This is a genomic window from Terrimonas alba (genome assembly GCF_042434975.1).
Taxonomy (GTDB): Bacteria; Bacteroidota; Bacteroidia; order Chitinophagales; family Chitinophagaceae; genus Terrimonas_B; species Terrimonas_B alba.
In genome coordinates this window covers 1-57,671 of sequence record NZ_JBHMQM010000009.1, presented here as the reverse complement: position 1 = coordinate 57,671, position 57,671 = coordinate 1, and the positions used below count along the sequence as shown (strand labels likewise).

Genomic DNA, 57,671 nt, shown 5'->3' with positions numbered 1-57,671 from the left:
TCACTTATCATCTCACTTGGATTTTTATTGTTGGTTTCCCTTATTTTAAATGGCATTATGGATGCGTTGATTGGCAGATTGACCCGTGTGTTTCCTGAAACGCAGGTAATATTGGTGTACAGTTTAAACCTGGTTATTACTTATCTCATGACCTCTTTCCTGTTTGGTCTTATTTTTAAAGTATTACCCGATGCCCGCATCGAATGGAAGCATGTGCGGGCCGGTGCATTCGCGACGGCCTTGCTATTCATGGCAGGCAAGTTTTTAATTAGTTATTATCTGGGACATAGCCGCATGTCATCCGCTTATGGAGCTGCCGGTTCCATTATTGTTATTTTACTTTGGGTCTACTATTCTGCGATCATACTGTACTTCGGTGCTGCGTTTACAAGAGGCTACGCCATTTGCACCGGTTCACATATTTACCCCAGCAAATATGCGGTGTGGGTGGAGCAAGTGGAAATACAAACTAAAAAAGATATCCAGCAAACTTCGGCTGCTAATAGTACACAGACTAAAATAGAATGATCAAACAAAAGTATTCAAGACTTAGTTTTGTTGGTATAATATAGCTATGGAAACAGCTAATGGAATAACGCACTATTTTGGAAAAAACCTGGCGGAATTATTATCAGATAAAATCCTGACTGTCCTTAAGGAATTTGATAAGAGAAAATTTATCAGGGCAGTTGAAAAAGGGTTAGCGGACAAATCATTGGTTCAAAGAGTTGAATGGATCGCTGATAATTTACAGGTCCATTTACCGGCCGCCTACCCGGATGCCATCAATATACTTACAAAAATATTAGGGCCGGAAAACAAGCATGAGACAGGAATGTTTACCAACTTTTATTGGTTGATGCCCGTTGGCAAATTCGTAGAGAAATATGGTCTTGATCACTATGCCGTATCAATAGCCGCTATCGCGGAAATTACCAAACGCAATACCGGGGAATATGCCATTCGTCCGTATGTAAGAAAACATCCGGAGAAGACTGTCAGGCAAATGAAAGAATGGGCTGGATCAAAAAACTTTCACCTTAGAAGATTAGCTTCTGAGGGCTTGAGACCCAAATTGCCATGGGCTTCTAAACTAGAGATATTTATTGAACAACCACATCCTGTTTTTGACATTTTGGAAATATTAAAGGAGGATCCGGTGAGGTTTGTAAAAAAATCAGTTGCCAATCACCTTTCAGATTATATTAAAGTGAACCCCAAGGCAGTTTTACCACTTATCGGGAGATGGAAACGCTCAAGTAACGAGCATACACAATGGATCATACAAAAGGCCACCAGTAAGCTGGACAAATAATTGTTAGTTTTTGCCAGGCTTATAATTCCGCCCTGTCCTCCCTATCATTAAATCATAGTTCTTACTTTTGCGCCCTATGGCAAACGATTCGAAGCAAACCAGCCTGCCGGCTGGCAGGTTCCAGGCGATTATATCGCATTGTAAAGAGTACGGTTTTATTTTTCCCAGCAGTGAAATATATGATGGCTTGCAGGCCGTTTATGATTACGGTCAGTGGGGTAGTGAGTTGAAAAAAAATATCAAAGACTATTGGTGGAAAAGCATGACGCAGCTTCACGATAATATCGTGGGTATTGATGCTGCCATCTTCATGCATCCCACTACCTGGAAGGCTTCTGGTCATGTGGACAATTTCAATGACCCGATGATCGACAATAAGGATAGCAAAAAGCGTTACCGGGTAGATCATCTGATCGAAGCTCATGCGGAGCTGATGGAGAATGATGGCCGTCACGATGAAGCTAAGGCCCTGCTGGAGCAAATGGAGCGTTTGCTGGGAAAAGATGACTTTGAAGGATTGAAGAAGCTGATCACCGATCACAATATCAAATGCGTCGTTAGCGGCACCGCTAACTGGACGGACATTCGCCAGTTCAACCTGATGTTTTCAACGGAGTTCGGCGCTGTATCGGCTGAAGAAGGTGAAGAAAATTTAGTTTACCTCCGCCCTGAAACGGCGCAGGGGATATTTGTCAACTTTCTGAACGTGCAGAAAACAGGACGCATGAAAGTGCCGTTTGGTATTGCGCAAATTGGTAAAGCCTTTCGTAACGAGATAGTGGCCCGCCAGTTTGTTTTCCGCATGCGTGAGTTTGAACAAATGGAAATGCAATTTTTTGTTCGGCCCGGTACCGAAGGTGAGTGGTATAAATATTGGAAAGAAGCCAGGTTAAAATGGCATTTGAGCCTGGGCATTTCGCCTGATCAATATCGCTATCACGACCACGTGAAGTTGGCGCATTATGCAAAAGAAGCCTGTGATATCGAGTTTGAGTTTCCGATCGGTTTTAAAGAAGTAGAGGGTATTCACTCAAGAGGAGATTTTGACCTTAGCCAGCACCAGGAATACAGTAAGAAGAAACAAAATTATTTTGACAACGATATCGATCCAGCAACGGGAAAGCCCTATGGCAATTATATTCCCTATGTGATCGAAACTTCTATCGGACTCGACCGGATGTTCCTCCTGATCATGAGTAATGCGTACGAGGAACAGGACTTGGGTACTCCTGAAAAACCTGATAGCCGGGTCGTGTTGAAATTTCCTGCGAAGTTGGCTCCAATAAAAATGGCAGTGTTACCACTGACCAAAAAAGATGGCTTACCGGAAATAGCTGAAAAAATTATTGATGAGTGCCGGGCTTCTTTCCGTTGTTTTTACGAAGAAAAGGACTCTATTGGTAAACGTTACCGCCGGATGGATGCATTGGGTACGCCATTTTGTGTGACGGTGGATCATCAAACGAAGGAAGATAACACGGTCACTATTCGCCATCGGGATAGTATGGAACAGGAGCGGGTGCCGATAGATAAATTAAAAGAAATAGTATTACAGGCTATAGACTAAACCGCAGCCGTTTAAATTTTTTGGATGCGAGGCGACCTAAGTCGCCTCGCCTTGTTTAACGGGACAAAATCACATTTAAATGATTCAATTTATGAATGTGAAAAACAAATGCAGAAGGCGTTTAATGTTGATTTTCAGATAACTATACTTTAAGAATTGACCTTTTGAGCCTTTTTTAGCGACATCCCTTCCTTCTAAACGCCCCAAAATCCGTAATTTCAATCATTACTAATCAAAAAACAATATCATGTCTGAAGTAACACTTACGGCCTATAATGTAAAAACGAAGGAAAAAGGCGTTCCCATTCAAGACGCAGTAATTACCAAAACGGCGAAAGGCGCCTATATGGCCCAGGGTAATGATGGCAAGGGTAATAAACTTACCACTTTGCTGGGTGCGGAGAAGGCGTTGGCAGCCATACAAGCCGGTATAGCCAAAAAAGGATGGGAAGATTAAAATAAATTCAACGTATACAAAAAGGCCAGGTCTTTGGAAGACCTGGCCTTTTTGTATTGCATAGAGGGTAATTTATTGCTTCAATAACCTGAACGTATATTTCTTATCGCCAGCCGTTGCTTCAAGCAAGTACAAGCCTGAAGCATAGTTTGGCCCGGACAGGTCGATAGTTATTTTTTGCACAAAAGCGTTGGCCGTCATAGTTCGCTGCTGCACCAGTTTGCCGTTGATATCATGTAATTTGATATTGACCATCTCACCTTCATTTACCTGGTATACGAAATTGAACACACCCCCGGATGGGTTTGGATATACCTGCCATTTTATTTCATCATCAAATACAACTGCCCTGATTATTGAGTAACTGAATTTGCCATCAATATCTATCATCTTTAGACGATAGTAGCGTACACCCTGTTTATTATATTCTTCGTCTGTAAATTGATATTGTCGCTGGCTTGTACTGTTACCGGCGCTTATAACTTCTCCGATTTTGACAAAATGGTTTTGCCGGTATTCATCATTGCCTTTGGCTAGTTCAATTTCAAAACGGGCGGTATTTTCTTCCCAGGCCGTTACCCATTCTGCTATTACATTGTTCGAGGCATTCTTCTTTGCAGTAAAACTGACCAGTTCAACCGGCAAAGGTTGATCGTTAAAAGGCCCCCCGTTATTGAGCCAGAATTCAGAAAAGTTTTTCACTTTAAACTCAGCGTAATAGCCTTTATCAAAAGGAACTTTGGTAACCTTCGCGGGAGCAATAAATAGATAATTGGTACCCGTATTATCTCCCAGTGTTCCGTTTTCAAAAGCATCATCGGCATCACTATATTTTGTCACACCCAGGTCATAGGCGCTGGATGGTTTGCTACACATGGCACAACCAGTAGCGGCAATCTGAGCTTCTACTTCGGTATCTAAAAAATAAAACCGAACCAATGCCGAATCGGGACCGGGCAGGCTCACTGTTTGTGGTTTAATAGTGATGTTTCTGTTGTTGTAATATTGATTAGTATTGGTTCGCACAGCACCTGTATGGATATAAGTTTGTACATCCGTATTGCCGAGATTAATGCCATTGGGATTAACAGAAGCTAGTAGCTTTCCGCCAGAAAGGAAATGAACCCAATTACTGCCATTAACATTAGATTGCGTACTTACAGTGCTCGTATAAGGCGGGCCTTCGTAAATGCCATTTGGGTTATCATAAATATGGATGTCATCAATCGCTATACCTTCCCGGGTTACATAGGGATCAGAGTCCATCCCAAAACGAAGCTGTAGTGAGCCTGACCCTACTGGTAGCGGAATGGTTGCCACATGCCAGCGGGTGTAGTTCTGAATGCTCCAAACATGACTCCCGCTATAATCTTTATTATACCAGTTCGTACCCTGCGTAGTAGCTCCAAGTCTTGACCAGGTCTTTCCATCATTAGAATATTCTATATAAGCAGCGTCACACAAATCAGCACCACAATACTCCAGATCTAATGCTGCACTAAAACTTAAAGTTGGATTTGTCATTCCTGTCAGATCAAAGCAGGGAGAATAGAGATAAGATTTTTCCTGGTCATTATAGTTTCCGGTAAGATTGGTTTTCCAGGCTTTTGTACCACTAGCCGCTTTACTTATCATGGTTGACGAAGGAATTCCATATTGCCAGGATGAATTCGTGCCTTCAGCATGCCAGAATCCGTCGCTTATCTCAAAGTTTTCCAGGTAGGGAAAACTGGTAATTTCCGGGGAGTTATAAATAATTATCGTTGCGGTGTCATTGGCATGATAGGAATCGCTGGCTAATGCGCACCATACCTTTAGGGTATGAAATCCGGCCGTCGAAAGATTGGCAGTAGCGGTAAACATATAGGTAATAGTGGTATGCCCATTGATCGATGAAATGGATTCAGTAACTGTCGTGCCATTGTCGACTTTAAACGAAACAGGTATAGCCGGAATTAAAGCAGGAGAGCTATTCCTGATCTTTATTTTCACCGGAACAGTATTGTTTAAACCACAACTGGCGACTATTGGTGTGTCTATGCTTACCAATTCAATATCATTTATCACTTTATACAACGTGATGTCATCAAAAGTATAGCCGTCCGCAGTCTCGTTATCCGCCACTATTGATTGTCCGCCTTGTATCCATCGAGCCTGGAAACTTGAAGAAAAATTTTGCGAAGAGTCATTTAGTAAACCGCTTATGTCAATGCCAGAAACTTTTTTAAAAATACCCGGTGCTCCCTGGTTTACAAAAAGATCATAAGCTGGTATCCATGGCTTCTGATCGTCACCTCTTATCCATAATTTATTGGCGGCGTTGTAATCCTGACTATGATGTTTAAACATAAAATCAAGGCGGATATTGTCTGCCTGTGCATCATAACCCTGCAGGTTGAATGTGGCAGTAAGAGTGTCGGTAGTACCTCCTGCATTATACCGGTCAGCATCAAGTGTAAGAGCTTTTGAGCCTGAGTAAGCAATGCCTGTATTGACGAAAGTTCTCAACCTTCCATAAGTAGTTGAAGCGGTGAAATCATACCTGTCTAGCCCTTGCAGGCCAACCTGTGTGCTTGTATATGACTGAGCAGGCGCAGTTTCAATATCGTCCAGGAAAGGAGTTGCCAGGTCGATTTGTGGGTTATCCAGTTGTTTAATCGTTTTTGATAAAGTATCATTTTTTACAACCGGGTCACCTGGGTATGACACGCTAACTTTTAAATTGTATGAGCCAATGGCCGAGAAATCAACCGGTGTTGCAAAACTATAGCTAAATGTCCCGTCAGCAGGTATATTGGGAGCGACAATCGTTTCAATCACGGGCGGATTGTTTCCTATAGAATAGCTCACAGGAATATCGCCAGTTGTAGTCGCATCATCCAGGTTTTTGATGCGGATTGTGATAGTGGTATTATTTGAAAGTTCTGAAGAAGTATATTTTCTGCCCGATGAGGGAGAAATAATGCTTTCGACTTTTAGGTCATAGTCAGATACAGTACCACTGCAGTCTCCCGTATTCGGTTGACGTGAAACTGCCCAGGCCCGCCTACCCGGACTACCGTTTATCCTTGGCCTTACAGTAACCCAGTAAACAGAATCTTTTGAAAGTCCGCTAAAAGTATAAAATGTGTCGATGGTGGTGGCCATAGCAACCATTTCATCGTTTCTTAACATCATTACTTCATAGTCTGTTGCTCCGCTTATGGTCCTCCAGTTCATCGCAATATATCCTTCGCATTGGTTAGCGATGGATGCAAGTGTTATGACGGGTAAGGCCATAATGGTGAAAGGTTCACTGATGCTTTCTATCCCGGTGCCATTGTGAGTCAGCTTTACCCTGGCTTGGTTCGTAGGAGTGTTGGGGATTGCCCAACTTAATTCTCTTAGATTGGCTGCTATCGCATTGTTTATATTGACCCAGTTTGTACCGTTATCAAGTGAGTATTGTAAAGTAAAAGTATTGGCTGTATTGCCAAACGCATCCCATTGAACAACGATTGTACTTCCCGTTTGCAGGCGTTCTCCTCCTGCCGGGAAAGTTAAGGTGGCAGAAACAGGGATGGTATCGAACACCAAAAAATATTCATGTTGCGTGCCGGATGGGACTGTTGTTCCCTTTACTGAAAAAGTATAATTACCACTGGCTGGATTATCGATAATAACCTGTTCGATATTATTTACATGATCAGCTCCGGTGGTGGCCAGGTCACTCACATTGCCGGGAGACGAGTTTAATACCTGGGGCAGATGAATAGTGGCTGTAGGGTCGGCAACTTCCAGATCGAGGTCATTTACAAGTGCCGTTGCAGCCATTGATGCTGCCGCTGAGTCGTTCCAGTACAACATCACTTTAAGCTGAGCCAGCGAAGAACCTGCTGGAATAGTGATTAAATGCGTATTGGTGGCACCACTGTTTACTGAAGTATTGATATAATCGTTTTTTTCCAGCATGGTTACTGACCGTAACAGGTTCATCACACCAAACCCATAACGATAGTCAATACCGGCAGTTCCCAAATCTCTGGCTCCATTACAAAGCAGGGCTTTCATTAATCCGCTTTTAGGATACGCGTTTGAATGCAATTGACGATATCGCTGATAAAGCAATGCAAGCCCACCGGACACAGCGGGTGATGACATGCTTGTTCCGATACTACCGCCGTAGCTATTTGTTGGTACGCTTGAAGTCACTGATCCCCTTGCGACAATTTCCGGTTTGATTCTACCATCTTTAACCGGACCTTTGCTGGAATTAGCATATTCGGCGGTGCTCCCAACTGTAAGAGTATTTTTAGATGACTGGGGTCCGCCAAATACATTGGCGAACCCTGCAAGGTATGGACTACAGGTTTTACTTCCGCTATTACCTGCAGCAAATACATGTTGCAGGTTAGGCATTTGAAAAGTTTGTTGATCCAGAATTCTGGAATAAAGATCATACACACCTAGCGCCGCGCAGTCCCCGGAAGTTGCTGCATAGGAGTTGTTAGTAATAACCATTCCATAGTCTTGAACATAAGTAGGAGCATAGCCAACAATATTCAGAGTGTTTTGTAGAATGATAGTAGATTTTGGCGCAAAGCCAGTATACTGCTCCCTTACAATTCCTCCTCCACCAACTGTTCCGGTAACATGAACTCCATGTGCATCATTAGGGCCTGAACCGGTAGCAGGTGATTTATTAATGTACCTGCCTGCAAAATCAATATGTGTCAATGGGTTTATATAATCACCCACACCCACAACCACACCCTCTCCACGGAGATTGCGACCGCCGGGTAAGCTTGATTGCAAAACGTTTGCTTTTGCAACAGTAGTACTCCGTTCATTTAACAACTCCGGCTCTGGTGGAGCAAACTGAACATAGTCAAAGAAAGGTAATGCCGCCAGTTCCGAAACCCGATTGGTTGCAATTCTTAACGCTACAACATTGTAAGTCTTAAAATCTGCCGAAATTATTTCAAAGCCTTTTTCTTTTAATGCACTCCTGATTTCTTCATACGAAAAAGACTTAGGAAAATTGGCCCAAAGATCCACTGTGCCAGGAGCTTTTATAGCCCAGGAGGGAATTTCCCCCCGGGATAAGGCAGGTTCCATTTTCTGTGCTGCTGACGGTTCAATAATTGCCCTTGTTTTTGCTCTTTTGAGCGCATTGGATCTAAAAGAACCAGAAACGGTTGCCGTGTAAGCATTATTGGGGATATAATCTACGAGTTCAATCCCTTCTTCCAGCAATTGTCTTCTATCTTCAGCAGTGGGTATGCTTTCAAACTGGATAATGACAAGGGATTTTCCACCTGACCTAGATGCCCGTTGGCTAACCTGGCTGATTGTACTATCATCAAAATTTTTTGCGGGAGTAAATGAGCCACTTTTTAATAGCAGCCGGAATTTTTCACCATCCTGGGAAAATGATGTGAAGGAACCTATTAGCAAGCAGAAAAACAGCAGAGCCGGATTCAACCTCATAAACAGAAATAAATGTCTAATAAAAATAGAACAATTAATGGTAAAATCTTAGTTGAGAAAGGCTTCACACCAAAATTCGCCTATACCGTTACTTCAGCTTCGGCAAAACAATAACGGTGAAGACCCGATAAGAAACGAAGCATTTCTTCCATTGTTTTAATAGGCTCAGCAATTAACATGAAAAGTTTACCATTTTGTTTGAGTCGTCCTTTGTTGGTCCCGGTTTGGAGATAGTTTATGATATTGTTGAAAAGCGCAGACTCAAAATAGTTTGAATCCGGGCGATTGATAAAATAGCATCGCAATGTGTTCGACTTGAGAGACATTTTTTCAAAACCAAGCTCGACAGCCATTTTCCGGCATCTCACCGTAATAAACAGGTCTTCAACTTGCTGAGGAATAGGGCCGAAGCGATCATGCAGTTCCTCCCGCATTTGTAAAAGGTCCTGTTCAGTTTCACAGCTGTCCAATCGTTGATATAGGGAAAGTCTTTCAGCTATATTTTCTACGTATTCGTCAGGAATCAAGATCTCAAGATCAGTATCAATTGTGCAGTCCTGTACATAGTCGTCCTGTTTGGTGATCTCCTCCTTGAAAAGATCCTTGAATTCTGTTCTTTTTAACTCCCGTATAGCTTCATCCAAAATCTTCTGGTACATTTCAAAGCCAATTTCAGCCATAAAACCACTTTGCTCGCCGCCCAGCATATTGCCCGCACCCCGGATATCCAGGTCTCTCATGGCAATCTGGAAGCCACTGCCCAATTCACTGTGTTGCTCCAATGTTTGCAGCCTTTTTCTCGAATCTGAAGGCAAAGTACTCATGGGCGGTGCCAGCAGGTAGCAAAAAGCTTTCTTGTTGCTTCGGCCGACCCGGCCCCGCAATTGGTGGAGGTCGCTAAGGCCAAACTGGTGAGCATTATTTACGATGATCGTATTGACGTTGGGAATGTCAACGCCGCTTTCCACAATATTGGTGCAAACCAGCACATCGTATTTTTTATCGATAAAGTCTAAAATCCGCTCTTCCAGTTCGTGACCTTCCATTTGACCATGTGCATACCCTATGCTAAGGTCCGGGCATAGTCCCTGGATAATGGCGGCCATCTCAGCAAGGCCGTTGATCCGGTTATAAATGACAAAAACCTGTCCCCCTCTTTCGGTTTCAAAATAAACAGCATCACGGATAAAATCTTCATTAAATACCTGCACATCTGTCTGAATGGCCTGGCGATTGGGAGGTGGGGTATTGATAATACTCAGATCTCTTGCACCCATTAAGGAAAACTGTAGGGTGCGGGGAATTGGCGTGGCGGTCAGTGTAAGACAATCGACCGTTGTTCGTAATGTTTTGATTTTTTCTTTATGGCCTACACCAAACTTTTGTTCTTCATCAATCACCAATAATCCCAGCTCTTTAAACTTCACATCTTTTCCCAAAATGCCGTGAGTGCCAATCAGGATATCCACTTTTCCTTCTTCCAGTTTCTTCAGTGTTTCTTTTTTCTCCCTGGCTGATTTAAACCGATTGATATAATCGACGGTAACAGGAAAATCTTTTAAACGTTCAGAGAAAGTTTTATAATGCTGGAATGCAAGGATAGTTGTTGGAACTAATACAGCGGCTTGTTTACCATCCACGCAGGTTTTGAAGGCAGCCCTGATCGCCACTTCTGTTTTCCCAAAACCTACATCGCCGCAAACTAAGCGGTCCATCGGCGATGATGATTCCATGTCTTTTTTTACATCTGCCGTTGCTTTGCTTTGATCAGGCGTGTCTTCATAAATGAAAGAAGCTTCCAGTTCGGTTTGTAAATAATTATCAGGTGAATGAGAAAAGCCCTGCTGCGCTTTTCGCTGGGCATATAGCTTTATCAGGTCAAAAGCAATTTCCTTAACCTTTGTTTTTGTCTTGTCTTTTAACTTGCTCCAAACATCGCTGCCCAATTTATTCACCTTCGGCACACTGCCTTCTTTGCCTGTATATTTGGCAATCTTGTGGAGTGAATTGATATTTACATACAGAATGTCACTGTCTTTATAAATAATCCGGACCGCTTCCTGCAATTTGCCATTTACCTCCATTTTCTGCAAACCACTGAATACGCCTACACCATGATCGATATGTGTGACAAAATCACCGGGCTGCAACTCACGAAGAGTGCGAAGTGTTAAAGCCTTATTTTTATTATAAGCCTGTTTGACCCTGTATTTGTGATATCGTTGAAATACCTGGTGATCGGTATAGCAGACAACTTTAAGATCTTCATCAATAAATCCTTCGTGAATGGAAGTAGTAACAGGATTGAAAACAATCTCCGCTTTGAGATCATCAAAAATAGTTTGCAGGCGTTCCAGTTGTCGTGGGTTATCTGCAAACAGGTAAATGGAAAATCCCTTTTTTTCCCAGGCTTTCAAATCTTTTATCAGCAATTCAAACTGGCGGTTAAATGCCGGTTGCGATTTGGTGGTAAATTCTATGGTAAATGTTGGGTAATAGTCGGGAAAAGTATTGGAATGGCCAAAGCCGATAACATGTCGCTGAATGATTTTATCAACAAAATCTTTTGCAGTAATAAAGTCATCAATACTCAGGTCCTTCTTTACCAGTCTTTCCTCATCATCTTCTTTTGTTTTATACTCACGGCCTTCGTTTAACTCCTGTTCGAGCTTTAGAAAAGCCCGCACTTCATCTTCACTGTCCAGCAGCCTTTCCTTGCATAATTCATAATCCTGTATCCATGCTACCGTATTTTCTGGCAAAAACTCCAATAGCGAAATCCTTTCTTCATTTTCAAACTGCGTGTCTACATTCGGTATGATATTTACCTGTAATAACTTTCGTTCACTCAATTGTGTTTCCGGATCAACAATGCGGATCGTATCTACATCGTTGCCGAATAACTCGATACGATAAGGTTTTTCATTGCCAAATGAATAAATATCAAGGATACCACCACGAATGGCAAACTGCCCCGGTTCGTAAACAAAATCTGTTCTTTCAAAACCGTAATCTGAAAGTTTCAGCAGCAGCTCATCTACATTTAACGTGTCGCCGGATTTGATATGAATGATATTAGAAGAAAGTGTCTTTGCAATCACCACTTTTTCAAACAAGGCCTCAGGATAGGTAACGATTACCTTTTTATTGCCGCCTGCCGCAATTTTTGTCAGGGCTTCTGTGCGCAACATGACATGCGAAGAATTGAGCAAGCGATAATTCTTCCTGTTTTTAAACGAAGAGGGGAAATAAAAGATATCCAATGCGCCTGTCAGGTTCTCCAGGGTATTGTGAAAATAAGCGGCTTCTTCCGCATCGTTTAGAATAATCAGGTGGTTAAGCTGCTCGCAGGATGGATGTAAAAATGTAGCGGCGGTTACAAAAACCGGTGAACTTCCAAGCAGTCCTTTTGTGTATATTTTTTGGGGTTGGGAAAAAGAAATCCTGTCCGCAATTTGAAAAAGGCGGGGGGTGTTTTGATACAATTGCAACAATTCCTGGGTCATAGTTCCGCGCTGCAAAAATACGGACTATCAGTTTTATTAATCAATTTCTTTAGAGTTGATCCGCAAGTGCCATTAAAACCCGGTTATTATTTGCAAGTGACACATGCCAATTAAAATTGAAAATATCAGGGATTAAATAACCTATTGGGAGGACCTTATTGGTGAATCGTACCATCACAGGATTAAATATAAAGTATAAAGTACTTTATCCTGGCATTAAAAAAACCCTGCATCAGCAGGGTCTTTTTCCTTATAAACCGTCCCGTTCGTATGAGAGTTATTTTTGAAGAACAACTTCACCTACATCCAGTGGTTGATCTTGTTTTACTTCCAGGTTCTCAAGTGTTACATCTTTGTAAGGATCTTTAGCATCTACAGTCAATTTATAAGTACCGGGTTTTACCTCTAACGTAAAAGCTCCCCCGCTAATAGTTCCCTTTGCAGTATCGGTGCCGCTTACAGCCCATACAGACTCCGCGCCATCTGCCGGAGTAACTTTTCCTGTAATCGATGACTGTGTAGTTGTAAACGCAAATAAGCCAGCAACAGAGGCCGCGATGATACCACAGGTTAGCATTTTCTTCTTCATAATAGATCTATTTTTAATGTTAAGAAATTGTATAGTTCTTTCACATAAACAGTTATAAGAAGATTGCAGAACCTGAAAACCAACTACTATGCCAATGCCATTTTTTGTGGAAAACCTATGAAGAATGGGCCGCAGAACTATTGCAACACATTTGGTGAATTAAATTTCTCTTTTGTAACTTCCACTAAATTAATTGCTATGGCCATACAACCCTGGAGGACTGGAAAGGTTATTCGTATTGAAAATGAAACTGACAACACAAGACGATACTGGATCGAAGTTCCCGAACTTAGTTCTTTTGATTTTGTACCCGGCCAGTTCGTTACGCTGGATCTTCCTATACATGAAAAACCTAATAAAAGATGGCGGAGTTATTCCATCGCTAGCTGGCCCGATGGAACTAATGTCTTTGAACTGGTGATTGTGCTGGTGGAAGATGGTCTAGGTACACCCTGGTTATTCAAAAATGTGGAAGTTGGCAGTGAGCTGACATTACGGGGACCACAAGGGGTATTCGTATTGCATGAAGAAAATTTACAAAAAGATCTTTTTCTTATTTGTACCGGAACAGGAATAGCTCCTTTCAGAAGCATGATTCATCATATCTGGCGACACAATATTCCGCATAAAGACATTTATATCCTTTTCGGCAGCCGGACACAGAAAGATATTTTGTATTATGATGAGTTAAGAAATCTTAAACTCGAGAACTTCCACTACATACCAACTCTTTCCCGCGAAGAGTGGGAGGGTAAAAAAGGATATGTACATAGTATTTATGAGGAACTTTGCGGCGGAAAACAGGCCGCAAGTTTTTTTCTTTGCGGTTGGAAAAACATGATCGATGAAGCCAAGCAACGTATACTGGCGATGGGCTATGATAGAAAATCAATTCACCAGGAACTGTATGGATAACCATATAAAAAATTCCCGCACCTGCGGGGATTTTTTATATGGTTATCTTTTTTAATGAATATGCTTAAACATCCAGCTTTGCATACTTAGCATGTGTTTCGATAAAATCTCTTCTTGGACCCACTTCATCGCCCATCAACATACTGAAGATACGATCGGCTTCGGCGGCACTTTCAATCGTTACTTGTTTTAACGTTCTGGTTTCAGGGTTCATGGTTGTTTCCCACAGCTGTTCAGCGTTCATTTCTCCCAAGCCTTTGTAACGTTGTATCGTTACTGAATCTTCTTTCCCGCCACCCAATCTTTCCACCAGGGTTTTACGCTGATTTTCGTTGTAAGCGTAAGCCTGTTCCTTTCCTTTTTTAACCAGGTATAAAGGCGGTTGTGCAATATAAACATAGCCTTGTTCCACAAGAGCCTTCATATAACGGAAAATGAATGTGAGGATCAGGGTAGCAATATGCGATCCATCTACATCGGCATCGGTCATGATGATAAGCTTATGATAGCGAAGCTTGACGATATTGAGCTCTTTTGGATCCTCGGGAGTACCGACTGTCACGCCCAAAGCGGTGTACATATTACGGATCTCCTCATTTTCATAGATCTTATGTTCCATCGCCTTTTCTACGTTGAGAATTTTACCTCTCAACGGTAAAATAGCCTGGAAGCTTCTATCCCTTCCCTGTTTGGCTGTACCACCAGCTGAATCTCCCTCCACCAGGTATAACTCGCATCGATCCGGATCCCTGTCTGAGCAATCAGCTAATTTACCCGGTAAACCGCCACCCGTTAAAACGGATTTACGCTGTACCAGTTCTCTCGCCTTTCTTGCAGCGGCTCTTGCCTGGGCGGCAAGAATTACCTTATTAATAATATTCTTGGCATCCTTCGGATTTTCTTCCAGGTAAATTTCCAAAGACTTTGAAACCGTACTGTCAACAACACCCATTACCTCGTTGTTGCCCAACTTGGTTTTTGTCTGCCCTTCAAACTGAGGCTCCGGAACTTTTACTGAAATGATTGCACTGAGTCCTTCTCTGAAATCATCTCCTTCGATTTCCACTTTTGCTTTTTCAAACAGGCTGTTTTTATCGCCGTAGCTTTTAAATACCCTGGTTAATGCACGGCGGAAACCGGAGACATGGGTACCGCCTTCAATCGTATTGATGTTGTTAACGTAAGAATAAATATGCTCGCTATAGCTGCTATTGTAACACAAAGCCACCTCAACGGCGACATTTGTTGTTTCATCCAATCCTTCCACAAAAAGCACTTTCGGGATCAATTGGTCACGGCCCGCATTGGCATCCAACATTTCAACAAACTCCACAATACCACCTTCGCTGTAAAATTCTTTTGAATAGGGAGATACTCCATCTTCTTCTTTTTCCCTGAGGTCTGTGAGTTTGATACGAATACCACGATTCAGGAAAGCTAACTCACGAAGACGACCTTCTAAGATCTCTTTGTTATAAATTAGGCTGTTGAAAATGGTTCCATCAGGCCAAAAATGGACTTTGGTACCGGTTGTTTCACTTTTGCCAATTTCACGAACAGGGTATTGCGGAATACCGATATGATATTCCTGCTCAAAAGTCTTTCCCTCACGGTTTACTTTTACATGCAGTTTTGTACTCAAAGCATTCACGCAGCTAACCCCCACACCGTGCAAACCGCCGGACACTTTATAAGTGTCCTTATCAAACTTACCACCCGCATGCAGCACCGTCATAACGATCTCCAGCGCAGATTTTTTTTCTTTGGTGTTGATGCCAGTCGGAATACCACGTCCGTCGTCTTCAACAGAAATGGAATTGTCCTCGTGAATAATGACGAGAATATTCTTACAATATCCGGCAAGTGCTTCATCAATTGAGTTGTCAACTACCTCGTAAACGAGGTGATGCAAACCTTTTACCCCCACATCGCCGATGTACATGGCCGGTCTTTTACGAACCGCTTCTAAACCTTCTAAAACCTGGATACTATCAGCACCATAGCCACCGGATGCTACGGGTATTTTTTCTGTAATTTCTGCACTCATAAAAAGGAAAAATCCTGTCGTTTAGTATTAAAAATGAAATACTGACAAATGTACAAAAAAGCGAGCACTCATGCGGCTTTCAAACGCTAAATAAACACTGATTTTTTAACAATTTTTGATGTTTTGAGCGGATAAAAACAAATGGCCAAATCGCATGCGATTTGGCCATCAAAATATCTTTAAAAAAGACTTTATCGCTTTACAATTTGCGCTACAAGGTCGGCTTCGGTACACACCTTGTTGCCGACATATACCGTTCCTTTCATTTCGCAAATACCCCGGCGAATGGGTGCCGATAGCTCCATTTTCAACAACATCGTATCCCCCGGTTTAACCATCTGTTTGAATTTGCAATTATCGATTTTTAGGAAATAGGTATCATATTGGCCCTCTCCACTCAGATTAATAGCTAAGATGCCACCGCATTGAGCCAGTGCTTCAATTTGAAGAACTCCCGGCATAACAGGGTTTCCCGGAAAATGTCCCTGGAAAAACCATTCGTTGAAAGTGACATTCTTTATGCCGACAATCTGAGTATCGGACAATTCGATAATCTTGTCAACTAATAAAAAAGGGAAGCGGTGCGGCAGTTTCTTTTCAATATAAGTCAGATCATAAATAGGAGGCAGGGTTGGGTTATAGGTAGGCATTCCCTTGATATGCTTATTCTTCTTGATATACTGCTTGATCTTTTTGGCAAACTCAACATTTGAACTATGACCGGGACGATTAGCAATCACCCTTCCTTTGATGGGATAGCCGATCAATGCAAGGTCGCCAACAATATCCAGCAGTTTATGCCTTGCCGGTTCGTTCGGAAAACGAAGCTCAAGGTTATTCAGGTAGCCTTCGCTTTTCACTTCAATCTTATCTTTTTTAAAGATTTTTTTCAGCCTTTCCATTTCAACATCGTCAACAGGTTTGTCTACGATAACGATGGCGTTGTTTACATCACCACCTTTGATAAGATTATTATCCAACAACATTTCCAATTCATGCAAAAAGCAAAAAGTGCGACAGGGAGCAATTTTTTCCTTGAAATTTTGCATGTTTTTTAATTCTGCATGCTGGGTGCCGAGTACAGGTGAATTGAAATCAATCAATGTTGTAACCTGGTATTCTGTAGAAGGCATTACTACCATTTCTACTCTTTTCGCCTCATCATAGTGATAAATATTTTCATCGATACTATACCAGAGTTTGGCTGCGTCCTGCTCGGTTATACCTGCTGTTTCAATCAGCTCGACAAAAGGTTGTGAACTTCCATCCATAATTGGCATTTCAGGACCGTTGATCTCAATAAGACAATTATCAACGCCCATCCCAACAAGAGCTGCCAGTACATGCTCTACTGTGCTTACTTTACCACCATTCGCCTCCAATGTCGTACCGCGACTGGTGTCGGTCACCAGGTCACAATCTGCTTTGATGACGGGTTGTTGCGGAAGATCAATTCTTTTGAACTGGAAACCAAAACCGGGGCTGGCTGGTTTCAGTGTAAGATCTGCTAAAATGCCGGTGTGCAGCCCTGTGCCCGAGATGGTAATTTCATTAGCTAGTGTATGCTGCTTATCTGGATTAAAAGTTTGATTCATGTATTTTTTTGCTTAAGCGGGGCAAAGATAGCGTTTAGCCGTCAAGTGGAAGAGTGTGCTTTTAAGCATTTTAAAGCGGTAATGAACTAAGCTATGACAATAAGAAATTCCGGTGCAATTTTACTCCATCATCTGTTCAATGTGAGCCAATTTGCCGTCCCTTGTCATTCCCTCAATGATCACCCTGAAAGCACCTGTAACATCATTATTGTAAAAGGACAATACTACCTGGTTTTTTTGTGGCACTGTGATTACCGACGGATTCCAGTATAAAGTGGTGCGCAGATCTCTTTGTTCATTTTTTTGTGTAAATGCCGCATAGTTGGGCGAATAGAATTCTTTAATAAGCGTATAGCCAAATACTTTATTACTGTTCAGGCCTTTTCCGGGTTCAGGTTTTACATCACCACCTCGGCGTGTATAAATGGCGATAGCTCCATTGGCGCCATTAAATCCACCCATGAAAGGGGGGCGAAATACTTTTATATAAGCTACATCGCTAACGTTTAATGAAGTCACAAAACTTGGATCAACAGCTGTTTCGTCAAGATATAATTGTGGTGAACCGCCCCGCCATTGCATAGATGGGTTAGCTCCGCTTGTGTTTATTTGTAATCCGGCTACTTTTCCCTGCAGATAAGTAAATATGTTTAAAGCACTGGAGGCAAAGGGATCATTAACCAGGTCAAACTGGTAACTATCACCGCCGCTAAACATCCCCGAAGAATATTTTTCATCCAACAATTGTGTTGGTGATTTTCCTTTACTTTTTACCGTTACATTTTCCAATGTTTTTATCTTCATCATTTCAGCTAAACTGTTAGCTTCATTGGCTAGCATGAACTGACGATAATTGCCGGTGGTATCCGGTGCGAGGCCATAGGGCTTATAAAAATTAGACGGGTTTAAGAAAGGTGCCGGCAATCTTTCCGTCATAAACTGTATACTGGCGTCCTTTAACTCTTTTGCCTTTTGAAAACTGTAATAAACCTGAGCCGTATCAAAAATGATAGTAGCTGGGTCGTTAAATGTTCCGTTAGATTCCACGGGTACTAAAATCATCTGTCCTGCTTTGTCTTTTTGCTTTACCATTAGTACGACAGCAGCATCCCGGTTGATCTGCCCCGGCAATACGCCAAGCACTTTACCGGATAAAGTAATATAACTGGTATCTTTTGCATACAGAGGTGGATTTATTTTACCACTTACTATATCATCCCATTTGAAACGACGCCAGCCATGTGTAAGCATTACCAGGTCGAGATGCTGGCTGGCAGAATCTGAATTGTTTGAAAAATAATAAGCCGGATTATATACCTGGCCTTTTAATTCACTACTGAGCATTAAGTGCGAAATAATATTACTGCTGCTGTCCGTACCAATGCCCGCATCAGTAACTGAAACAGAAAGATTGGCTATAAGGCTATCCGGAACCGATATTTTTATTTCATTTCTTGCTCTTTTATTTAAACCCCAGCGCTGTACTTCCATTTCTGGCTGAAAAGAATATTCCTTGTTATTGATATAAGTAATTCTTTCCGCCAGTGGCTTCCAGTTTTTATCAAATAATGTGATAGTGAGGATTCCACTTGGTAAGCCGGATGTTGGTATGGTTCCTTTTATGGGGCCGGATCCCGTGGCCCTGGCCACTTTAAAAGCGGGATGCTGATAAATAGTACCTACAAGGTATACGCTGTCCATAGTACTTATCATACCGGGCGAACAGGCTACTGAGAATATGCGATTAATTCCTGAAATTTCTACCTGCAATGTAGCGCCATCGCTTTTTATTTTTGGCAATTCTGTATTATGTTCAACACCTTTTTCATCTTTCCATTTTGCGGTATAAGTGAGACCACTTTCAGGGGTAAGAAAAAAATAGCCCATCCCATCATGTATCGTACTAATATTATCTTGCGTTTTTCCCTGGCTGTTTATTACAGTGCCTTTTATTTTTAGCGGCCGACCCCATTGATCATTTGCTTTAAAAGCAATTTTATTTGGAATACCGGCAATTATATCTCCTCCCTCAGGAAAAAAACGGATAGTTGGGATGATCTTATTTTTTACATCGGCCTGGGTGCTTTCCCTGGTAAGAACGGGGATCTCTTTATTGTAAAGAAATGCGGAATCAAAATTGAGCATCCATTTTGTATAGGCTCTTACGTGTATTGATTTCCCTTTGTAGTCGGCGGGAATTTCAAATTGCCCGGCTGTAATACCTTCTACCATCGGGTTTACAGCATGCAATACCAGGTTGCCTTTATCATCAATCCAATCTATATACAATGTTTTGCTTTCATCCGCAGGCACCACTTCATTGATCATGTATACTTTGAACCAGATGGTTTCTCCTACTGAATAGGCGGATTTATCGTAATGAATATAAATACGTTCAGGACTATATTTATTTGCATACAATTCCAGGTTAGCCTCAATAGATTGTGCTTTTGCTAAATAGAGATTGCTGGCAATACAGATCAGTATAATTGTGCAATTGCGAAGAGTGTTCGCCATTTTTTTCTTCAATGAAATCATGCCTGTAAATTACGGCAGTAAGCGAAAAGAATGAATAACTTAACAGTTTTGCAACAAAAAAAATGAAGCTGTCGAAAATTTTGCCGGCAGCTACATAATTGTTTTCTCTGCCAGCAATTGTTTTATTAATGTTTCCAGCTCCTTTATTCTTTTTTCCAAATCCGGAAGTTTGCGGGTAATTGCCTGGCTGCGGAGAGCAGCGGTATAGTCATAGGCAGGTGAGCCGGTAACAGCCTTGCCCGGTTCAAGAGATTTACTAACTCCGCTTTGTGCATTTACTTTAGAGCCATCGCCCAGTTGTATATGTCCTACAATACCTGCCTGGCCGCCAATCATAACGCCATTACCGATTTTGGTGCTGCCGCTTATGCCTGCCTGCGCAGCAATAACGGAACTATTACCAATTTCTACATTGTGTGCAATCTGTATAAGGTTGTCAAGCTTGGCGCCTCTTTTTATTAATGTAGAGCCAATAGTGGCCCGGTCAATTGTTGCATTCGCTCCAACTTCCACGTCATCTTCAATAATTACGTTACCGATCTGCGGCACTTTTTTGAAACTGCCATCAGCCTGGGGGGCAAATCCAAAGCCATCACTCCCGATGATGGTGCCGCCATGGACAGTAACACGATTACCAATTACACAATCATGATAAATTTTTACACCTGGATGGATGATGCTGTTTTCACCAACCGTTACATTGTCACCAATGTAAGCATTGGGATATATTTTAGTATTGTTGCCAATCTTTACATTCTCACCCAGGTAAGCAAATGCACCGATAAATACATTATTTCCGTAACTGGCTGTCTTAGCAATATAAGACGGCTGTTGAATGCCACTCAATTGCTGTTGCATGATCTCCTGGTATTTGCTAAGCAATAAAGCAAAGGCTGAATAGGCATCCGGCACTCTTATTAAAGTAGCTTTTACCGGTTGCTTTAATTCGTAAGCTTCATTTAATATGACAATAGAAGCTTGTGTGGTATATAAAAAATCTTCGTATTTGGGATTGGCTAAAAAGGTAAGCTGGTTTTCTTTTGCTTCTTCAATTTTGCCAAAAGAATTAACCACAACATTGGGATCGCCTTCCACTTTCCCATTTATCAGCAGGCTTATTTGCGCAGCAGGAAAATTCATAGTTATTAAGTCTTAATAGTAAGCGGTTAGATAAGACACATTATTAATTCTAAATGGTTTATTCTTTCCGTAAATAACAAAAATAATGTTTTTTGACCGTGCTGCCCAAGTGCTGATGGATGAGTGCATTATCCACTTTGGAAATATCTTTCACCGTACCGTCTTTAAACAAAATATTAATGCGTTCGTCCTGCGAATCGTAAGTGGTGTTGCTGGCATCTCCGGTAAAAACGAAATAATCCACCAGCTTTGCATCTATACCCAACTCATCGATTGCTTCCTTTTCCTTTTGCCGGATGAGATCATTGTCGAATGGCTCAGCCTGCAATTTTATTTTCAGCAATTTTCTTTCAACAAGTGACCGGCAGAGTAAGGCTAATATTTTATCAGAATGATGATTCCAGTTTTTGATCGTCGCCATCAGGTCATGATCATCAAGACGGCAAAAAATATCCAGGTGATCTTCAATAGCCGTGTTAGAATTGGGATTCTGCAAAAAGAAATTCAATTCAGGTGTTGCCGCTTCTACTTTTTCTCCTGAAGCAATCAACTCTTTGGCCCGCCGGATGATTTTTACCAACATCATTTCCGCCGCTAACACAGCCTTGTGAAGATAAACCTGCCAATACATGAGTCGTCTTGACACCAGGAATTTCTCAATAGAATAAATGGCTTTTTCTTCTACCATCAATTCGCCGTCCTTTACTGTAAGCATCTTGATGATCCTGTCATAACCCACCACACCTTCTGCTACACCTGTAAAAAAGCTATCTCGTATCAGGTAGTCAAGCCGGTCAACATCCAGTTGACCTGACACCAGTTGGTGAAGAAAACGTTTTGGATGTTGATCAGTAAATATTTCGATGGCTGTCTGTAATTGTTCATTCAACTCAATATTGAGTTTGTGCATGATAAGCTTAGAAATAGTTTCATGATGCACATTATTGATCAATTCATGTTCCAGGGCGTGTGAAAATGGTCCGTGACCGGAATCATGCAGGAGTATGGCAATCTTGGCTCCCAGCTCTTCCTCTTTTGTTATATCAATTCCTTTTGCTTTAAGCTCATTCAACGCATTGCACATTAAATGATAGGCGCCCAGTGAATGATGTAGTCTTGAATGAACAGCGCCGGGATAGACCAGGTGTGCAAACGCCATTTGGTGGATATTACGCAATCGTTGGTAAAAAGGATGGGAGATTATCTGCAAGATCAACGGGTGGTCAATCGTAATAAATCCATAAACCGGGTCATTAATGATCTTGCGGACTACCGTCATTGTTGCTTTTTTGTTAAAGGCTGGAAAAGGCCAGGCAGCAAAAGTACAAAGGCAGCCTTTAAAAAGCTATTTTTGACAGGATTGGTGGCGTTAAACAAACATGGTAGAATAAACCGGCTTGCCTGGAATCAATTATCCGGAGTCTTTGAAAGCCGTGATGCAGGCAGTTATTTATTTGGTATAAAGATTGAACCCTAAGCAGCTAACCTATACTTAAAAGACAAACAAAAACGAAAAGAATGGCCGTAGCAAAAATCATCTGGATCGATGACGAAATTGAAAGCTTGCAATCGCAAAAGTTTTTTTTAGAAAATAAAGGGTATGAAGTGCAAACCTTTACCAACGGTTTTGATGCCATCGATTTTGTAAAAGATAATTTGGTGGATGTGGTATTAATTGATGAGTCCATGCCTGGCATTACGGGTCTTGAAACATTAGCAAAGATTAAAGAAATAAATCAGTCTCTTCCCGTTGTTTTAATTACAAAGAATGAAACGGAAAACCTGATGGATGAAGCGATAGGTTCGCAGATCAGTGATTACCTGATCAAGCCTGTCAATCCCAACCAGGTTTGGCTGAGCCTCAAAAAGATTATAGACAACAAGCGTCTCGTCGCAGAAAAAACCACAACCGCCTACCAGCAACAATTTCGTAACCTGTTCATGGCGTTAAATAGCAATCCTGACTATAATGAATGGATGGATATTTATAAAAAATTGGTGTATTGGGAATTGGAGATGCAAAAAAGTGATAGTCCTGAGATGCAGGAAATATTGCAAAGCCAAAAGAGCGAAGCCAATACCGAGTTTTTTAAATTCATTTCCCGGAATTATGCAGGTTGGTTAAAATCAAAAAGTGCAGATGGTCCGGTAATGAGTCATTCGTTGGTTCAATTCAAGGTGCTGCCGCATCTGGAAAAAGGAACGCCGTTGTTTTTTGTATTGATTGATAATCTTCGATTCGATCAATGGAAAGCGATTCAACCCATTTTTGCCGAGAGCTTCCGCATTTTGGAAGAAGATAGTTTTTATAGCATATTGCCAACAGCTACACAATATGCCCGCAATGCTATTTTTGCGGGGTTGCTCCCCGTGGAAATTGAAAAGCAGTTTCCGGTACAGTGGAAAAATGACGACGAAGAGGGCGGAAAGAACTTACATGAAGAAGAATTTTTTCGGGCTCAATTGAAACGCTTAGGCAAGGGAGATCTGAAAGTATCCTATACAAAAGTGGCGAATAATAATGCCGGTTTGGATCTTGTCAACAATATCCATAACCTGATGAACAATGATATTAATGTGATCGTGTACAATTTTGTGGATATGCTTAGCCATGCAAGAACAGAGATGGAAGTATTAAAAGAACTGGCGGGAGATGAAATGAGTTACCGGAGCATCACTACGTCCTGGTTTGAACATTCACCCTTGCACCAGGCCCTGAAAAAGATTGCCGATAAGAATATCAAATTGATATTGGCCACGGATCATGGAAGTGTAAGAGTGAAAACCCCCTATAAAGTAGTGGGCGATAAGCAAACAACTACTAATCTGCGTTATAAACATGGCCGGAATCTGAACTACGAACCAAAAGAAGTGCTGGCATTCAGGGATCCCCGGGAAATAGGCCTGCCGGTTCCTACCATTAATTCATCTTTCATCTTTGCCAAAGAAGATAGCTTTTTATGCTATCCAAACAACTATAACTATTATGTAAATTATTATCGCAATACATTTCAGCATGGGGGCGTAAGCCTTGAGGAAATGATTGTGCCGGTGATTAAAATGCAGAGTAAGTAAATCCCTGTTCCCCTAAAGGGGAGCTTAGGTTGTGAACTTTTCACTTTTGTGGAAAAGTATTATAAAAGAAAGTAGTCGATAATGTAGTTTCGCAAACAGTAAAGAATTTGCAATAGTAAAACTCTAAACTCTCCGCCTTCGGCGGACTTGGGGTATGAAGTATACACAAACAACATTGGATAAATTAGAAGCAATTCCTGAACAGTCAGGTTATGTGCTTCGCTATGAAAGAGGAACATTTCAAAGCGGATACTGTGTTTTAGAGGAAAAGAAAGTGGTTGTATTGAATAAATTCCTTCAGCTGGAAGGACGCATCAATACACTGGTCGATCTCATTCCTCAATTGGACATCGATACGGAATTGTTAACGGAAGACGCGAAGAAATTATATATGGAGATAATTTCTAAGCTGCAGGCAGAGCCACCACAGTAGCTCACCGGTGCCGCTGACTATTGAGACTAAAAGTTCATTCTCCATACACCCGACTTCGTACATTTGACCGTGTCATATCCTTCTCTCAAAATAACTTTTCTCGGTACTGGTACCAGCAGCGGTGTACCTATGATTGCCTGTGATTGCAAGGTTTGCACATCATCCGACAAAAAAGATAAACGTTTCCGGTCGAGTATTTTGGTTCAGTCTGAAAAGACGACAATGGTGGTCGATGCCGGTCCCGATTTTCGTTGCCAGATGTTACGGCACAAAGTAAAGTGGCTTGATGCTGTCATCCTTACTCATTCCCATAAGGACCATATTGCCGGGATGGATGATCTGAAAGCTTTTAGCTGGTTTTCTAAAATGCCCATGCAGGTATATGCAGATGCTTATACCGAGGCCGCTGTCCGCCGCGAATTTTATTATGCCTTTGCCGACACAAGATATCCCGGTATTCCCCAATTTGATATGCATGCTATCGGCGAAGAAACCTTTATTGTCGGAGATATTCCCGTCACTCCAATACTGGTTTGGCATTTAAATATGCCGGTGAAAGGCTTTCGTTTTGGAAAGTTTACGTATATCACCGATGCCAACCGGATTGATGAGATAGAAAAAGAAAAAATTAAGGGGAGTGAAGTATTGGTTTTAAATGCGCTTCGCAAAGAAAAGCATGTGTCTCATTTTAGCCTCCTTGAAGCTGTCGACTTATCACAGGAATTAGAAGTTCCCACCACTTATTTCACCCATATTTCTCACCAGTTGGGTAAGCACAATGAAGTAGAAGGAGATTTACCTGCGGGTATTCACCTTGCATATGACGGATTAACTTTAGAATTTAGCTAAACACCGGTAAACCTGATGTGGACGGTATAATTAGAATTACCAGGAATTCCACTGGCAATATTTGCGTGGATTTCTTTACCGGATTATTTTTAAAAAGGAAGGTTGGTCGAAAGTCAGGCCGGATTTGCAAGATGCCCTTTTGGTTGCGCTGCCCCGGTTGCCGGTCTATTTTGTTCTTTTAAGATATATAAGCAAAATAAATAGCTAACAATTGTTAGCTTATTGTTGAATTTAACTACCTTGCAATTGCCTTTAACGATTGCAAGCTGTTACAGCATAACAGTAACTGGATGTGCCATCACAATCTGTGGTGGCACATCTTTTAAACCTTTAACGTCAAGAAGATGAATTTCGAAGTTTCTGAAATAACCGGGCAGGTGGCTCAAACAGCCCGTGATTTTGCACAGCAACATATAAAGCCCAACGTAATGACCTGGGACGAAAGCCAGGTGTTTCCGCTGCAGGTGTTTAAGGAAATGGGAAAACTTGGCTTTATGGGCGTATTGGTGCCGGAAGAATATGGCGGATCAGGTCTGGGATACTTTGAATATAAAACAGTAATTGAAGAAGTAGCAAAGGTTTGTGGCTCGATAGGCCTTAGCCTGGCTGCGCATAATTCACTTTGTACCAGTCATATCATGATATTTGGCGGTGAAGAACAAAAGAAAAAATATTTGCCGAAGCTGGCTACTGCTGAATGGCTGGGTGCCTGGGGATTAACGGAAGCTAATACCGGCAGTGATGCGGGCAATATGCGATGCACAGCCGTAAGAGATGGAAATGAATGGATCATTAATGGTACAAAAAACTGGATCACACATGGCAACAGTGGCGATATAGCAGTAGTCGTTTGCCGTACGGGTGAGCCAAGGACAAAAAATAATGCTACTGCCTTTATTGTAGAAAGAGGAACACCGGGTTTTAGTGCTGGAAAAAAAGAAAACAAGTTGGGAATGAGAGCAAGTGAAACCGCAGAAATGGTATTCGATAATTGTCGCATACCGGATGCCAATCGTTTAGGTGAAGTTGGAGCAGGGTTCAGGCAGTCGATGGTGGTATTGGATGGTGGAAGAATCTCTATTGCTTCCCTATCATTAGGTATTGCTAAAGGCGCATATGAAGCGGCGCTGAAATATTCGCAGGAACGTCACCAGTTTGACAAGCCAATCTCCAGTTTCCAGGGAATATCTTTCAAACTGGCAGATATGGCTACTGAAATAGCTGCGGCCGAATTGCTGACACTACAGGCCTGTGATTTAAAAAACAGGAAAAAGCCAGTAACAAAGGAGGCAGCGATGGCGAAGTATTATGCCAGCGAAGTAGCGGTAAAAGTGGCGAACGATGCTGTGCAGGTCTTCGGTGGTTATGGTTATACCAAAGATTTCCCGGTTGAAAAACATTATCGCGACGCCAAACTTTGTACAATAGGTGAGGGGACGAGTGAGATACAAAAGATTGTTATTTCGAGGGAGGTTTTAAGGAGTTAAAGTTGGTTTAAGATTTAGTTGAAGAAAAAAGAGTTGTTATTTCACTTCCTGCATCTCCACCAATTTTTTATAAAATCCATTTTGCGCAATCAATCCTTCATGCGTTCCCCGTTCAACGATTTTCCCTTTCTGCAACACAATGATTTCGTCAGCGTGGCGGATAGTAGATAAGCGGTGGGCAATTACAATGCTGGTTCTGTTTTGCATCATATTATTAATGGCATCCTGTACCAATCTTTCGCTTTCGGTATCGAGTGATGAAGTCGCTTCGTCCAAAATCAATATCGGTGGATTTTTTACGACAGCCCTTGCAATGGTCAGTCGCTGTCTTTCGCCACCACTCAATTTGCTACCCCTGTCACCAATATTGGAGTTATAATCTTTTTCTTTCTGAATAATGAAGTTATGCGCATTCGCTACTTTAGCAGCATCAGTAATTTCTTCTTCGGTAGCCGATTGTTTGCCAATTCTGATGTTATTGGCAATGGTGTCATTAAACAGAATAGGCTCCTGTGTTACAATACTCATCTGGCTGCGGATCGACTGTAAAGAATAATCTTTGATATTTACACCATCTATCAAAACCTCACCTTCTGTTACATCATGAAAGCGGGGAACAAGGTCAGCTAAGGTTGACTTGCCTGCACCGGAAGATCCAACCAATGCGATAGTCTTTCCTTTTTTTATAGTGAGACTGATATTATCCAATATCGTCGCATCACTGTAGGCAAAAGTTACGTTGCGAAACTCAATTTGATCATTGAAAGAATGCAACACTTTCCCATTTATATTTTCATCAACAACTACGGGTGCCTTTAATACTTCTTCTACTCTTATCAATGCGGCGGCGCCACGTTGAATATTAAAGAAAGCCGTCGAAATGTTTTTTGCCGGGTTGATAAGCATAGCAAAGGATGCGATATAAGCGATTAACTCCTTTGCCTCGAGTCCATCATTTTCCAGTACCAGGCGGCCACCAAAATAGAGAATGGTACTTAATACAATTACACCCAATAGTTCTGTAAGTGGAGAAGCCAGGTCTCTTCTCGCACCCATTTTTTTTCTGATCTCAAATAATTCAGCATTTACAGCATGAAAACGGCTGCTTAATAAGTTTTCTACAAGAAATGCTTTTATCACCCGTAAACCACCTAATGTTTCATCAAGTATGGACAGACCTTCACCTAGTTTTACGGCAGCATCCTGTGACTGACGTTTTAATGTCCGGCTGACACGGCCAATCAAAAGACCTGTAACGGGCAGAAGGATAAGCAAGAACAGCGAAAGCTTGGGAGATATGATCACCAAAAAGATCAGGTAGCCTAATACGGTCAGGGGATCTTTGATCAGGCCATCAAATGTGCCCACTACTGATCCTTCAATTTCTGCAATATCATTTGTCATTCGCGAAATAACATCGCCTTTTCTTTTTTCAGTAAAGTAACCGACTGGAAGACGTAATATTTTTTCATATAAATCTCCCCGTAATTCAGTAATGATAGCACTGCGAACAGGAACCGAGATGCGGTTGGATAAATAAACAAACAGGTTTTTTAAAAAGGTTGCCGTGATAATAAAAATGCAAATCGCAGTAAGACCTCCCACTTTACCTTTTTCGTTGATGATTTGTTCAAGCGTGTTGGTGATATATGAGCCAAGGACATTTGTGCGAACCATTTCTGTTCCGCCTGCTTGACCCGTGTCGAATATCAAACCAAAAAAAGGGATAAGCATTCCTATAGAAACAACACCAAAAATGGTAGCCAGTACGGTACAAAGAAAATAAAGTGCAAGCTTGCCGGTATGTTTTTTTAAATAACTGAAAATCCTTGAATATTTCTTCATTGAGAGGTATAAATCGCTTAAACGGTGCAAAGTAAGTAATTTTACAGCGTCTGCGTGGGTTTAGAAGTGTCAGGCAACAAATTATAACAAAATGGAAGAAGGAAAACGTCAAAAACAGATAGCAGGCTTACTGCACGAAGAAATGAGCATTATTTTTCAGCGATTGGGATTGAATATGATTGATGGTGGAATGGTTTCCATTTCATCGGTGAAAGTGACACCAGATTTGCTGGAAGCCAGGTTTTACTTAAGTCTTTTCCAGGTAAAAGATGTGGAAGCGGCACTAAAAAAAATTGAGGAAAAGCATCATGAAATAAAAAAGGAGCTGGCCGCTAAAGTAAGGCACCAGTTGCGAAGTATTCCTGTTTTACGTTTTTTCCAGGATGATACTTTGGATCAAGTGTTCAAGCTGGAGGAAATATTTAAAAAGATAAACGAGGAGAAACCGCCGGAATCTTAACTGGTAATTAGCCGTATTAAATTTGCATAACCTTAAACTCTTAAACTACTAAACTCCTTGAACTTTCTTTTTGCCTGGCGATATTTCAAAGCAAAGAAGTCGATCAACGCCATTAACATCATTGCCAGAATAAGCATTGCTGCAATTGTCATTGGCACAGCTGCATTGATATTGGTGTTGAGCGTTTTCAATGGGTTTGAAGGTTTGGTCAAATCATTATATTCTTCTTTCTACACCGACCTGAAAGTTTTGCCTGCTACGGGCAAAACCATAAACGTGACGCCCGCGCAATTGCAGCAATTAAAGGGGATAGCAGGTATAAAAAATTATTCGCTGGTCGCAGAAGAAAAAGCACTCATACAAAATGGCGATTTCCAGTCAGTGATGTATTTGAAGGGTGTGGATGATAACTATCGTTACGTGACAGGCGTAGCCAGTCACATCATCAAAGGAGAGTATCAGTTGGGCACAGAAGATGCGCCACAAGTCATTCTTGGCGGTGGTGTAGAAGGCGCTCTGGGAATCCAGGCCGATCGAAACATTTTTGTGTTGAAAGTTTATTTGCCAAGAAAAAACAATACTGAACAGATAGACCCTTTAAATGATATCAGCAACGATTCGATACGGACTTCCTCGGCTTTTATGATACAGCAGGATTTTGATAACAAATATGGCATTACCAATATTGATTTTGTAAAAAAAGCATTAAAGCTCGGCGCCAACGAATACAGCGGGGTAGAGATAAGCCTCCTGGATCCAGCAAAGGCGGATGATATAAAAAAAGAAGTAGAAAAGATATTTGGCGACGGCTACCTGGTTCAAACCATTTACCAGCAAAACCAAAGCCTGTATGCCGTAATGAATTTGGAGCGTTGGGTAATCTATGGCGTCCTCTGCCTTATTCTGGTAGTCGCCGCGTTTAATATGATCGGCGCACTCACTATGCTGGTGTTGGAAAAGCAAAAAGATATAAGCGTCCTGCATGCATTGGGAGCTAACAAAACATTTATTCAGAAAATATTCCTGAACGAAGGTTTGTTATTAGCACTTATTGGTACAGCGATTGGTATGCTGCTAGCCCTGGTTGTCGCATTATTACAAATTAAATTTCATCTCATTCCCCTGCAGGGCGGCTCTTTTTTGATCGATTATTTTCCGGTCAAATTGCGCCTCATGGATTTCATCCTGGTAACGGTTACAGTCTTTGTAATTGCCTTGATCGCTTCGTGGCTTCCATCCCGCAAGGCGGCCTCGCAGGAGTTTTCATTGAGAAGTGAATAAGAGAACCACGATTTTCAGGATTAAATTGAGATTATTCGGAAATAGAATTGAAGCTTTCCTGCCCGTCACAAATCAGCCTCGTAAAAAAGAAAAGGACTATGAGAAATTCCTCATAATCCTTTAAAATCACTTATATCGTGTTTCTAATAATCTCCCAGGGTCTCGGGCAACTGAGCCAGGGCCTTTGCTAACTGCTCATCATTGGGAGCGATGCCATGCCATTCATGCGACCCTTCCATAAAATCAACACCTTTGCCCATTTCTGTATGCATCATGATGCCAATAGGTTTTCCCTGCCCGGTCAATGTTCTAGCTTTTTCCAGCGTCGCTACGACATCATCCATGTCATTGCCGTTCATTTCAAGCGTTGTCCAGCCAAACGCATCAAACTTTTGACGGATATTACCCAATCCCATTACCTTATCGGTTGGGCCATCAATTTGCTGGCCATTCCAGTCCACCGTTGAAATCAGGTTATCAACCTTGTGATGGGCTGCGAACATGATAGCTTCCCATACCTGCCCTTCATCAAGTTCCCCGTCTCCGTGCAGGGAAAAGACAAGATTTTTTTCTCCGTTTAATTTTTTGGCCAACGCCGCACCGATGGCCACACTCATACCCTGACCCAAAGATCCGCTTGCAATCCTTACACCCGGAAGATGCTCATGAGTTGCCGGGTGACCCTGCAAGCGGGAGTTTAGCCTCCGAAAAGTTGCCAGTTCTTTTACGTCAAAGTAGCCTGACCTGGCAAGTGTGGAATAAAAAACCGGTGAGATGTGACCGTTGGATAAAAAGAATACATCCTCGTTGGTGGCATCCATATTGAAGGACGGATCATGCTTCATGATCTTAAAATAAAGTGCCGTTAAATACTCGGTACATCCCAGTGAGCCACCCGGGTGACCACTGCTACAGCCATGTACCATTCTTACTATGTCTCGCCTGATTTGCGATGCAATTGCTTTAAGTTCAGCCATAAAAATTAGGAACTTTTTAAACTTTTTGTATCTTGCCGCCTCAAATAGCAGCAAGGAGCTGCAAAAATGCAGTTTTTTTGCACACAAAATCCATCCGTTGATATTAATCTGGTTTAAATCACAAATTCCTGCTGGTGCTGAACAATTAATATTGACGTAGTAGCAGTTTAATGGTTCAGTGCCAATGATAATCTGAATGGTTTAGACCTATTGTTGTACCGTAAATCCCTGCTGATGCTAGATGTATTATTGACAGCCTCTGTTTCCTTTATTATATCTTTCCTTGCGATACCGGTTGTAATGCAAATTGCAGAGCAAAAGAAATTATATGATATACCGGATGAACGCAAACTACATACACATACAGTTACATCTTTAGGCGGAGTTGGTATTTTTGGCGGTTTTTTATTAGCTGCTTTATTATCTATCCAGGGTTATTTGAATCCTGAGTTTCAATATTTCTTCGCCGCGGCATTGGTAATTTTCTTCCTGGGATTAAAGGATGACCTGATCGTATTGTCAGCCAGCAAAAAGTTTGTTGGACAGGTGGTGGCTGCATCCATCATTATTCATCTGGGTGGAATTAAATTGGACAGCATGCATGGCTTGTTCGGATTTGACCAATTACCTGAAGCCTTTGCCCTGGCCCTGACTTATCTCACCATCATTGTCATTATTAATTCTTTTAATCTGATTGATGGTATCGATGGTTTGGCAGGAAGTTTAGGAGTGATGACCATGCTTGTTTTTGGAACCTACTTTTATATGGTAGGTTACCAGGCATACGCCTTATTAGCCTATTCTCTTGGAGGTAGTCTTATCGCTTTTCTCATCTTTAATCACCACCCGGCCAAGATCTTTATGGGTGATTCGGGCTCGCTGATGATCGGCCTGGTAAATTCAATACTTGTCATTAAGTTTATAAATGTAGCCAGCGACCCGGCCATTGCCATTCCTATTGAGTCAGCAGTGGCAATTGGCTTTTCTATCATGATCGTTCCTTTGTTGGATACTTTGCGGGTATTTGCTATACGTATTTCTAAAGGATGTTCGCCTTTTACGCCTGATCGTAATCATGTTCATCACTTATTACTTAACTGGGGTCTTGGTCATGCAGCTATTGCCCTGTTCTGTGTGGGTATTAATGTAGCCTTTATCATATTTGCTTACACTTTTCGTTCCATCGGCTCTACATATTTATTGTTAAGCATGTTGTGTATTGCCTTTGCAGGGTTTGGTTTTCTTTATTATCGGAGGCCGAAACGGACTGTTGTTACAAGACGTGTGAATGGCACTACCGAATTGAAAACAACTTCTAAGGTTGTAACACTTACACAGGAAGCAGCTACGGCTGACAGCAAATAGCCAGTTAGTGCAATAAGTATTAGCCGGAAAAGAATAAATTTTTTCCGGCTTTTTTTTAACTACTTGCTTTTATTAGCTTTGCCTTTCTCAAATTTTTACTATGACGGAAGATGTTTCAAAAATTATTGCCGGCGCTGACGAGCAAATGAAAAAAGCGATCAATCACCTGGAGGCTGAACTACTGAAGATAAGAGCAGGTAAAGCCAATCCCCAGATGCTTGACAGTATTGTGGTAGACTATTATGGTTCGCCGATGCCCATCAACCAGGTTGCCAATATCAGTGTATTAGATGCCCGCACTCTGACGATACAACCCTGGGAAAAGAACATGCTTCAACCTATCGAAAGAGCTATCATTAATGCCAATATCGGTGTTACACCTCAAAACGACGGTGTGATTATCCGTTTGTTCTTGCCGCCATTAACGGAGGAAAGAAGAAAAGAACTGGTAAAAAAATGCCAGGCAGAAGGCGAGCATTCAAAAGTCGCCATTCGCAACATCCGCCGTGATGCCATTGAGGCAATTAAAAAATTACAGAAAAACGGGTTAAGCGAGGACGCTGCTAAAGACTCCGAAGCGGATGTTCAGCAAGTCACAGACAAGTTTATTTCCCAGATAGAAAAACACCTTGCTGCAAAGGAGAAGGAAATTATGTCGGTTTAATCTCCTGTCAATTCTATTTTTTCAGGAAGCGGAGCTTTAGCTCCGCTTTTTCTTTTATCAGGGAGATTGGCAAGGTAAACGCCCAACAAAATTATCGGGAGACAGATGAACTCAACTATCGTGATAGCTTCCCCATCCAGGAATCCCCAAAACAAAGCGACAAATGGAATACCATAAGTAACTAACGAGGCAAACAGGCCACTGGCCTTTTGAACAAGGATATAAAACAGAACAGTAGCGAAAGCACTTCCTACAAGACCGAGTAGTAATGTATTAAGAATGGACCATTGTACTATCTTGTCCGTAAAGTCTAATTGGAAGAAATCTTGTTGCCATAAAATAATGGCTGTAGGTAAAGTCATTAAAGCAAGCGAGACTGCAGCAATATGTATCGGCTTTTGTTGGTTTAAAAAATGGCTGACGAGGTTTACGTTTATACCGTACGATATCGTTCCAAGAATTACCAGAGAAGCATAGCCAAAATTATCGAGGCTAATATTTTTTTTAAAAAGCGTAAGAAGACAAAGACCCACAAAACCGATGATTATGCCGATAACTTTTTGTCTTCCTATTTTATCCCGGAAGAAAATAGCGCTAATGCTAACAACACAAATAGGTGTCAACGAATTGAGAATTCCTTCCAGGGAGCTATCGACTTTGGTAATAGCGATAGCAAAACAAAAAGCGGGTAACAAATTACCGCAAAGGCCGGTAAAAAAAAGCAAGCCTATTTTCTTGCGGGGAATTTTTGATCCATGTATAAATGCAATAGGGATAAATACCAGGGATGATGAAAAGATGCGCAATGCTGCGATTTGTGAGCCGCTTAAACCTTCACTGCTCACTTTCATTAAAATAAATGAGCTTCCCCAAATGAAACAAAGCAGCACAAAAATCCCCCAACAAATTAATTTATTATTCATAAAGTGAGGGGCGAAGGTCTTAAAACAAAATGAACAGTAGCAAATTTTTTATATTGTGAAATGAATTATAAAAATTTTCAAGCAAATTCACGTCAATTGCGATGAAAATTTTTATGGTGAACCTGTCTGCCTACAGGCAAGATTCTATGTGACTAACAGAAAAATAAAATGAACACATGAAACTAAATAAGATGGAATGCTATGAGTAAAATCAGATTGAATAATATAGATACCCGTGCACCCGGGGATCTCGATAAAAATGCGACCAGGGAAAAAACGCTTGCTATCCTTGAAGAACTCGATGAACTCCAAAACCTGTTATATGCTGAAGGCAAACACTCCATCTTAATTGTAATCCAGGGAATGGATGGAAGTGGAAAAGACGGCGTGATCAGGAATGTGTTGGGTAATATGAACCCGCAAGGAGTAACCGTACAATCTTTTAAAGTTCCGACACCTGAAGAAGCCGCACATGATTTCCTCTGGCGTGTGCATAAACATGCACCGCAAAAGGGTATGATCCAAATCTTTAACAGGTCGCATTATGAAGATATTGTTGTAACCAGGGTGCACAAATGGTGTGATGATAAAACAGCACAAAAAAGAATGAAGGCAATCAATGACTTTGAAGAGCTGTTACAAGAGCACAACGACACGCATATCCTGAAATTTTATTTACATGTATCACCGGAAGAGCAGTACGAAAGATTGACTGAACGATTGAAAGATCCTGCCAAGATGTGGAAATACAATGAAAGAGATTTGAGCGAAGCCAAACTTGGGAATGTATACATGCAGATGTACGAAGAATGTTTTGACTATTGCGACAAGCCGGCCTGGATCATCGTGCCTGCTGATCAAAACTGGTACAAAGAATTTATCATTGCTTCAGCATTGCGTGATACGCTCAGGAGTTTAAATATGGAATATCCGGGATTAAAAAAATAGTGCATCAGTGGAAAAGTTTCTATAAAATGGCGTTCGTAAAAAACTGGACATGTCCTTAAAGTAAATAACTTAGGCATATACTTTTGTTAACACACAAAACCAACAAATTATGAGCATGCTAAAAGAATTCAAAGAGTTTGCCACCAAAGGCAATGTTGTAGAATTAGCCGTTGCTGTAATCATCGGCGGTGCATTTGGTAAGATCATTAACTCTTTGGTTGAAGATATTATTACACCGGTATTATTAAAGCCAGCTTTGGAGGCGGCCGGCGCGGCTAATATTGAAACCTGGGCTCCGGGTGGTGTGTTATTGGGAAAATTCATCGCAGCTGTCCTTTCTTTTATAGTCATTGCTTTCGTATTATTCTTAATTATTAAGGGTCTGAATAAAGTGGTGAAAAAAGAAGCCGCTGCCCCACCACCTACACCCGAAGAAGTACTTTTATTGCGTGAAATCAGGGACTCTTTAAAGAAATAACCCGCAACCATATTTCCCTTATTTTTGAGCCCCGTTTCAGGTACCCCCTGCGACAGGGTTTAATTTTTATACATGGTAAATTCTTCATCATACCAGATCAAACTGGCCCAGTTTGAGGGGCCTTTTGACCTGCTTTTATTTTTTATAGAGCGTGACGAGCTGGATATTTACAATATTCCTATCACTAAAATCACTAATGACTTCCTGGATTATATTCACCAGCAGCAGGCTGTGAACATTGAGCTTTCCAGCGAGTTTATCCTGTTTATTTCTACGTTGATGCGGATCAAAGCCAAAATGTTGCTTCCACGTAAAGAATTGGATGCACAAGGAAATGAGATCGATCCCCGTGAAGAACTGGTGAATAAAATACTGGAGTATAAAAAATTCAAAGAAGCATCAGCTCAAATGGCAGAAATGGAAGCCATGCGAATGCTGATGGTAAAAAGAGGAAATATCCAGAAAGAATTATCACAAATAGGCGAAGAAGCAGGCGAGGGAACCGAAATACAGAATATCACCGTATTTAAACTAATGAAGGCTTTTGAAAAAGCCATGCAGAAATATTCTGACCGGGTCAATAAGCCGGTACATACGGTTGTACAGTATCGCTATACAATGGAAAATAGCCGCCAGGATATGCTGGCGCTTTCACAAAAAGAAAAGACGCTTGCATTTGAGAAAATATTTGAAAGAGCGGAAAACAGGGTTCATGCCATTTTTCTTTTCCTTTCATTATTAGAACTGGTACAGGGAAAATTCTTGAAGATCATTATCGGCGAAGGCAAGAATAATTTTATCATCGAATACAATGAGCCGGAAAACCGGCTGGCCGAATTGGAAGAAGACAATCAACCACAATAAACAAACTAAAAATTTTTATTATGAAAAGCTTTGCAACTGCAAATTGGAAAGGATCTGGTAAAGAAGGTTCCGGAACTTTATCAACCGGAAAAGGTGCTATAAAAAATACAGCTTATGATTACAAAAGCCGGTTCGAGGATGGACAATACACTAACCCGGAAGAATTAATTGCAGCGGCGCATTCGGGATGTTTTTCAATGAAATTGAGTTTTGTTTTGGGTGCTGCCGGGTTTACACCTGATAGTATCGATACCAAATGTACTGTTACTTTAGAAAACGGTTCTGTTACGGCGAGCCATCTCGAAGTAACAGCTAAAGTTCCGGGTATTGATGCAGCAAAATTTGCAGAGTGTGCAGCTGATGCCAAAGCAAATTGCCCCATTAGCAAACTATTGAATACAGATATTACTATGGACGCCAGCCTGGCGTAAGCATGTTAGAATTTTTAAAAGGTGCAAACCAGAAACTAAATTTTCTGGTTTGCACCTTTTTTATTGACAAAGTTGACTGAGTCGAAAAAGGCTCAATTATATATCCACAACAAAACCGGTTTCCTGGATGCATCAATTATTGGCTTCAGGTATTGCAGATAGTTAATAGATACCGTTGGGCATCCATCACTTTGACAAATATCCTCTTTCACTTCCGATTCGGGAACACAATCATGCGCATGCAATACTACAAATCGTTGAAATGCCTTGTCATTTGTTTTGTCGAGACCATATAGCTTATAAGCCAGCCCAAACCTGCCATTGTAAGTATTCCCGATTTTATATTTTCCCAGCGAGGTGCAACCACAACCCACCGTGTTACCGTATTTCCTGCCCTCGAGCCAATACTGATTGCAGCGGCCGTGGGTGACCAGTCCTGAGTTTCTGATTGTATCCCTTTTTAAGTCGTACACAAAAAACCTGTTTTGCCCCGAGTGCAGGCTCATATCGATCAGGAAGCAAATAATATCATTATATCCTTTTTGTTGGGCAAATGCCCGGGCTTCGCTTGCTCTTAACTGAAGTTTCTTTGCCGATGTGGTTGTTAACGTGTGATTGGAACGATTTGGTTTGCTTGCTTTTACTTTTTCTACTAACCCCGAAGAAAACAGCCAGGTAAAAGAAACTAAAAGAAAAAAGATCAGCAGCAGAATCCTGGTTTTAAACATATGCTATGTTTTAAAAAGGAATAGACACCATTCTAACTCAAATCCATACGTGAAAATTGTGAAAGCTTGTTAATAATTGTTGAAATTATCAAAAAGCAAAAAGCCAACCTTATTCAGGTTGGCCATTCATAAAAAAAAAGATAAAAGTTTATTGGAAAAAAGAAGTAGCCATTATTGTGTCCTTCATCATATCGCGGATCGTTTCAATTATGGCCGGTGTATCATAACCACACTCGTGATGCAATTCTTTGGGTGTGCCGTGTTCTACAATTCTATCCGGAATGCCCAGGATACGAACATCATTTTTGTAGCCATGCTGCGCCATAAACTCTAATATTGCACTGCCAAATCCGCCGTCTACACAGCCATCTTCAACCGTCACTATCTTTTCGTAATTGCTCAGCACTTCATGCAATAGCTCTTCGTCGAGAGGTTTGGCAAAGCGCATGTCGTAATGACCGGGATTTAATCCATCATTTTTTAATTCACGGATGGCTGCTGCAGCAAAATTGCCGGGATGACCGAGTGAAAGAATCGCAATGTCATTACCTTCTTTCAGTTTTCTGCCTTTGCCGATCTCAATTTCTTTCATTTCGGTTTTCCACTCCGGCATTACTCCTTCACCCCTGGGGTAGCGAATCACAAACGGAAGCTTCGTGCTTTCTAATTGAGACGTATACATCAGGTTGCGTAATTCACTTTCGTTCATCGGTGCGCTGATGATCATATTGGGTATGCAGCGCATATAGGCAATGTCATAAGCGCCATGGTGTGTAGGACCATCATCGCCGACCAGGCCGGCACGATCCAGGCAAAAGATAACCGGCAATTTTTGAATGGCAACATCGTGTATCACCTGGTCGTAGGCCCGTTGCATAAATGAGGAATAGATATTGCAAAACACTTTCAAGCCCTGCGTAGCCATACCTGCACTTACTGTGACAGCATGTTGCTCTGCAATGCCAACATCAAAAGCCCGGTCGGGCATTTTTTCCATCATATATTTTAACGACGAGCCGGATGGCATTGCCGGTGTTATGCCAAATATTTTATCGTTCTTTTCTGCCAGCTCAATAATGGTATGACCAAACACATCCTGGTATTTAGGAGGTTGGGGCAGATCGTATTTTTTCTTTTGAATTTCGCCGGTTATTTTATCAAACAAACCCGGCGCATGCCATTTGGTTTGATCTTTCTCAGCGAGTGCATACCCCTTTCCTTTTACAGTAACTATGTGTAATAGTTTAGGACCCGGTATTTCACGGAGATCGGTAAGGGTGTCCACCAGTTTAGCCACATTATGTCCATCGATGGGACCGAAATAACGAAGCTTTAAAGACTCAAACAAGTTGGCACTGCTGCTGACCATTCCTTTTAACCCCTCTGCCAGTTTGTGGCCCATTGCCCGGCTAAAGTTTTTACCAACAGGTAATTTGCCCAGCAATTTCCAAACGTCATCTTTTACTTTATTGTAGGTTGGAGAAGTGGTAATATCTGTCAGGTATTCTTTTAATGCGCCAACATTAGGATCAATGCCCATATTATTATCGTTGAGGATAATGAGCATGTCCGTATCAGCTACGCCGGCATGGTTCATCCCTTCAAAAGCAAGGCCGGCCGTCATAGCGCCATCACCGATTATCGCAATACATTTCCGGTCTGTTTCACCCTTGTATTTAGCAGCCATAGCCATGCCCAATGCGGCCGAAATGGAAGTAGAAGAGTGACCGACACCAAATGTATCGAACTCGCTTTCACTGCGTTTGGGAAAACCACTGAGACCATTATATTTTCTGTTGGTAATAAAATTATCCCGGCGGCCCGTCAATATTTTATGGCCATACGCCTGGTGACCTACATCCCATACCAACTGATCATAAGGCGTATTGTATACGTAATGAAGGGCTGTTGTTAATTCGACTACTCCGAGGCTGGCGCCAAAATGGCCGCCGTGTACGCTTACAACATCAATAATATACTGACGTAATTCATCACATAGTTGATGTAGCTTTTCGCGGGGGAGCTTTTTAAGATCAGCAGGAGAATCGATGGTTTTTAATAACGGTCCGGGTATAATTTCCATGTACCAATTTTAACGCTGTAAAAGTAATATTTTCTTTCGAGCCCTTGCCGATTAAGGTCTTTAACAAATAATTGCAGACACTTATATAGCTTTTATGGCTCAAAACCAGTCAAAATATCCCATTTGTAAAACTTATTTTCCACTGATATATTTATAAAGTTCAGGGGTGAATAAAACTGTTAGCTTTGACGACTATGCGTATAGGTAACTCAAGGTACTGGCTCTTTCAGTTTATTGGCTGGGGCTCTTTTGCCCTCATCAATACCTTTTTTGCCTTTTCTTTTGATCGCCTGACGCCTGATTTTTTTAAACGATTGGGTGTTTTTTTAGCGTTGGGTATTTTCTTTTCTCACTTGATGCGGATCATCATCATCCAGCTTGGCTTATTACAAAAAAGTTTGAATAAGCAGATACTCCAATTTTTCCTTATCACTTTTTGCCTGGCAGTGCTGGTATCCTATATCAGCGTGGAAGCGTTGATTGCATTTAAATTGATAAAGAAGGATGAGATGGATCTGTTGGCCAGAACGGATGTACAATATTGGGTCAGCAAGCTTTTGCTGGTATTGAGCAGCGCTTTTTCATATTTCATACTATTCTTCATCTGGAGCCTTATCTATTTTGTGTATCATTATGTAGCTAAAAGCCGAAAGCAACAAATGGATACCCTGCAGTTGGAGTCGCTGGTAAAAGAGCTGGAACTAAAAACGATCAAAGCGCATATCAATCCCCATTTTATTTTTAATTCGTTAAATAGTATCAGGGCATTGGTAGATGAGAATCCGGAAAGAGCCAGAAGAGCTATTACAGAATTAAGCAATATACTTCGCAGTAGTATGCAGGCAGATAAATCGGAAGCGGTTCCGTTTGAAAAGGAATTGTATATCGTAAAGGATTACCTGGCCCTGGAAAACATGCGGTTTGAAGACAGGCTGAAGATCGAATATAAGATTGATGAAAATACATTGAGCTTACCAGTGCCACCCATGATGTTGCAAACATTGGTGGAAAATGCGATTAAGCATGGTATAAACAAACAAATATTAGGTGGCGTAGTGCGAATCATTTCAACCATAAACAATAATTTTCATGAACTCTCAGTGGAGAATACTGGTTATTTGAATGGGCAGTCGTCGGGTGAAGGTTTTGGGTTGTCGAGTACAACCAACCGCCTAAGCCTGTTATACGGAAATAAAGCTAAATTTGAGATAAAGCAGGCGGCGCCTTCGCTGGTAGAAGCGAAAGTGCTGATACCTGTGGCCGATGATTATTAAAACAATTCACATGAGAGCAATTATCATTGATGATGAACGCCTGGCCAGGGCTGAATTAAAAAAACTCTTGCAAGATTTTCCTGAAGTAGAGGTGATCGATGAAGCCGCGAACGCCGAGGAAGGTGTTTCCAAAATTGAAAGCCAGCAACCCGATCTTATTTTTCTCGATATCCAGATGCCTGGTAAGACAGGCTTTGATATGCTGGCTGAATTGGAACGTTCGCCGCAGGTGATTTTTACAACAGCCTACGATGAGTTTGCGCTGAAAGCATTTGAGGTAAATGCGCTGGATTATTTATTAAAACCGGTGGAACCGAAGCGCTTGGCGGATGCTATTCAAAAATTACAACACTCCGAACACCGCGAAACCAGGACGGCAGAAGAATATACCAACAACAGCATTCTCAGCGAGCATGACCAGGTATTTGTAAAAGATGGTGAACGCTGCTGGTTTGTAAGGCTAAGTGATATCCGCCTCTTCGAGAGTGTGGGTAATTATGCCAAAGTTTTCTTTGGACCCAACAAGCCTTTAATACTAAAATCACTGAATGCATTGGAAGAAAGATTGGATGAAAAATTTTTCTTCCGTGCTAATCGCAAGCATATTGTGAACTTGAGGATGATCGATAAGATAGAACCTTATTTCAATGGTGGATTATTGCTGGAGCTTAAAGGAGGCGAAAAGATAGAAGTAAGCCGGAGACAAACGGTGAAGTTTAAGGAGATGATGAGTTTATAGTAAAATAGACAATAAACAATAGACAATAGGCAATTTACAATTTGAGTGCAGCTTTGCTGATTGCTTATTGCCAATTGCCTATTGATTAAGAAAAAATATGAAAAAACTTTTAATGGCGGGGTTATTCACAGCAATAGCCCCTTTTTTATTGGCGCAAAAAACAGATGCTATTATCAATGCTAAAGAAGTAAAGAGGATTGAAATGGTCCTGGCGTCCGACGCTATGAAAGGGCGAAAAGTCTACAGTCCTGAGATTGATAAAGCTGCGGATTTTATTGCAACCGAATTCAAAGCGGCAGGATTGAAAACCTGGAATAGCGGTAGCAGTTATCGGCAGGAGTTTTCTATGATGAATCCTAAACAAACAAGTCTTGTGGCAACCTTCGATAATGTGGATGCTGATCCATTAAAAATAGTGGTGGTTACCTGTCAGCCGGAAATTACCATCAATCAATTGTCAGGATATGAAACGGGATCGATCAAAGCGGGTGGTAATATATTTCAACAGGCAATGGAATATGCAGGAGTTAAAAAGAATATGATTATCACAGTCGATTCAAGCTATGCTAAAAATTTTCCAAGACTTAGTTTTTTAAAACGAAGTCTTTTTAAAACAGATAAAAACCTGGTATTTATTTTGGGCAATGAGTTGCCAAAAAATTTCAACATAACTGCCAAACACGATATTAAAGAACAGAAGCTGGCGAATGTGGTAGGTATATTGCCGGGTAAGATCAGGAAAGATGAGTATGTAATCTTTTCTGGTCACTACGATCATATCGGCATTGGCAAGGCAGTCAATGGTGATTCAATTTACAATGGCGCCAATGATGATGCAGCGGGAACAACGGCAGTGATCATGCTGGCTAAATATTTTGCCGCACAAAAAAATAATGAACGCACACTTGTATTCGCAGCTTTTACGGCAGAAGAAGTGGGCGGTTTTGGTTCACAATATTTTTCGCAACAGTTTGCACCTGATAAAGTGATGGCCATGTTCAACATCGAAATGATTGGCACGGAAAGTAAATGGGGAAAGAACTCAGCCTACATAACCGGGTATGAAAAAACGGATATGGGTTCAATGTTGCAACGAAACCTAGCGGGTACCGGCTTCACTTTTCACCCCGATCCTTATCCCGACCAACAATTGTTTTATCGTTCGGATAATGCAACCCTGGCTAGGTTGGGTGTACCTGCACATACCATATCCACTGCCAAAATGGATAGTGAACCACATTATCATAAGGTATCGGATCATGTAGAAACACTGGATCTTGAGAATATGGCCATGATCATCAAATCCATTGCGTTAAGTTCAACCAGCATTGTTGCGGGTAAGGAAACGCCGGGCCGGGTGAAGAAAGAAGATTTGAGATAGGAATTAAAATGATGAAGAAAATAATTTTTATCCTGACTGCGCTGCTATCAGTGCAGCCAGTTGTTTTTGCCCAGCATGCGACGGATGCTATTAAAGAAAGTGAAGCCCGGCGTATCCTACAATATCTTGCGGCTGATTCTATGAAAGGTCGTGGTAATGGCAGTACTGAACTGCTGCAGGCGGGCATTTTTATAGGCAATGAATTTCACAAAAGCGGTTTGCGTCCATGGCCGAGCTACTTCAGTTACTATATGCCCTTTCGGCCTTTTGGTGGTCAAAAAAATGTGGTCACCGATGAGCTGGTATGGAACGGTCAAAAAATGTTACCCGAGGCATTTCTATACATGCATCCCACGCCCGGCAACTATGCTCCAAGAACCCTCGATAGTTTCACTGTTATAAAAATCGATTCGTTTTTTACAGAGGATGTTTTAGCATCCTATGATCATATCACAACAGACTTGCTTCTCTGGAGCAACCAGCCACAGCCCGATAAAGAAAATTATTTTCCCGTCCGCGTTAAGACTGAGCCCGAAGGATTAAAGAGAAATGTATTGTTGGTTTGTGCACTTGCGCAGCCTGATTCTATTAAGCTATCAGGTGTCGGCAATTATTATTCAAACGTAGAGTATAATGTGGCGGCTATACTGCCGGGCAGATCCAAAAAACATGAAGTGGTGCTGTTTTCCGCACATTATGATCATGAGGGAGTATATGCCCGGAAAAGAAAAGATGGGATACTGAATGGCGCCAATGATGATGCGTCGGGTGTCACGGCTTTGTTGTTACTGGCCGATTATTTTGCAAAGAGGAATGACAATGAACGAACGCTCTTGTTTTGTGCCTTTGCGGGTGAGGAATTGGGCCTGTTAGGTTCAAAGCACTTTGTAGATGTCATCAACACAAAACCGATCGTGGCCGGCATTAATATTGAAATGATCGGTATTCCACAATATGGTAAGAATAATATTTTCATTACCGGATATAACCGATCTTCTTTGCCGGCGATTTTAGAAAAGGGATTTTCAGCCACACCCGTTAACGTAAAGGCTGGTCCATCCGAAGAAGAAAAAGAACTTTTTAAGCGCAGTGATAATTTTCCCTTTTTTGAAAAAGGTGTGCCGGCGCATAGCATCATGAGCAGCGATGATGATGATAAGTGCTATCATCGACCCTGTGATGAAATAAAACGAATCCACATTCCGCATATGACAACGGTGATCAAAGCTATCGCTATAGCAGCGCAGTCGTTAATAAACGGCGAGGAAACACCAGCAAAGTGAATTGAATAGTGAAAAACGAAACGCCCCTATATGCTTTTAACAGCGACCGAATGCACAGCATCACTCATTTCTTTAATCAGTGATGCATCTTTTTCAATGGCATTACCGACAACAATCACATCAGCACCGGCTTTGCAATTCAAATAAGCTTTTTCGGGATCATTAATACCGCCACCAACGATCAGGGGAGTATCAATATGTTTTGCAACAGCAGCGATCATCGTTTCGCTGATGGCTCTTTTGGCGCCGCTACCGGCATCCATATAGATTAATTTCATGCCCAGCATTTCACCGGCCATGGCTGTACACATAGCAATCTCGTTTTTATCAGCCGGCACAGGAGCCGCATTACTGATATAAGAAACAGTGGTAGGTGCGCCGCCATCCACCACGATATAACCCGTAGGCATAATTTCCAGGCCACTCTGTTTTACAAATGGCGCTGATACCACATGTTGCCCGATTAGCAACTCAGGATTACGGCCGGAGATCAGGGAGAGGTATAATAATGCATCGGCGTATTTGCTTACCTGCGATGGACTACCGGGAAAAAGAATAACGGGAATAGAGCAATTTTTTTTAATGTGCTGCACACATTCATCCAGGTGATTGGAGATAACCAGGCTGCCACCTACCAGCAGGTAATCCACCTTTGCATCGGCCGCCAGGATGGTCAGTTCGTCCAGCATTGATGGGCTAACCTTATCGGGATCAATGAGTACGGCAAAAGATTTCTTTCCCAGTTTTTTCTTCTCTGTCAATGAATGGTAAATAGCTAACTTCATCCGGTACCGGTTGGTTAGCTGCAAAAATGCAAAAAGTTTTTGGGTTTTAAACAGTTAATTTACAAAGGATTTACGCTACTGGCGGAGTCGCTTTTTGTAAAAATTGTCGTTTATGATCAGGTTTTGCACATTCTTATTAATGACATTCTTTTCGGTTTCACTAAAGGCACAAACACAAAAGGAAATAGATGATTATTTCGAAGAAATAAGAAATAAGCCCGTGAAACTAATCGGGCAACGTATTCCGGCTTTTAAATGTTATTCAACGGACAAGCAATTTTATACTGAAGACAGTTTGGAGAGCAAGGTGACGGTACTGAATTTGTGGTTTGAAGCCTGCGCACTTTCATGGCAGAGATGGAAGCATTGAATGATATGCACCAGGATTTTAAATCAAATGAAGCATTTCAATTTTTATCTTTTACGTTTGAAAAACCGGAAACGATTGAGCGAATACGACAAAAATATAAAATTGAGTACCCGATAATTCTCATTAGTGTTGACTCATGTTATATTTTAAATTTCAATGGCGGCTTTCCTGCCAATATTATCAGCGATAAAAAAGGTAAGCTGGCTTATTATTCCATCGGTGGTTCTACTAAACCAGGATCCAACAAGGATAATTTTTTAAATAAAATGTATCCTGTTATTGAAAGGTTGTTGAAAAAGGAAAAATAGCTATCTACAACCTCAGATACCCCGCCAACTGCCAAACATGATTATTTGTAAAACTGTTATTCCGGCCATTAATATACTGGTTGAGATAACCCGTTTCTAAGTCAAACGCCGGATTCACCCGGCAACCAAGCGCCACGTAAAGCCGGTTCTGGTCAAAGTATTTTCCATTCACGTTGGCTTTGTTGCCAATATTCACAAATACCTCGTTTTGTAAAGCGGCAAATAATCCTTTGCTGAATGCTTTTTGCTGTTGAAAGGGGATGACATTTCTTATAAAATAGCGAATGCGGTTGGCATAGAGGGATCCATCTTTTTTCAGTTCTTCATCAGCAATAATAGTTTTCGCCATAAAACGCTGTTCAAACCTAAGGCGATGGCTGATGGATAGGGTCTTGACTTTATGATTGTAAAGCAATTGTTCCCAAAGCCGGTGCTCCGGTGTATAACCACTGATATCTCCCAGTACCCGCCGATTGTGTATAAAAGCATAGCCGCCTGTAACAGTAAAATGTTTATTCAAATGCACATTCAATCCCGATCGCAACAATAAGGTCTGTGTATGTTTCCACTCGTTCGAGCTGCGCCATTGCACATCGGCATGAATGCTTGTTCTTTTGCCTGTTTTAAACGTATTAAATGATGCCAGCCAGCCGGAGAACTGTGTTTGGGCATTCAATCCACAAAACGAACAACTTATATAGACTAATAAAAAACAAAGGACTAATTTTTGCATGGTTGCAAAAAAACAAAATATCAGGATAAAATGTTTTATTAATTATAGAAGGCAGTAAACCGGGAACACCGGATTAGTATTTTAAGGACTTACGGCCAAAAAAAATTATGTGTAATGGGCGGAAAAACTGTGCAAAAATCAGCAAACTCAATACAGGTACGAATTTTGACATTATTCACATTGCTTTTCCACACAATGTGCATATTTGGAGCTTCAAAAATATCGCAGCAAAAAATATATTCGTGAACGCCTCCCACCTAAGGCATTAATTCTAATCTTAACCCGTTAAATAGTTTTTGTTATGGCTGGTAAAAAGCAACCAACCGCCGCAAGCGGATTGAAATTCCATCGTCGCTATACAAGTGATACGGTGAATGTGTTTGATCAGTTCGAATACGATTATCGCACCTCTGTGATCAAAAACCCTTCGGGTGAAAAAGTGTTTGAAATGACCAATGTGGAAGTGCCCAAACAATGGAGCCAGATTGCCACAGACATTTTAGCCCAAAAATATTTTCGCAAAGCCGGCGTGCCACAACCAGATGGCAGTCTTGGCCGGGAAACCTCTGCTAAGCAGGTGGCGCATCGGATGGCTAACTGCTGGAAGGCTTGGGGAGAAAGGTATGGCTACTTTGCTTCTTCAGCCGATGCACAGATTTTTTATGAAGAATTAGTGTATAGCATTTTGAATCAAATGTGTGTACCTAATTCACCGCAATGGTTCAATACCGGATTGCATGAGAGCTATGGCATCAAAGGAAAACCGCAGGGGCATTATTATGTTGACCAGGCAGATGGGGAATTAAAAAAATCTACATCAGCCTATGAACGTCCGCAACCGCATGCCTGCTTTATTTTAAGTGTGAATGATGACCTGGTGAATGATGGCGGTATCATGGATCTTTGGGTTCGTGAGGCAAGAATATTTAAATATGGGTCAGGTGTGGGAACCAACTATTCCAACCTGCGTGGTGAAGGAGAGAAATTAAGCGGTGGTGGTACATCAAGTGGTTTAATGAGTTTTTTAAAAATTGGTGACCGTGCTGCAGGAGCCATTAAAAGCGGTGGTACAACCCGTCGTGCCGCTAAAATGGTTTGCCTCGATCTGGATCATCCGGAGATCGTAGAGTTCATCAACTGGAAAGTAGAAGAAGAAAAGAAAGTGGGGGCTCTGATCGATGCTGGTTATGCATCCGATTATGAAGGTGAAGCCTACAAAACAGTAAGCGGACAAAACTCTAATAATTCTGTTCGCATTCCCAATTCATTTTTTGAAAGACTAAAAAACAATGAAGATTGGGAATTGACCGCCCGTACGGATGGCAGGGTAATGAAGAAAGTTCCTTCCAAAGAATTATGGAACCAGGTTTCTTATGCGGCTTGGCGTTGTGCAGATCCTGGTACGCAATACAATACTACTATCAATGAATGGCACACCTGCCCGGAAGGAGGTGAGATCAGGGCCTCTAATCCATGTATTACCGCAGACACTTTTGTAACTACAAATAAGGGATTAGAAAGAATTGGAGACCTCGTTGGACAGTCAAGGGGCATTAAGGGGCTGGATGGAAAATTACATTGGGTCGAAAATATTTTTCCTACAGGAACAAAACCAGTTTATGAATTAATGACCAGGAGTGGTTATCGTTTAAAACTCACCGCTGATCATAAAGTATTTACCGAAAACAGGGGCGATGTTCCAGCCTGTGAATTGACAAAAGATGATATTGTCCGGTTACATAAAGGAGAATTTGGTAATGATTCCACTGGTTCCGCAGACATTGCAGAATTGATTGGTTTGCTGACAGGAGATGGATGCATTACACACCTGAATGAGAATGATGCTCTGGGAAGGCGAAGAAGGGTAGCTTTTTTGAATATGAATAGCTGCGAAAATGAAGTAGTCAGTAAGGCAAATGCAACGATCAATGCATTACGTTCAACGTTAGGAGAACATGATAAAAAAGGAAACGTAACTACTGCGGGAACAACAGTACGAATCGCTGCAGGAAGCCCCCGGATGCTGGAATTGTTTGAAGCGTTTGCCGTGCTGGATGCTGGAAGCGAAAACAAAAAGTTCACTGATAAAATATTTTTTTTAACGAGAAATGAACAGGCTTCTTTGCTCAGGGGTTTGTTTACAGCAGATGGCTGTGTGGCTAATTATGGAAGTAAATCCCAATATGTAGCATTGGATTCATGCTCATTGGAATTAATACAACAAGTGCAATTATTGTTATTAAACTTCGGAATAAAGTCTAAAATTTATGCAAACCGGAGAGCGGGAAAAGAAGCAGCATTTTTGCCGGATGGTAAGGGAAACAAAAAAGAATATGCCGTAAAAGAAATGCATAGTCTGCGGATTTCTAAATATTCCAGATTGTTGTTTGAAGAGCATATCGGTTTCATGCCTGAAAGCATTAAGGCAAAACAATTGGATACTTTAAATCAAATGGTAGCTACTTATAAAGAACCATTGACAGATTCAGTTTTCTCTTTTACCTATTTAAATGAACAGCCGGTTTTTGATTTAACGGAACCTGACACACATCATTTTGTTGCCAATGGGATTAGCATCCACAATTGCAGCGAGTACATGTTCTTAGATAACACAGCATGTAATCTGGCATCAGCCAACCTGATGAAGTTTTATGATACTGAAAAAAATCATTTTGATGTAGAAGGTTATGAATACAATTGCCGTCTTTGGACAGTGGTATTGGAGATATCCGTGTTGATGGCGCAATTTCCATCCAAAGAGGTAGCTCAATTAAGTTATGAATACAGGACATTAGGCCTTGGTTATGCTAACCTGGGCACCTTGCTGATGGTAAGCGGTATACCTTATGACAGCGAAGATGCAAGGGGAATTGCCGGTGCTATTACAGCAATCATGACGGGTGTTGCTTATAAGACTTCAGCTGAGATGGCACAGGCACTAGGTGCTTTTCCAAGATACGAGGAGAACAAAGCTCATATGCTGCGGGTGATGCGTAACCACCGGTTGGCTGCTTATGACGCTGATGAGTACGAAGCGCTGAGTTTAAAGCCACAGGGATTGAAAGCAGAACATTGCCCTGATTATTTGTTGAAGGCTGCATGCAAAGCATGGGATGATGCGGTTGAGCTGGGTGAGAAATATGGCTATCGCAATGCACAGGCTACTGTAATTGCACCAACTGGTACCATTGGATTGGTGATGGATTGTGATACTACCGGCGTTGAACCTGATTTTGCCCTGGTGAAATTTAAAAAACTATCTGGTGGCGGTTATTTTAAGATTATAAATCAATCTGTACCTGTTGCGCTGAAAAATTTGGGCTATACAGAAAAGGAAACGGCAGCCATCATCAAGTACGCCGTAGGTGCCAAAAGTTTTGCGGGTGCCCCGTTTATCAATCACCAGTCGTTGAGCGAGAAAGGGTTTATTGCTGACGAGATTAAAAAATTAGATGCAGCCGTAAACGCTGCGTTTGAAATCGGTTTTGTTTTTAACAAGTATACACTGGGCGAAGAGTGTTTGCAACGCCTCGGCTTTATACCGGAGCAATACAATGACTTTGAATGGAGCCTGCTGGAAGCACTCGGTTTCAGCGATGAACAAATTGAAGCGGCCAATGATTATGTCTGCGGTACGATGATGCTCGAGGGAGCGCCTCATTTAAAAGAAGAAGATTTGGCGGTTTTTGATTGTGCCAATAAATGTGGTAAAAAAGGTCAGCGTTATATTCATGCACATGGACATATCCGCATGATGGGGGCCACACAACCTTTTATTAGTGGCGCCATATCCAAAACAATCAACCTGCCGAACGAAGCAACAGTGAGCGAAATAGCCGATGCTTATTTATTAAGCTGGGAGCTCGGACTAAAGGCCTGTGCCTTGTATCGGGATGGTTCTAAACTTTCTCAACCATTAAGTACGAAGTCGGATAAGAAGAAGAAGTCCTTCGGCTCCGCTCAGGATGGAAGTGAGAAGTCAGAAGTGAAAAGTGAAAAGGCAGATGAAGCATCAACAATTACTGAATCGAATATTGTTGATATGAGCAAGCTGACAGTAGAAGAATTGTTGGAAGAAGTGCAAAAAAGAGTACAATCATCACCTGATACTAAATTGAAAAGAAAGCTGGCGAGCATTGTGGAGCGCCGTTCGTTGCCAGCCAAGCGTCGCGGGTTTACCCAAAAGGCAAAGATCAATGGACAAGCTATCTTCCTTCGCACCGGAGAATATGGAGATGGTACATTAGGTGAGATATTTATTGATATGGCAAAAGAAGGAGCAACCATGCGCAGCATGATGAACTGTTTTGCTATTTCTATTTCTATCGGCCTGCAATACGGTGTGCCGCTGGAAGAGTTTGTTGACAAGTTCGCCTTTACGAAATTTGATCCTTCTGGTTTTGTAGAACACCCGAACATCAAATCAACAACCTCTATTGTTGACTTTATTTTCCGTGTATTGGGTTATGAATACCTCGGACGTACTGACCTGGTGCATGTATTGGACAAGCCTGAGGTTATGAATACAGGGGCAGATGATTGGGACGATGTACCCTCGGGTCTGGAATATGAAAAGGCTCCGGAATTATCCAACATTCGCATAACGCCTGTGCCAGCGACAACAATTACAACCCAAAGCAAAACGCAATATGGCGTAAAAGCAAAAGCAGGCAGTGCAGACAGTGCTTTAGATGCTGTAAATGCAGCGGCGAAGAATATGCAAAGTGATGCACCGGCTTGCAATGTATGCGGTCATATCATGATGCGGAGCGGCACTTGTTATAAATGTCTGAATTGTGGCAATCAGGGCGGATGCAGTTAAAAAAACACAAGGACGGAAAACCACCATATAAAAGGTAGTACCCACCTCTATCCCGCTGCTTTCAGCGGGATTTTTTTATGGCGTAACTATATAAACACCCTGTTGCCGTAACTATAATTTTCCCTGAACTCTTTTGGCGTGCAGCCTTTTTTCTTTTTAAACAGGCGGTTGAAATTGGAGATATTGTTGAAGCCACAATTGTAAGCTACTTCAGCTACGGACTGTGTTGTATCAATCAGCAATCGTGACGCATGCCCCAGCCGCATTTCCAGCAGGCTATCCATAAAGGTGATGCCCGTTCTTGCTTTGAAAAAACGACTGAATGAAGCACCCGTCATATTGGCCAGCCTGGATACTTCGGTTAGAGTGCTGGCGGGCCTGCTGATTATGCTACGCTCAAAGCCCTGTCAGCACTTACGGCAAATGGCATAAAAGTCACCGTACCTGCCCGGGGTGCCGTTATAATGGCCATTGACAAAAAATAATGCTGTAAATTTCACTGATCAAACATTATGAACGTATGAAAAAAATTATCTTTCTTCCTTTTGTACTGGTTATTTTGATTTCTATGTCCGCGGTTAAAAAAACAAAGATTGTTTTCTTCGGTGATTCCATTACGCAGGCTGGTGTAAGCCAAGGTGGATACATTGATCGCATACAGAATTATCTCAGCCAGCAGTCATTGCAGGAAAAATATGAGTTAGCCGGTGCGGGAATAGGCGGCAATAAAGTATATGATCTTTATCTGCGGATGGAAGATGATGTACTGGCAAAAGACCCGCAGGTAGTAGTGATATATGTTGGCATCAATGATGTGTGGCACAAAACATCGTCAGGTACAGGAACTGACCTGGACAAATATGAAAAGTTTTATGTGGCGATCATCAAAAAGCTACAGGCGAAAAATATTAAAGTAGCTGTTTGTACACCTTCAGTGATTGGCGAGAAAAAAAACAATGCCAACCCACAGGATGCCGACCTGGAAAAATATTCGGCTGTGATCAGGAAATTAGCAACAACATACAACTGCATTCTGATTGACCTGAGAGCTGCTTTTACTCAATATGAAAAGGAAAATAATGCGGAAGATAAAGAATCCGGCATACTGACCACTGACAGGGTGCACCTGAACGAAAAAGGAAACCAACTTGTGGCCGATGAAATGATAAAAGCATTAACTATCCGGTAAATTCACTGATTAAATAAATAATGATTCAATAGCGCTGTTATGAAAAAAAATATTTCTCTTTTTCTTATTCTTAGTGGTTGTATTGCTGTTAATGCACAGACCGATTTGCAAAAAGCAGAAACGCTTCTGAAGAAAATGACCCTGGAAGAAAAGGTAGGCCAGATGACACAGATTACTTTAGCAATCGTTGCAAAAGGTGGATGGGGCAATCAGGATGGAAGCCTTGATCCCGCTGCTTTGAAAAAAGCTATTGTGGATTATAAAGTCGGGTCTATATTAAATACAACCGCTCATGCATTAGCTGCGGATACATGGCGACAGCTCATCACACAGATACAGGATGAAACAAAGAATACTAAATTAAAAATCCCCGTTGTATATGGTTTGGACGGCATACATGGTCAAACCTATACATTGAACTCTACTTTGTTCCCGCATAATATTGGAATGGCGGCAACAAGAAATGTGGAATTGGCAAAAGCCGTCACTAAAGTTGCGGCAAAAGAACTCAGAGCATCAGGCGTACGCTGGAATTTTGCACCCGTATTGGATATCGGCCGTCAGCCATTATGGTCACGTTTCCCCGAAACGTATGGCGAAGATGTTTATATCGGTGCAACAATGGGAGCCGCTGTGATAAAAGCTTATGAAGAAGATGGATTGAAAAACCCGACAGCAGTAGCCAGTTGCATGAAGCACTATCTCGGTTATTCAAATTCCAGAACAGGTAAAGACAGAACACCGATCTATTTGCCGGAAATAGAAATGCGTGAATATTACCTACCGCAATTCCGTGAGGCAGTAAAAGCGGGGTCTTCTACCATCATGATCAACTCCAGTGAAATAAATGGCATACCTGTACATGCCGATAAATATTTATTGACAGATGTGTTAAGAAAGGAATTAGGTTTCCAGGGTTTGATCGTTACCGACTGGGAAGATATCAAACGGCTGCATGACAGGCATAATATAGCATCTACTCCAAGGCAGGCAGTTGTGATGGCTATTAATGCTGGTATTGACATGAGCATGGTGCCCAGTGATTTTTCATTTTATGATTTATTGATCGAAGCGGTGAAGAAAGGAGAAGTTTCCATGAGTCGCATAGATGATGCGGTGAAAAGAATACTGGTATTGAAATACAAATTGGGATTGTTTGATAATCCATATCCTGAACCAGCTGCTGCCGCTAATTTCGGAAAGCCGGAATATCAAACACTGGCATTGGATGCAGCACATGAAGCGATGACATTATTAAAGAACAAGGATAATGTTTTGCCTTTATCAAAAAATACAAAGGTATTGGTAGCTGGTCCGTCGGCACAAAGCATCAGCGCATTGAACGGTTGCTGGAGCTACACCTGGCAGGGAAAAGAAGAACAATGGTATCCGGCAGACAGTAAAACTATTTTGCAAGCTATAACAGATAAAGTTGGTGCAGCAAATGTGATTACAACAACAGGTAAAGGATTTGATAGTGCAGTGAACTATGATGCAGCAAAATTGACTGCTGCTGCTTCGACCGCCGATATTATTGTTTTATGCATTGGTGAAGATGCGTATGCAGAAAGCCCGGGCAATACCCGTGAGCTGGCATTGCCGGAAGAACAAATAGCTTTAGCCAAAGCAGCTATAGCTACCGGCAAACCGGTAATATTGATATTGACGGAGGGAAGACCCCGTTTCATTAGCTCTATTGAGCCATTTGTAAAAGGAATAGTGATGGCCTACTGGAGTGGGAAGAAAACCGCGGAAGCCGTTGCTGATGTATTGTTCGGCGACTACAATCCTGATGGAAGATTACCTTTTTCTTATCCACGTAGCATGGGTGAAATAGTGATGTATGACAGGAAGCCAACCGAAGATGTACGGGAAGTATTCAATGATAATATCAATACAGGTTACGATCCGTTATTTGCATTCGGTCATGGATTAAGTTATACAACTTTTGAATATAGCGATCTGCAGTTAAACAGCGCAACGCTGACAGGCAATGCAAAACTAAATGTAAACATCACTGTAAAGAATACGGGCAATCGTGATGGAAAACATACTGTCGAATTATATACCCGCGATCTGTATGCCAGCATAACACCCTGTATGAAACGGCTTAGAGCTTTTCAAAAAATCAGCCTGAAAGCAGGTGAAGAAAAGAAAGTAACATTTACAATTGATAAAAATGATCTAGCCTTCGTCAATGCTAAATTGAAAACAGTAACCGAGCCCGGAGAGTTTGAAGTCATGATCGGAGATGAGAAAGCAAAGTTTACTTATAAATGATACTACGGGATTGTATTGGTATGTTGAAAAGCTTGGGCTGTGTGAAGGTGGCTTCCACTGGTGAGGGCTTCCCAAGCAAAGCGAAGGGAAGGAACGGAGTTCGGGAAGGGAGCTTTATGACCAGGCTATATTACTACTATCAATTTTCGTTGCGTCGCACTCTTCAACGTCCGGTAATTCTATTGAGCATTTTTACAGCTTGGCTTGCTTATAGCCGGAGAATTGATGAGTTTTATCAAAAGAGTAATGAAATGGTAAATCTTCAACAAAATCAGTTGATATTTGAATGGATATTTTTTTAATCACCAAAGCCTGATCGCTACAATATTTTATGTATAATCCTTCTTCAACCCGCTACGACAGTATGCAATACAATCGCTGCGGTAAAAGCGGTTTAAAACTACCTGCTATTTCATTAGGCCTGTGGCACAATTTCGGATCGGTAGATGTATATGAAAACGGAAAACAAATAATCCGGCGGGCTTTCGACAGGGGCATTACTCATTTTGATCTGGCCAATAATTATGGCCCGGCTCCCGGCTCGGCAGAAGAAAATTTTGGAAAAATATTGAAACAGGATTTTTCCGGTAGTCTTCGTGATGAGTTGATCATCTCAACAAAGGCTGGTTATTTAATGTGGCCGGGTCCTTATGGTGAATGGGGTTCGAGGAAGTATTTGTTATCAAGCCTTGATCAGAGCCTGAAGAGAATGCAATTAGACTACGTTGATATTTTCTACTCCCATCGTCCCGATCCTGATACACCTTTAGAAGAAACGATGATGGCGTTGGATACGGCAGTGCGCAGTGGCCGGGCATTGTATGCAGGCATTTCCAATTACCAGGCACCTGAGGCCAAAAAAGCTATTGAAATCCTCAAACAATTGGGAACGCCTTGCCTGATTCATCAACCAAAATATTCGATGTTTGAAAGGTGGGTTGAAGGTGGTTTGCTGGATGTATTGGAGCAATATGGTGTGGGTTGCATTCCTTTTTCTCCTTTAGCGCAGGGTATGCTGACTGATAAATATCTAAAGGGTATACCCACTGATTCAAGGGCCGCGAAAGCTCATGGTTTTTTACAAACATCAGAACTGACGGATACACGGTTGCAACAAATCAGGGAGCTAAATGAAATAGCAAGACAAAGAAATCAGTCGCTGGCTCAAATGGCGCTGGCATGGCTGCTGAAAGACAAACGGGTAACTACAGTATTGATTGGTGCGAGTTCTGTTGCCCAGTTGGATAATAACATTGATGCGTTGAATAATCCGTCATTTAGCAATGACGAATTAACGGCAATTGAAAACGTTCTGCAAAAAAAGGGATGAGGACATCAATAAAGAGATTATATGAAGCAAGTTTTTATTTATTTTTTATCGTTGATATCAGTAGCTGGGGTCGGCCAAAATAAAAAGCTGATTGATCAAGCGGCCACAAATGAAGCAAAAGCATTATTCCGGAATCTTGATAAACTATCGCAAAGCCACATTCTGTTTGGTCATCAACATGCAACGGAATACGTTCATGGTTGGTCGGGTGATGCAGACAGATCGGATGTAAAATCGGTTACGGGTTCTCATCCGGCCGTGATCGGTGTTGACTTTAGTGGCCTTTCCGGCAGATCTGACAACGAGATTGAAAACAACAAATCGGCATTAAGAAAAAATATTGCAGATACTTACAACCGGGGAGGCATTACCACTATTTCCTGGCATTTCTCCAACCCGGTATCGCCAGGAGACTTTTATTGGAAAGACAGTATCTCAGCCCCTGCAGTGAGATACATCATACCGGGTGGCTCACATCACGACAAATACAAATCAATACTTGGCATTATTGGAAGTCTTGTAAAATCAATAAAGGGGAGGGATGGCAAGAAGCTGCCGATGATTTTCCCTCCCTATCATGAGTTTGACGGCGATTGGTTTTGGTGGGGCAGGAGTCATTGTACAACAGAAGAGTTTAAACAGCTTTGGCGGTTTACCGTTTCTTATTTAAGAGATAGTTTGGGTGTGCATAGTTTTATTTATACATTCTCTCCCGATAATAAGTTTATTTCGGAAGATCAATTTTTTGAGCGATATCCGGGTGATGAATGGGTAGATATGGTAGGCATGGACAACTATGGCGACTTTGGAAGAGATGGAAAATATAATGTGGAGGCCGGATTGACGAAATTAAAAATTGTTTCAGCGTATGCTATCAAAGCTGGCAAACTCGCGGCTTTTACTGAAACGGGCTTGGAGTCGCCTGGTGGACCGATATTTTGTTGAAAACAGTAAAGTCAGAAAACCTGAAATTAGCTTACGTGCTGGTTTGGAGAAATGATACAAGAAGTCCCGCGCATTATTATGCACCATTTCCCGGTCATACAAGCGAAGCCAATTTTATTAAATTTTACATGTAATAGTTAGTATTTAATCCGACAGTTGAGGATTTTTTCTTTTCAGTTTTATAGGGTCAGGATATAAAAGTT

General features: G+C 41.6%; 45 protein-coding genes (1 of these 45 running past the window's edge). 29 read left to right on the top strand and 16 right to left on the bottom strand.

Annotation, left to right across the window (positions count from 1 at the left end):
• From ACFEL9_RS23135 to ACFEL9_RS23120, 4 genes are all read left to right on the top strand, one after another.
• Nucleotides 1-528 carry the 3' portion of a YihY/virulence factor BrkB family protein gene (locus ACFEL9_RS23135; RefSeq protein ID WP_385895006.1) on the top strand. Its footprint begins 429 nt before the window's first position, so 528 of the gene's 957 nt are visible here — the last part of the coding sequence; its start codon lies beyond the left edge, outside the window; its stop codon occupies nt 526-528.
• A gap of 46 nt (nt 529-574) precedes the next feature.
• On the top strand, nt 575-1,315 hold the full coding sequence (locus ACFEL9_RS23130) for a DNA alkylation repair protein (protein ID WP_385895005.1): 741 nt from the start codon (nt 575-577) through the stop codon (nt 1,313-1,315).
• A 76-nt stretch (nt 1,316-1,391) separates the two neighbouring features.
• The gene (locus ACFEL9_RS23125; RefSeq protein WP_385895004.1) at nt 1,392-2,882 is read left to right on the top strand and encodes a glycine--tRNA ligase; all 1,491 of its coding nucleotides are present in this window, start codon (nt 1,392-1,394) and stop codon (nt 2,880-2,882) included.
• A gap of 247 nt (nt 2,883-3,129) precedes the next feature.
• Nucleotides 3,130-3,339, top strand: coding sequence for a hypothetical protein (locus ACFEL9_RS23120; RefSeq protein WP_276500003.1), 210 nt, complete (start codon nt 3,130-3,132; stop codon nt 3,337-3,339).
• A 72-nt stretch (nt 3,340-3,411) separates the two neighbouring features.
• On the opposite strand, the gene ACFEL9_RS23115 is transcribed toward ACFEL9_RS23120, so the two are convergent.
• From ACFEL9_RS23115 to ACFEL9_RS23105, 3 genes are all read right to left on the bottom strand, one after another.
• On the bottom strand, nt 3,412-8,808 hold the full coding sequence (locus ACFEL9_RS23115) for a S8 family serine peptidase (protein WP_385895002.1): 5,397 nt from the start codon (nt 8,806-8,808) through the stop codon (nt 3,412-3,414).
• Nucleotides 8,809-8,888: 80 nt separating this feature from the next.
• Nucleotides 8,889-12,314 carry a transcription-repair coupling factor gene (gene mfd, locus ACFEL9_RS23110; protein ID WP_385895485.1) on the bottom strand — a complete coding sequence of 1,142 codons (3,426 nt, stop codon included), beginning with the start codon at nt 12,312-12,314 and terminating at the stop codon, nt 8,889-8,891.
• A 277-nt stretch (nt 12,315-12,591) separates the two neighbouring features.
• Nucleotides 12,592-12,903 carry a carboxypeptidase-like regulatory domain-containing protein gene (locus tag ACFEL9_RS23105; protein ID WP_276500006.1) on the bottom strand — a complete coding sequence of 104 codons (312 nt, stop codon included), beginning with the start codon at nt 12,901-12,903 and terminating at the stop codon, nt 12,592-12,594.
• A 63-nt stretch (nt 12,904-12,966) separates the two neighbouring features.
• On the opposite strand from ACFEL9_RS23105, the gene ACFEL9_RS23100 reads away from it, so the two are divergent.
• Entirely contained in the window at nt 12,967-13,818 is an 852-nt protein-coding gene (locus ACFEL9_RS23100; protein WP_385895000.1) for a ferredoxin--NADP reductase, read from the top strand.
• A 64-nt stretch (nt 13,819-13,882) separates the two neighbouring features.
• Here the strand turns inward: ACFEL9_RS23100 and gyrB are convergent, their stop codons facing one another.
• The 5 genes from gyrB to ACFEL9_RS23075 form a co-directional block, all read right to left on the bottom strand.
• On the bottom strand, nt 13,883-15,865 hold the full coding sequence (gene gyrB, locus ACFEL9_RS23095) for a DNA topoisomerase (ATP-hydrolyzing) subunit B (protein ID WP_385894998.1): 1,983 nt from the start codon (nt 15,863-15,865) through the stop codon (nt 13,883-13,885).
• Between the two features lie 191 nt (nt 15,866-16,056).
• Entirely contained in the window at nt 16,057-17,460 is a 1,404-nt protein-coding gene (locus tag ACFEL9_RS23090) for a bifunctional UDP-3-O-[3-hydroxymyristoyl] N-acetylglucosamine deacetylase/3-hydroxyacyl-ACP dehydratase (RefSeq protein WP_385894996.1), read from the bottom strand.
• Nucleotides 17,461-17,580: 120 nt separating this feature from the next.
• Nucleotides 17,581-19,977 (bottom strand): hypothetical protein, encoded by a 2,397-nt coding sequence (locus ACFEL9_RS23085; protein WP_385894995.1) that lies wholly within the window; start codon nt 19,975-19,977, stop codon nt 17,581-17,583.
• Between the two features lie 111 nt (nt 19,978-20,088).
• Nucleotides 20,089-21,138 (bottom strand): UDP-3-O-(3-hydroxymyristoyl)glucosamine N-acyltransferase, encoded by a 1,050-nt coding sequence (gene lpxD / locus ACFEL9_RS23080; RefSeq protein WP_385894993.1) that lies wholly within the window; start codon nt 21,136-21,138, stop codon nt 20,089-20,091.
• A gap of 58 nt (nt 21,139-21,196) precedes the next feature.
• Nucleotides 21,197-22,417, bottom strand: a complete 1,221-nt coding sequence (locus ACFEL9_RS23075; RefSeq protein WP_385894991.1) for an HD domain-containing protein — start codon at nt 22,415-22,417, stop codon at nt 21,197-21,199.
• Between the two features lie 239 nt (nt 22,418-22,656).
• Here ACFEL9_RS23075 and porX point away from each other — a divergent pair, with 239 nt between their 5' ends.
• From porX to ACFEL9_RS23055, 4 genes are all read left to right on the top strand, one after another.
• Nucleotides 22,657-24,213 (top strand): T9SS response regulator signal transducer PorX, encoded by a 1,557-nt coding sequence (porX, locus tag ACFEL9_RS23070; RefSeq protein WP_385894989.1) that lies wholly within the window; start codon nt 22,657-22,659, stop codon nt 24,211-24,213.
• Between the two features lie 154 nt (nt 24,214-24,367).
• On the top strand, nt 24,368-24,646 hold the full coding sequence (locus tag ACFEL9_RS23065) for a hypothetical protein (RefSeq protein ID WP_385894987.1): 279 nt from the start codon (nt 24,368-24,370) through the stop codon (nt 24,644-24,646).
• 69 nt (nt 24,647-24,715) lie between these two features.
• Nucleotides 24,716-25,495: an MBL fold metallo-hydrolase gene (locus ACFEL9_RS23060; protein ID WP_385894985.1), complete on the top strand. Its 780-nt coding sequence runs from the start codon at nt 24,716-24,718 to the stop codon at nt 25,493-25,495.
• Between the two features lie 344 nt (nt 25,496-25,839).
• Nucleotides 25,840-26,982: an acyl-CoA dehydrogenase family protein gene (locus tag ACFEL9_RS23055; protein ID WP_385894984.1), complete on the top strand. Its 1,143-nt coding sequence runs from the start codon at nt 25,840-25,842 to the stop codon at nt 26,980-26,982.
• Nucleotides 26,983-27,018: 36 nt separating this feature from the next.
• Here ACFEL9_RS23055 and ACFEL9_RS23050 read toward each other — a convergent pair whose 3' ends face one another.
• The gene (locus ACFEL9_RS23050) at nt 27,019-28,827 is read right to left on the bottom strand and encodes an ABC transporter ATP-binding protein (protein ID WP_385894982.1); all 1,809 of its coding nucleotides are present in this window, start codon (nt 28,825-28,827) and stop codon (nt 27,019-27,021) included.
• Nucleotides 28,828-28,918: 91 nt separating this feature from the next.
• Between ACFEL9_RS23050 and ACFEL9_RS23045 the strand changes: the two genes are divergently transcribed.
• Both ACFEL9_RS23045 and ACFEL9_RS23040 read left to right on the top strand, forming a co-directional pair.
• A complete protein-coding gene (locus ACFEL9_RS23045; RefSeq protein WP_385894980.1) occupies nt 28,919-29,287 on the top strand; it encodes a ribosome-binding factor A in 369 nt (122 codons plus the stop codon).
• A gap of 57 nt (nt 29,288-29,344) precedes the next feature.
• Nucleotides 29,345-30,568 carry an FtsX-like permease family protein gene (locus tag ACFEL9_RS23040; RefSeq protein ID WP_385894979.1) on the top strand — a complete coding sequence of 408 codons (1,224 nt, stop codon included), beginning with the start codon at nt 29,345-29,347 and terminating at the stop codon, nt 30,566-30,568.
• Nucleotides 30,569-30,711: 143 nt separating this feature from the next.
• Here the strand turns inward: ACFEL9_RS23040 and ACFEL9_RS23035 are convergent, their stop codons facing one another.
• Nucleotides 30,712-31,545 (bottom strand): transketolase, encoded by an 834-nt coding sequence (locus tag ACFEL9_RS23035; RefSeq protein ID WP_385894978.1) that lies wholly within the window; start codon nt 31,543-31,545, stop codon nt 30,712-30,714.
• A 234-nt stretch (nt 31,546-31,779) separates the two neighbouring features.
• Between ACFEL9_RS23035 and ACFEL9_RS23030 the strand changes: the two genes are divergently transcribed.
• Nucleotides 31,780-32,910 (top strand): MraY family glycosyltransferase, encoded by a 1,131-nt coding sequence (locus tag ACFEL9_RS23030; RefSeq protein WP_385894976.1) that lies wholly within the window; start codon nt 31,780-31,782, stop codon nt 32,908-32,910.
• Nucleotides 32,911-33,010: 100 nt separating this feature from the next.
• Nucleotides 33,011-33,574, top strand: a complete 564-nt coding sequence (gene frr, locus ACFEL9_RS23025; protein WP_385894974.1) for a ribosome recycling factor — start codon at nt 33,011-33,013, stop codon at nt 33,572-33,574.
• On the opposite strand, the gene ACFEL9_RS23020 is transcribed toward frr, so the two are convergent.
• Nucleotides 33,571-34,497, bottom strand: a complete 927-nt coding sequence (locus tag ACFEL9_RS23020; RefSeq protein WP_385894973.1) for a DMT family transporter — start codon at nt 34,495-34,497, stop codon at nt 33,571-33,573. The two genes, frr and ACFEL9_RS23020, sit on opposite strands and share 4 nt — an antisense overlap.
• A 201-nt stretch (nt 34,498-34,698) precedes the next feature.
• Between ACFEL9_RS23020 and ACFEL9_RS23015 the strand changes: the two genes are divergently transcribed.
• The 4 genes from ACFEL9_RS23015 to ACFEL9_RS23000 all read left to right on the top strand — a co-directional run bounded on the left by ACFEL9_RS23015 (nt 34,699) and on the right by ACFEL9_RS23000 (nt 37,218).
• The gene (locus ACFEL9_RS23015) at nt 34,699-35,445 is read left to right on the top strand and encodes a PPK2 family polyphosphate kinase (protein ID WP_385894971.1); all 747 of its coding nucleotides are present in this window, start codon (nt 34,699-34,701) and stop codon (nt 35,443-35,445) included.
• Between the two features lie 109 nt (nt 35,446-35,554).
• Nucleotides 35,555-35,923, top strand: coding sequence for a large conductance mechanosensitive channel protein MscL (mscL, locus tag ACFEL9_RS23010; protein ID WP_385894969.1), 369 nt, complete (start codon nt 35,555-35,557; stop codon nt 35,921-35,923).
• Nucleotides 35,924-35,995: 72 nt separating this feature from the next.
• Nucleotides 35,996-36,787, top strand: a complete 792-nt coding sequence (locus ACFEL9_RS23005; RefSeq protein WP_385894967.1) for a segregation and condensation protein A — start codon at nt 35,996-35,998, stop codon at nt 36,785-36,787.
• 20 nt (nt 36,788-36,807) lie between these two features.
• On the top strand, nt 36,808-37,218 hold the full coding sequence (locus ACFEL9_RS23000; protein ID WP_385894965.1) for an OsmC family protein: 411 nt from the start codon (nt 36,808-36,810) through the stop codon (nt 37,216-37,218).
• A gap of 92 nt (nt 37,219-37,310) precedes the next feature.
• Here ACFEL9_RS23000 and ACFEL9_RS22995 read toward each other — a convergent pair whose 3' ends face one another.
• Both ACFEL9_RS22995 and dxs read right to left on the bottom strand, forming a co-directional pair.
• Nucleotides 37,311-37,946, bottom strand: a complete 636-nt coding sequence (locus ACFEL9_RS22995) for a murein L,D-transpeptidase catalytic domain-containing protein (RefSeq protein WP_385894963.1) — start codon at nt 37,944-37,946, stop codon at nt 37,311-37,313.
• 148 nt (nt 37,947-38,094) lie between these two features.
• Nucleotides 38,095-40,029: a 1-deoxy-D-xylulose-5-phosphate synthase gene (gene dxs, locus ACFEL9_RS22990; RefSeq protein ID WP_385894962.1), complete on the bottom strand. Its 1,935-nt coding sequence runs from the start codon at nt 40,027-40,029 to the stop codon at nt 38,095-38,097.
• 194 nt (nt 40,030-40,223) lie between these two features.
• Between dxs and ACFEL9_RS22985 the strand changes: the two genes are divergently transcribed.
• The 4 genes from ACFEL9_RS22985 to ACFEL9_RS22970 all read left to right on the top strand — a co-directional run bounded on the left by ACFEL9_RS22985 (nt 40,224) and on the right by ACFEL9_RS22970 (nt 44,706).
• Complete coding sequence (locus tag ACFEL9_RS22985) at nt 40,224-41,303, top strand: sensor histidine kinase (RefSeq protein WP_385895482.1); 1,080 nt, start codon at nt 40,224-40,226, stop codon at nt 41,301-41,303.
• Between the two features lie 10 nt (nt 41,304-41,313).
• Nucleotides 41,314-42,042, top strand: coding sequence for a LytR/AlgR family response regulator transcription factor (locus ACFEL9_RS22980; protein ID WP_385894960.1), 729 nt, complete (start codon nt 41,314-41,316; stop codon nt 42,040-42,042).
• Between the two features lie 97 nt (nt 42,043-42,139).
• Nucleotides 42,140-43,423 (top strand): M28 family peptidase, encoded by a 1,284-nt coding sequence (locus ACFEL9_RS22975; protein WP_385894958.1) that lies wholly within the window; start codon nt 42,140-42,142, stop codon nt 43,421-43,423.
• Between the two features lie 11 nt (nt 43,424-43,434).
• Nucleotides 43,435-44,706, top strand: a complete 1,272-nt coding sequence (locus ACFEL9_RS22970; RefSeq protein WP_385894957.1) for a M28 family peptidase — start codon at nt 43,435-43,437, stop codon at nt 44,704-44,706.
• A gap of 26 nt (nt 44,707-44,732) precedes the next feature.
• Here the strand turns inward: ACFEL9_RS22970 and ACFEL9_RS22965 are convergent, their stop codons facing one another.
• Entirely contained in the window at nt 44,733-45,491 is a 759-nt protein-coding gene (locus tag ACFEL9_RS22965) for a phosphoglycerol geranylgeranyltransferase (protein ID WP_385894955.1), read from the bottom strand.
• 112 nt (nt 45,492-45,603) lie between these two features.
• On the opposite strand from ACFEL9_RS22965, the gene ACFEL9_RS22960 reads away from it, so the two are divergent.
• Both ACFEL9_RS22960 and ACFEL9_RS22955 read left to right on the top strand, forming a co-directional pair.
• Nucleotides 45,604-45,861 (top strand): hypothetical protein, encoded by a 258-nt coding sequence (locus tag ACFEL9_RS22960; RefSeq protein ID WP_385894953.1) that lies wholly within the window; start codon nt 45,604-45,606, stop codon nt 45,859-45,861.
• Nucleotides 45,840-46,169 carry a peroxiredoxin family protein gene (locus ACFEL9_RS22955; RefSeq protein WP_385894951.1) on the top strand — a complete coding sequence of 110 codons (330 nt, stop codon included), beginning with the start codon at nt 45,840-45,842 and terminating at the stop codon, nt 46,167-46,169. The genes ACFEL9_RS22960 and ACFEL9_RS22955 overlap by 22 nt, the downstream gene beginning before the upstream one ends.
• A gap of 4 nt (nt 46,170-46,173) precedes the next feature.
• Here the strand turns inward: ACFEL9_RS22955 and ACFEL9_RS22950 are convergent, their stop codons facing one another.
• Complete coding sequence (locus ACFEL9_RS22950; RefSeq protein ID WP_385894949.1) at nt 46,174-46,902, bottom strand: DUF2490 domain-containing protein; 729 nt, start codon at nt 46,900-46,902, stop codon at nt 46,174-46,176.
• Nucleotides 46,903-47,203: 301 nt separating this feature from the next.
• Between ACFEL9_RS22950 and ACFEL9_RS22945 the strand changes: the two genes are divergently transcribed.
• Nucleotides 47,204-51,724, top strand: coding sequence for a ribonucleotide reductase barrel domain-containing protein (locus ACFEL9_RS22945; RefSeq protein ID WP_385894948.1), 4,521 nt, complete (start codon nt 47,204-47,206; stop codon nt 51,722-51,724).
• 86 nt (nt 51,725-51,810) lie between these two features.
• Here ACFEL9_RS22945 and ACFEL9_RS22940 read toward each other — a convergent pair whose 3' ends face one another.
• Nucleotides 51,811-52,071, bottom strand: coding sequence for a helix-turn-helix domain-containing protein (locus ACFEL9_RS22940; protein WP_385895480.1), 261 nt, complete (start codon nt 52,069-52,071; stop codon nt 51,811-51,813).
• A 173-nt stretch (nt 52,072-52,244) separates the two neighbouring features.
• Here ACFEL9_RS22940 and ACFEL9_RS22935 point away from each other — a divergent pair, with 173 nt between their 5' ends.
• The 5 genes from ACFEL9_RS22935 to ACFEL9_RS22915 are packed head-to-tail and all read left to right on the top strand — an operon-like array spanning nt 52,245 to nt 57,468.
• A complete protein-coding gene (locus ACFEL9_RS22935) occupies nt 52,245-52,913 on the top strand; it encodes an SGNH/GDSL hydrolase family protein (RefSeq protein ID WP_385894947.1) in 669 nt (222 codons plus the stop codon).
• A 39-nt stretch (nt 52,914-52,952) separates the two neighbouring features.
• Nucleotides 52,953-55,193 (top strand): glycoside hydrolase family 3 N-terminal domain-containing protein, encoded by a 2,241-nt coding sequence (locus ACFEL9_RS22930; RefSeq protein ID WP_385894945.1) that lies wholly within the window; start codon nt 52,953-52,955, stop codon nt 55,191-55,193.
• Nucleotides 55,190-55,495 (top strand): hypothetical protein, encoded by a 306-nt coding sequence (locus ACFEL9_RS22925; protein ID WP_385894943.1) that lies wholly within the window; start codon nt 55,190-55,192, stop codon nt 55,493-55,495. Before ACFEL9_RS22930 ends, ACFEL9_RS22925 begins: the two co-directional genes overlap by 4 nt.
• A gap of 29 nt (nt 55,496-55,524) precedes the next feature.
• Nucleotides 55,525-56,523, top strand: a complete 999-nt coding sequence (gene mgrA / locus ACFEL9_RS22920; RefSeq protein WP_385894941.1) for an L-glyceraldehyde 3-phosphate reductase — start codon at nt 55,525-55,527, stop codon at nt 56,521-56,523.
• A 21-nt stretch (nt 56,524-56,544) separates the two neighbouring features.
• Complete coding sequence (locus ACFEL9_RS22915; RefSeq protein WP_385894939.1) at nt 56,545-57,468, top strand: glycoside hydrolase family 26 protein; 924 nt, start codon at nt 56,545-56,547, stop codon at nt 57,466-57,468.
• Nucleotides 57,469-57,671 lie beyond the last annotated feature (203 nt).

Excerpts from the sequence above, each read along its gene's own strand:
- ACFEL9_RS23130 (WP_385895005.1), top strand. The coding sequence starts at position 575 with ATGGAAACAGCTAATGGAATAACGCACTATTTTGGAAAAAACCTGGCG.
- ACFEL9_RS23125 (WP_385895004.1), top strand. The coding sequence starts at position 1,392 with ATGGCAAACGATTCGAAGCAAACCAGCCTGCCGGCTGGCAGGTTCCAG.
- ACFEL9_RS23120 (WP_276500003.1), top strand. The coding sequence starts at position 3,130 with ATGTCTGAAGTAACACTTACGGCCTATAATGTAAAAACGAAGGAAAAA.
- ACFEL9_RS23115 (WP_385895002.1), bottom strand. The coding sequence starts at position 8,808 with ATGAGGTTGAATCCGGCTCTGCTGTTTTTCTGCTTGCTAATAGGTTCC.
- mfd (WP_385895485.1), bottom strand. The coding sequence starts at position 12,314 with ATGACCCAGGAATTGTTGCAATTGTATCAAAACACCCCCCGCCTTTTT.
- ACFEL9_RS23105 (WP_276500006.1), bottom strand. The coding sequence starts at position 12,903 with ATGAAGAAGAAAATGCTAACCTGTGGTATCATCGCGGCCTCTGTTGCT.
- gyrB (WP_385894998.1), bottom strand. The coding sequence starts at position 15,865 with ATGAGTGCAGAAATTACAGAAAAAATACCCGTAGCATCCGGTGGCTAT.
- ACFEL9_RS23090 (WP_385894996.1), bottom strand. The coding sequence starts at position 17,460 with ATGAATCAAACTTTTAATCCAGATAAGCAGCATACACTAGCTAATGAA.
- ACFEL9_RS23085 (WP_385894995.1), bottom strand. The coding sequence starts at position 19,977 with ATGGCGAACACTCTTCGCAATTGCACAATTATACTGATCTGTATTGCC.
- lpxD (WP_385894993.1), bottom strand. The coding sequence starts at position 21,138 with ATGAATTTTCCTGCTGCGCAAATAAGCCTGCTGATAAATGGGAAAGTG.
- ACFEL9_RS23075 (WP_385894991.1), bottom strand. The coding sequence starts at position 22,417 with ATGACGGTAGTCCGCAAGATCATTAATGACCCGGTTTATGGATTTATT.
- porX (WP_385894989.1), top strand. The coding sequence starts at position 22,657 with ATGGCCGTAGCAAAAATCATCTGGATCGATGACGAAATTGAAAGCTTG.
- ACFEL9_RS23065 (WP_385894987.1), top strand. The coding sequence starts at position 24,368 with ATGAAGTATACACAAACAACATTGGATAAATTAGAAGCAATTCCTGAA.
- ACFEL9_RS23055 (WP_385894984.1), top strand. The coding sequence starts at position 25,840 with ATGAATTTCGAAGTTTCTGAAATAACCGGGCAGGTGGCTCAAACAGCC.
- ACFEL9_RS23050 (WP_385894982.1), bottom strand. The coding sequence starts at position 28,827 with ATGAAGAAATATTCAAGGATTTTCAGTTATTTAAAAAAACATACCGGC.
- ACFEL9_RS23045 (WP_385894980.1), top strand. The coding sequence starts at position 28,919 with ATGGAAGAAGGAAAACGTCAAAAACAGATAGCAGGCTTACTGCACGAA.
- ACFEL9_RS23035 (WP_385894978.1), bottom strand. The coding sequence starts at position 31,545 with ATGGCTGAACTTAAAGCAATTGCATCGCAAATCAGGCGAGACATAGTA.
- ACFEL9_RS23030 (WP_385894976.1), top strand. The coding sequence starts at position 31,780 with ATGCTAGATGTATTATTGACAGCCTCTGTTTCCTTTATTATATCTTTC.
- frr (WP_385894974.1), top strand. The coding sequence starts at position 33,011 with ATGACGGAAGATGTTTCAAAAATTATTGCCGGCGCTGACGAGCAAATG.
- ACFEL9_RS23020 (WP_385894973.1), bottom strand. The coding sequence starts at position 34,497 with ATGAATAATAAATTAATTTGTTGGGGGATTTTTGTGCTGCTTTGTTTC.
- ACFEL9_RS23015 (WP_385894971.1), top strand. The coding sequence starts at position 34,699 with ATGAGTAAAATCAGATTGAATAATATAGATACCCGTGCACCCGGGGAT.
- mscL (WP_385894969.1), top strand. The coding sequence starts at position 35,555 with ATGAGCATGCTAAAAGAATTCAAAGAGTTTGCCACCAAAGGCAATGTT.
- ACFEL9_RS23005 (WP_385894967.1), top strand. The coding sequence starts at position 35,996 with ATGGTAAATTCTTCATCATACCAGATCAAACTGGCCCAGTTTGAGGGG.
- ACFEL9_RS23000 (WP_385894965.1), top strand. The coding sequence starts at position 36,808 with ATGAAAAGCTTTGCAACTGCAAATTGGAAAGGATCTGGTAAAGAAGGT.
- ACFEL9_RS22995 (WP_385894963.1), bottom strand. The coding sequence starts at position 37,946 with ATGTTTAAAACCAGGATTCTGCTGCTGATCTTTTTTCTTTTAGTTTCT.
- dxs (WP_385894962.1), bottom strand. The coding sequence starts at position 40,029 with ATGGAAATTATACCCGGACCGTTATTAAAAACCATCGATTCTCCTGCT.
- ACFEL9_RS22985 (WP_385895482.1), top strand. The coding sequence starts at position 40,224 with ATGCGTATAGGTAACTCAAGGTACTGGCTCTTTCAGTTTATTGGCTGG.
- ACFEL9_RS22980 (WP_385894960.1), top strand. The coding sequence starts at position 41,314 with ATGAGAGCAATTATCATTGATGATGAACGCCTGGCCAGGGCTGAATTA.
- ACFEL9_RS22975 (WP_385894958.1), top strand. The coding sequence starts at position 42,140 with ATGAAAAAACTTTTAATGGCGGGGTTATTCACAGCAATAGCCCCTTTT.
- ACFEL9_RS22970 (WP_385894957.1), top strand. The coding sequence starts at position 43,435 with ATGAAGAAAATAATTTTTATCCTGACTGCGCTGCTATCAGTGCAGCCA.
- ACFEL9_RS22965 (WP_385894955.1), bottom strand. The coding sequence starts at position 45,491 with ATGAAGTTAGCTATTTACCATTCATTGACAGAGAAGAAAAAACTGGGA.
- ACFEL9_RS22960 (WP_385894953.1), top strand. The coding sequence starts at position 45,604 with ATGATCAGGTTTTGCACATTCTTATTAATGACATTCTTTTCGGTTTCA.
- ACFEL9_RS22955 (WP_385894951.1), top strand. The coding sequence starts at position 45,840 with ATGGCAGAGATGGAAGCATTGAATGATATGCACCAGGATTTTAAATCA.
- ACFEL9_RS22950 (WP_385894949.1), bottom strand. The coding sequence starts at position 46,902 with ATGCAAAAATTAGTCCTTTGTTTTTTATTAGTCTATATAAGTTGTTCG.
- ACFEL9_RS22945 (WP_385894948.1), top strand. The coding sequence starts at position 47,204 with ATGGCTGGTAAAAAGCAACCAACCGCCGCAAGCGGATTGAAATTCCAT.
- ACFEL9_RS22935 (WP_385894947.1), top strand. The coding sequence starts at position 52,245 with ATGAAAAAAATTATCTTTCTTCCTTTTGTACTGGTTATTTTGATTTCT.
- ACFEL9_RS22930 (WP_385894945.1), top strand. The coding sequence starts at position 52,953 with ATGAAAAAAAATATTTCTCTTTTTCTTATTCTTAGTGGTTGTATTGCT.
- ACFEL9_RS22925 (WP_385894943.1), top strand. The coding sequence starts at position 55,190 with ATGATACTACGGGATTGTATTGGTATGTTGAAAAGCTTGGGCTGTGTG.
- mgrA (WP_385894941.1), top strand. The coding sequence starts at position 55,525 with ATGTATAATCCTTCTTCAACCCGCTACGACAGTATGCAATACAATCGC.
- ACFEL9_RS22915 (WP_385894939.1), top strand. The coding sequence starts at position 56,545 with ATGAAGCAAGTTTTTATTTATTTTTTATCGTTGATATCAGTAGCTGGG.